This is a genomic window from Streptomyces tibetensis (assembly GCF_007655005.1).
GTDB lineage: Bacteria > Actinomycetota > Actinomycetes > Streptomycetales > Streptomycetaceae > Streptomyces > Streptomyces tibetensis.
The window spans coordinates 57,672-114,822 of record NZ_SZVW01000009.1; the positions used below are offsets into that span (position 1 = coordinate 57,672).

50 protein-coding genes and 1 pseudogene (2 of these 51 only partly in view) are annotated in these 57,151 nt (G+C 71.6%); 36 read left to right on the top strand and 15 right to left on the bottom strand.

What is annotated here, in order from left to right; all coding sequences use genetic code 11:
• The 7 genes from FDO69_RS16680 to holA all read left to right on the top strand — a co-directional run.
• Positions 1 to 772 carry the 3' portion of a DegV family protein gene (locus FDO69_RS16680; protein WP_104780620.1) on the top strand. Its footprint begins 74 nt before the window's first position, so only the last 772 of its 846 coding nucleotides appear in the window; its start codon lies off the left edge, out of view; it ends in the stop codon at positions 770 to 772.
• 119 nt (positions 773 to 891) lie between these two features.
• The gene (locus tag FDO69_RS16685) at positions 892 to 2,049 is read left to right on the top strand and encodes a ComEA family DNA-binding protein (protein ID WP_104780621.1); all 1,158 of its coding nucleotides are present in this window, start codon (positions 892 to 894) and stop codon (positions 2,047 to 2,049) included.
• On the top strand, positions 2,046 to 4,652 hold the full coding sequence (locus FDO69_RS16690; protein ID WP_104780622.1) for a ComEC/Rec2 family competence protein: 2,607 nt from the start codon (positions 2,046 to 2,048) through the stop codon (positions 4,650 to 4,652). Before FDO69_RS16685 ends, FDO69_RS16690 begins: the two co-directional genes overlap by 4 nt.
• Before the next feature lie 4 nt (positions 4,653 to 4,656).
• Positions 4,657 to 5,487, top strand: a complete 831-nt coding sequence (locus FDO69_RS16695; protein WP_104780623.1) for an arylamine N-acetyltransferase family protein — start codon at positions 4,657 to 4,659, stop codon at positions 5,485 to 5,487.
• A 173-nt stretch (positions 5,488 to 5,660) separates the two neighbouring features.
• A complete protein-coding gene (locus tag FDO69_RS16700) occupies positions 5,661 to 6,542 on the top strand; it encodes a YceI family protein (protein WP_104780624.1) in 882 nt (293 codons plus the stop codon).
• Between the two features lie 38 nt (positions 6,543 to 6,580).
• Complete coding sequence (locus tag FDO69_RS16705) at positions 6,581 to 6,826, top strand: hypothetical protein (protein WP_104780822.1); 246 nt, start codon at positions 6,581 to 6,583, stop codon at positions 6,824 to 6,826.
• 250 nt (positions 6,827 to 7,076) lie between these two features.
• On the top strand, positions 7,077 to 8,066 hold the full coding sequence (holA, locus tag FDO69_RS16710) for a DNA polymerase III subunit delta (RefSeq protein WP_199838289.1): 990 nt from the start codon (positions 7,077 to 7,079) through the stop codon (positions 8,064 to 8,066).
• Positions 8,067 to 8,075: 9 nt separating this feature from the next.
• Here the strand turns inward: holA and FDO69_RS16715 are convergent, their stop codons facing one another.
• Complete coding sequence (locus FDO69_RS16715) at positions 8,076 to 8,501, bottom strand: VOC family protein (protein WP_104780626.1); 426 nt, start codon at positions 8,499 to 8,501, stop codon at positions 8,076 to 8,078.
• 100 nt (positions 8,502 to 8,601) lie between these two features.
• Between FDO69_RS16715 and FDO69_RS16720 the strand changes: the two genes are divergently transcribed.
• The gene (locus tag FDO69_RS16720; RefSeq protein WP_104780627.1) at positions 8,602 to 8,997 is read left to right on the top strand and encodes a nuclear transport factor 2 family protein; all 396 of its coding nucleotides are present in this window, start codon (positions 8,602 to 8,604) and stop codon (positions 8,995 to 8,997) included.
• A gap of 220 nt (positions 8,998 to 9,217) precedes the next feature.
• On the opposite strand, the gene rpsT is transcribed toward FDO69_RS16720, so the two are convergent.
• A complete protein-coding gene (rpsT, locus tag FDO69_RS16725; RefSeq protein WP_104780628.1) occupies positions 9,218 to 9,484 on the bottom strand; it encodes a 30S ribosomal protein S20 in 267 nt (88 codons plus the stop codon).
• A 240-nt stretch (positions 9,485 to 9,724) separates the two neighbouring features.
• Between rpsT and lepA the strand changes: the two genes are divergently transcribed.
• Both lepA and FDO69_RS16740 read left to right on the top strand, forming a co-directional pair.
• Positions 9,725 to 11,593, top strand: a complete 1,869-nt coding sequence (gene lepA / locus FDO69_RS16735; RefSeq protein WP_104780630.1) for a translation elongation factor 4 — start codon at positions 9,725 to 9,727, stop codon at positions 11,591 to 11,593.
• 264 nt (positions 11,594 to 11,857) lie between these two features.
• Complete coding sequence (locus tag FDO69_RS16740; protein ID WP_104780631.1) at positions 11,858 to 13,729, top strand: AMP-dependent synthetase/ligase; 1,872 nt, start codon at positions 11,858 to 11,860, stop codon at positions 13,727 to 13,729.
• A gap of 94 nt (positions 13,730 to 13,823) precedes the next feature.
• On the opposite strand, the gene FDO69_RS16745 is transcribed toward FDO69_RS16740, so the two are convergent.
• The 3 genes and pseudogenes from FDO69_RS16745 to FDO69_RS41975 form a co-directional block, all read right to left on the bottom strand.
• Positions 13,824 to 14,294 (bottom strand): response regulator, encoded by a 471-nt coding sequence (locus FDO69_RS16745; RefSeq protein ID WP_104780632.1) that lies wholly within the window; start codon positions 14,292 to 14,294, stop codon positions 13,824 to 13,826.
• Positions 14,291 to 18,178: a HAMP domain-containing protein gene (locus FDO69_RS16750; RefSeq protein WP_240806337.1), complete on the bottom strand. Its 3,888-nt coding sequence runs from the start codon at positions 18,176 to 18,178 to the stop codon at positions 14,291 to 14,293. The genes FDO69_RS16745 and FDO69_RS16750 overlap by 4 nt, the downstream gene beginning before the upstream one ends.
• Before the next feature lie 17 nt (positions 18,179 to 18,195).
• Positions 18,196 to 18,931: pseudogene (locus tag FDO69_RS41975) on the bottom strand (HAMP domain-containing protein); the annotation flags it as partial.
• Between the two features lie 342 nt (positions 18,932 to 19,273).
• On the opposite strand from FDO69_RS41975, the gene FDO69_RS16755 reads away from it, so the two are divergent.
• Together FDO69_RS16755 and hemW are read left to right on the top strand one after the other, a co-directional pair.
• Positions 19,274 to 21,637 (top strand): SpoIIE family protein phosphatase, encoded by a 2,364-nt coding sequence (locus FDO69_RS16755; protein ID WP_104780633.1) that lies wholly within the window; start codon positions 19,274 to 19,276, stop codon positions 21,635 to 21,637.
• Between the two features lie 27 nt (positions 21,638 to 21,664).
• Positions 21,665 to 22,897: a radical SAM family heme chaperone HemW gene (gene hemW / locus FDO69_RS16760; protein ID WP_104780634.1), complete on the top strand. Its 1,233-nt coding sequence runs from the start codon at positions 21,665 to 21,667 to the stop codon at positions 22,895 to 22,897.
• Between the two features lie 369 nt (positions 22,898 to 23,266).
• Here the strand turns inward: hemW and FDO69_RS16765 are convergent, their stop codons facing one another.
• A complete protein-coding gene (locus tag FDO69_RS16765) occupies positions 23,267 to 24,070 on the bottom strand; it encodes a DUF3097 domain-containing protein (protein ID WP_104780635.1) in 804 nt (267 codons plus the stop codon).
• Between the two features lie 31 nt (positions 24,071 to 24,101).
• Positions 24,102 to 24,833, bottom strand: coding sequence for an MBL fold metallo-hydrolase (locus FDO69_RS16770; protein WP_104780636.1), 732 nt, complete (start codon positions 24,831 to 24,833; stop codon positions 24,102 to 24,104).
• 172 nt (positions 24,834 to 25,005) lie between these two features.
• On the opposite strand from FDO69_RS16770, the gene hrcA reads away from it, so the two are divergent.
• The 10 genes from hrcA to FDO69_RS16820 all read left to right on the top strand — a co-directional run bounded on the left by hrcA (position 25,006) and on the right by FDO69_RS16820 (position 36,135).
• Positions 25,006 to 26,022 (top strand): heat-inducible transcriptional repressor HrcA, encoded by a 1,017-nt coding sequence (hrcA, locus tag FDO69_RS16775; RefSeq protein ID WP_031103805.1) that lies wholly within the window; start codon positions 25,006 to 25,008, stop codon positions 26,020 to 26,022.
• Positions 26,022 to 27,158, top strand: coding sequence for a molecular chaperone DnaJ (gene dnaJ, locus FDO69_RS16780; RefSeq protein WP_104780637.1), 1,137 nt, complete (start codon positions 26,022 to 26,024; stop codon positions 27,156 to 27,158). Before hrcA ends, dnaJ begins: the two co-directional genes overlap by 1 nt.
• A gap of 442 nt (positions 27,159 to 27,600) precedes the next feature.
• Positions 27,601 to 28,719 carry a nitronate monooxygenase gene (locus FDO69_RS16785; RefSeq protein WP_104780638.1) on the top strand — a complete coding sequence of 373 codons (1,119 nt, stop codon included), beginning with the start codon at positions 27,601 to 27,603 and terminating at the stop codon, positions 28,717 to 28,719.
• Positions 28,716 to 29,456, top strand: a complete 741-nt coding sequence (locus FDO69_RS16790; protein WP_104780639.1) for a 16S rRNA (uracil(1498)-N(3))-methyltransferase — start codon at positions 28,716 to 28,718, stop codon at positions 29,454 to 29,456. The genes FDO69_RS16785 and FDO69_RS16790 overlap by 4 nt, the downstream gene beginning before the upstream one ends.
• A 13-nt stretch (positions 29,457 to 29,469) precedes the next feature.
• Entirely contained in the window at positions 29,470 to 29,862 is a 393-nt protein-coding gene (locus FDO69_RS16795; protein WP_104780640.1) for a VOC family protein, read from the top strand.
• Positions 29,863 to 29,911: 49 nt separating this feature from the next.
• Positions 29,912 to 30,457 carry a hypothetical protein gene (locus tag FDO69_RS16800; protein ID WP_104780641.1) on the top strand — a complete coding sequence of 182 codons (546 nt, stop codon included), beginning with the start codon at positions 29,912 to 29,914 and terminating at the stop codon, positions 30,455 to 30,457.
• A 45-nt stretch (positions 30,458 to 30,502) separates the two neighbouring features.
• Positions 30,503 to 33,733 carry a S41 family peptidase gene (locus FDO69_RS16805; protein ID WP_104780642.1) on the top strand — a complete coding sequence of 1,077 codons (3,231 nt, stop codon included), beginning with the start codon at positions 30,503 to 30,505 and terminating at the stop codon, positions 33,731 to 33,733.
• Between the two features lie 123 nt (positions 33,734 to 33,856).
• The gene (locus FDO69_RS16810; RefSeq protein WP_104780643.1) at positions 33,857 to 34,210 is read left to right on the top strand and encodes a histidine triad nucleotide-binding protein; all 354 of its coding nucleotides are present in this window, start codon (positions 33,857 to 33,859) and stop codon (positions 34,208 to 34,210) included.
• Positions 34,211 to 34,216: 6 nt separating this feature from the next.
• Positions 34,217 to 35,122 (top strand): ribonuclease Z, encoded by a 906-nt coding sequence (locus FDO69_RS16815; RefSeq protein WP_104780644.1) that lies wholly within the window; start codon positions 34,217 to 34,219, stop codon positions 35,120 to 35,122.
• Positions 35,123 to 35,142: 20 nt separating this feature from the next.
• On the top strand, positions 35,143 to 36,135 hold the full coding sequence (locus FDO69_RS16820; RefSeq protein WP_167526622.1) for an adenosine deaminase: 993 nt from the start codon (positions 35,143 to 35,145) through the stop codon (positions 36,133 to 36,135).
• A gap of 13 nt (positions 36,136 to 36,148) precedes the next feature.
• Here FDO69_RS16820 and FDO69_RS16825 read toward each other — a convergent pair whose 3' ends face one another.
• Positions 36,149 to 37,462, bottom strand: a complete 1,314-nt coding sequence (locus tag FDO69_RS16825) for an MFS transporter (protein ID WP_104780646.1) — start codon at positions 37,460 to 37,462, stop codon at positions 36,149 to 36,151.
• Positions 37,463 to 37,686: 224 nt separating this feature from the next.
• Positions 37,687 to 38,469: an IclR family transcriptional regulator gene (locus FDO69_RS16830; RefSeq protein ID WP_104780647.1), complete on the bottom strand. Its 783-nt coding sequence runs from the start codon at positions 38,467 to 38,469 to the stop codon at positions 37,687 to 37,689.
• Between the two features lie 94 nt (positions 38,470 to 38,563).
• On the opposite strand from FDO69_RS16830, the gene FDO69_RS16835 reads away from it, so the two are divergent.
• The 8 genes from FDO69_RS16835 (at position 38,564) to FDO69_RS16870 (ending at position 45,866) form a co-directional block, all read left to right on the top strand.
• Entirely contained in the window at positions 38,564 to 39,853 is a 1,290-nt protein-coding gene (locus FDO69_RS16835) for a glucarate dehydratase family protein (RefSeq protein ID WP_104780648.1), read from the top strand.
• A 196-nt stretch (positions 39,854 to 40,049) separates the two neighbouring features.
• Positions 40,050 to 41,186 carry a carbohydrate kinase family protein gene (locus tag FDO69_RS16840; protein WP_104780649.1) on the top strand — a complete coding sequence of 379 codons (1,137 nt, stop codon included), beginning with the start codon at positions 40,050 to 40,052 and terminating at the stop codon, positions 41,184 to 41,186.
• Between the two features lie 405 nt (positions 41,187 to 41,591).
• Entirely contained in the window at positions 41,592 to 42,659 is a 1,068-nt protein-coding gene (locus FDO69_RS16845) for a PhoH family protein (protein ID WP_104780650.1), read from the top strand.
• A 14-nt stretch (positions 42,660 to 42,673) separates the two neighbouring features.
• A complete protein-coding gene (gene ybeY / locus FDO69_RS16850; RefSeq protein ID WP_104780651.1) occupies positions 42,674 to 43,171 on the top strand; it encodes an rRNA maturation RNase YbeY in 498 nt (165 codons plus the stop codon).
• Positions 43,172 to 43,180: 9 nt separating this feature from the next.
• Positions 43,181 to 44,488, top strand: coding sequence for a hemolysin family protein (locus FDO69_RS16855; protein ID WP_104780652.1), 1,308 nt, complete (start codon positions 43,181 to 43,183; stop codon positions 44,486 to 44,488).
• Positions 44,485 to 44,844 carry an MmcQ/YjbR family DNA-binding protein gene (locus FDO69_RS16860; protein ID WP_104780653.1) on the top strand — a complete coding sequence of 120 codons (360 nt, stop codon included), beginning with the start codon at positions 44,485 to 44,487 and terminating at the stop codon, positions 44,842 to 44,844. Before FDO69_RS16855 ends, FDO69_RS16860 begins: the two co-directional genes overlap by 4 nt.
• Positions 44,845 to 44,864: 20 nt before the next feature.
• Positions 44,865 to 45,218: a cytidine deaminase gene (locus FDO69_RS16865; RefSeq protein ID WP_104780654.1), complete on the top strand. Its 354-nt coding sequence runs from the start codon at positions 44,865 to 44,867 to the stop codon at positions 45,216 to 45,218.
• A gap of 171 nt (positions 45,219 to 45,389) precedes the next feature.
• The gene (locus FDO69_RS16870) at positions 45,390 to 45,866 is read left to right on the top strand and encodes a hypothetical protein (protein ID WP_104780655.1); all 477 of its coding nucleotides are present in this window, start codon (positions 45,390 to 45,392) and stop codon (positions 45,864 to 45,866) included.
• A 25-nt stretch (positions 45,867 to 45,891) separates the two neighbouring features.
• On the opposite strand, the gene FDO69_RS16875 is transcribed toward FDO69_RS16870, so the two are convergent.
• A complete protein-coding gene (locus FDO69_RS16875; protein ID WP_104780656.1) occupies positions 45,892 to 46,230 on the bottom strand; it encodes a P-II family nitrogen regulator in 339 nt (112 codons plus the stop codon).
• Entirely contained in the window at positions 46,227 to 47,537 is a 1,311-nt protein-coding gene (locus FDO69_RS16880) for an ammonium transporter (protein ID WP_104780657.1), read from the bottom strand. The genes FDO69_RS16875 and FDO69_RS16880 overlap by 4 nt, the downstream gene beginning before the upstream one ends.
• Positions 47,538 to 47,719: 182 nt before the next feature.
• On the opposite strand from FDO69_RS16880, the gene era reads away from it, so the two are divergent.
• Positions 47,720 to 48,673, top strand: a complete 954-nt coding sequence (gene era, locus FDO69_RS16885) for a GTPase Era (protein WP_104780658.1) — start codon at positions 47,720 to 47,722, stop codon at positions 48,671 to 48,673.
• A 227-nt stretch (positions 48,674 to 48,900) separates the two neighbouring features.
• On the opposite strand, the gene FDO69_RS16890 is transcribed toward era, so the two are convergent.
• Positions 48,901 to 49,347: an ATP-binding protein gene (locus FDO69_RS16890; protein ID WP_104780659.1), complete on the bottom strand. Its 447-nt coding sequence runs from the start codon at positions 49,345 to 49,347 to the stop codon at positions 48,901 to 48,903.
• 248 nt (positions 49,348 to 49,595) lie between these two features.
• On the opposite strand from FDO69_RS16890, the gene FDO69_RS16895 reads away from it, so the two are divergent.
• From FDO69_RS16895 to FDO69_RS16905, 3 genes are read left to right on the top strand one after another with little or no spacing between them, the layout of a single operon-like run.
• A complete protein-coding gene (locus tag FDO69_RS16895; RefSeq protein ID WP_104780660.1) occupies positions 49,596 to 50,468 on the top strand; it encodes a helix-turn-helix domain-containing protein in 873 nt (290 codons plus the stop codon).
• Positions 50,465 to 50,716 (top strand): DUF397 domain-containing protein, encoded by a 252-nt coding sequence (locus FDO69_RS16900; RefSeq protein WP_104780661.1) that lies wholly within the window; start codon positions 50,465 to 50,467, stop codon positions 50,714 to 50,716. Before FDO69_RS16895 ends, FDO69_RS16900 begins: the two co-directional genes overlap by 4 nt.
• A 51-nt stretch (positions 50,717 to 50,767) precedes the next feature.
• Entirely contained in the window at positions 50,768 to 51,580 is an 813-nt protein-coding gene (locus FDO69_RS16905; RefSeq protein WP_104780662.1) for an SAM-dependent methyltransferase, read from the top strand.
• Here the strand turns inward: FDO69_RS16905 and FDO69_RS16910 are convergent.
• The 3 genes from FDO69_RS16910 to FDO69_RS16920 are packed head-to-tail and all read right to left on the bottom strand — an operon-like array spanning position 51,570 to position 54,298.
• Positions 51,570 to 52,892, bottom strand: coding sequence for a GH1 family beta-glucosidase (locus FDO69_RS16910; RefSeq protein WP_104780663.1), 1,323 nt, complete (start codon positions 52,890 to 52,892; stop codon positions 51,570 to 51,572). The genes FDO69_RS16905 and FDO69_RS16910 overlap by 11 nt on opposite strands.
• Positions 52,893 to 52,949: 57 nt before the next feature.
• Positions 52,950 to 53,216 (bottom strand): protealysin inhibitor emfourin, encoded by a 267-nt coding sequence (locus FDO69_RS16915; RefSeq protein WP_104780664.1) that lies wholly within the window; start codon positions 53,214 to 53,216, stop codon positions 52,950 to 52,952.
• A gap of 20 nt (positions 53,217 to 53,236) precedes the next feature.
• Positions 53,237 to 54,298 carry a M4 family metallopeptidase gene (locus FDO69_RS16920; protein WP_104780665.1) on the bottom strand — a complete coding sequence of 354 codons (1,062 nt, stop codon included), beginning with the start codon at positions 54,296 to 54,298 and terminating at the stop codon, positions 53,237 to 53,239.
• A gap of 334 nt (positions 54,299 to 54,632) precedes the next feature.
• Between FDO69_RS16920 and leuA the strand changes: the two genes are divergently transcribed.
• Positions 54,633 to 56,354: a 2-isopropylmalate synthase gene (leuA, locus tag FDO69_RS16930; protein WP_104780666.1), complete on the top strand. Its 1,722-nt coding sequence runs from the start codon at positions 54,633 to 54,635 to the stop codon at positions 56,352 to 56,354.
• Positions 56,355 to 56,565: 211 nt separating this feature from the next.
• Positions 56,566 to 57,151, top strand: partial view of a TerB family tellurite resistance protein gene (locus tag FDO69_RS16935; protein WP_104780667.1) — the 5' portion only. It continues 110 nt past the right edge of the window; only the first 586 of its 696 coding nucleotides appear in the window; the start codon lies at positions 56,566 to 56,568; the stop codon falls past the right edge of the window.

A 57,151-nucleotide genomic window follows, 5' to 3' on the forward strand; every position in this document is an offset into this window, starting at 1 on the left:
CACGGCGGTGCCCCTGACGGTCGTCCTCGGTGACCGGGCGCTGGAGGAGGGCACCGAGATCTCGACCCGCGCCCTCGCCCAGGCTTTGCAGAAGCGGCGTCCGGTGACGACCTCTCGTCCCAGCCCCGCGGTCTTCGAGGAGACCTACCGCAAGGTCGCCGAGTCCGGCGCCACCGGCATCGTCTCCCTCCACCTCTCCGCCGAACTGTCCGGCACCTACGACGCGGCCGTCGTGGCCGCACGGCAGGCGCCGGTGCCCGTACGGGTGGTGGACACCGGCATGATCGCCATGGCGCTGGGTTTCTGCGCGCTCTCCGCGGCGGAGGTCGCGGAGTCGGGCGGGACGGTCGACGAGGCCGTCGCGGCAGCGGAGAAGAGAGCCGCGGGCACCTCCGCCTACTTCTACGTCGACACCCTCGACTACCTGCGGCGCGGCGGTCGTATCGGTGCCGCGCAGGCGCTGCTGGGCTCGGCGCTCGCGGTGAAGCCGCTGCTGCAACTGGCCGACGGCCGCATCGAACCCTTGGAGAAGGTGCGGACCGCGTCCAAGGCGATCGCCCGCCTCGAGGAGATCGCGGCCGACCGTGCGGGCAGCGCACCGGTGGATGTCGCCGTCCACCATCTCGCCGCCCCGGACCGGGCGTCGGCCCTCGCCGACCGACTGCGGACACGGGTGTCCGGGCTGGCCGATCTGCATGTCAGCGAGGTCGGGGCGGTGATCGGGGCGCACACGGGGCCCGGGCTGCTGGGAGTCGTGGTTTCGCCCCGGTGAACGTTGCTGTGGGACTCCGGCCGCCCGTGTGAGTGACGGAGTTGTCCACAACCGGGGCCCTGTCCCCGGAAATTGACCAAGATCATCGCGGGTCGGGCGAAGTGGCCGATCCTCGTCGCATGGCACTTCGATCACGTTCACGCACAGCGACCGCGACCAGTGGGCCGGGCCGTGGGCCGGCGTCCGACGGGCGCGTCCGTCATCACCGACGCCCGCCGGTCGCACGCGGGCGGGCCCGGCAGCGTCATGCCTCGGCGGAGGAACTTCGGCGGCGCGCAGGGGCGTTGTTCGGTGACCACACCGGGTCGGTGGGGCACCCAGGGCGGGCCGAGCCGGTCGAACGGGCCCAGGGGCATCGGGAGTCGGGGCAGGGGCCGCCGGGTTCCGCCGATGGTGAAGAGCACCGACGGCGGTTTGGTCGTCACGAGACCGTCATGCAGCCCGTGGGCGTCCTCAGCGACCCGGCGGGCGGGGGTGGCGGCGCCGTGGCGGGAGTCTGGCGGGAGCGGGCCGGCCTGGCGCTGCGGGAGCGCATGCCGCTGTGGGTGCAGTCCAGGTGCGGTCTGGAGCGGCGGAGTGTGCTGGCCCTGACGGTGGTGCTCGTCGTCGCGGCGGCATTCGCCGTGCAGCACTTCTGGACGGGACGGACGCAGTCCGTGCGGCCACCGGAGGTGGTGCGGGCGGCGGTTCCCTACGGGGAGCGGCAGGAGAGCGGGCCGGCCGGACAGAAGGGCGGCCCGGGCGCTGCCGGTGCTTCCTCCGGTGTGCCCTCCGAGGCCTCGTCCGGGTCCGCGAAGGCAGGGGCGGGAGAGATCGTCGTGGACGTCGGCGGCAAGGTCCGGGAGCCGGGGATCCACCGGCTGCCGCCCGGCTCGCGGGTGGCGGACGCGCTGCACGCGGCGGGCGGGGTGAAGCCGGGCACGAACACCGACGGGCTCAATCGCGCCCGGTTCCTCGTGGACGGCGAGCAGGTGATCGTCGGGGGACCGGCTCCCGCGGGCGGACCAGGGATGGGCGGTGTGCCTCCCGGTGGCCCGGCCGGTGCCGCGGCCGGGGGTGCGGCGGGTGGGGCGGCCGCACCGGCGGCCCCGGTCTCCCTCAACACGGCCACCGCGGACCAGCTCGACACCCTGCCGGGCGTCGGCCCAGTGCTGGCGCAGCACATCATCGACTACCGCACGCAGCACGGCGGTTTCCGTTCCGTGGACGAGCTGCGTGAGGTGAACGGCATCGGAGACCGCCGTTTCGCCGACCTGCGCGACCTCGTACGGCCATGAGGAGCCTCCCCGGCCCGCCGGCGGGGCAGGACGAGGCCGCGCCCGGGCTGCGCCCCGCCCGGTCGTCCGTGCACGCGTCCTCCGGCACCCGTCTGGGCGCGGCCCGTCCACGCCAGGAGGGCCCGACGGACCTGCGGCTCGTGCCGCCGGCCCTCGCGGCCTGGGGCACGGCGGCGCTCGTGCTGGACGCCTCGCCCCAGTGGGTCCTCGGCATCGTGATCGGCTGCCTGGTGACCGTCGGACTGCTGCCCCTGGCCCGGAGGCATCGGGCCGCGTCATGGCCGCGCGCCACGCTCGCCGCCCTGCTGCTGTGTGTCGCCGGGGCCGCCGCCTCGGCCGGGCTGCACGGGGCGGATCTGCGCCGGGGACCCGTGCCCGGCCTGGCGCGGGAGTTCGCGTCGGTGACCGCCGAGGTCGAGCTCACGTCCGACCCCCGGCTCACCCGGCCGAAGGTCAGCGGCGACCACGTGGCTCCGACGGCCGTGCTGATCGACGCCGACGTGCTGCGCGTCCACGAGGTGGGTGGGACGACGGTGACCACACGGACACCGGTGCTGATGATCGTGGACGTGGGCACGGCCCCACCCGGTCGGGTGGCCGGCGGGCGGGGGCGGTCGCCATGGCTCGGGCTGCTGCCGTCGACGCGGCTGCGGGTCGGTGCGCGGCTGGCGCCCGCGATGACGGGCGGCGACCGGGTCGCGGCGGTACTGCGCGTGCGGGATCCGGGCGAACCGGATGTGGTGGGAGGGCCCTCTGGGCCGCAGCGGCTCGCCGGGCGGTTGCGTGCCGGGCTGCGGGAGGCGACCGACGGGCTGCCCGCGGACGCCCGGGCGCTGCTGCCGGGCCTGGTGGTCGGGGACACCTCGCGGATCACACCCGAGCTGGAGGAGGCGTTCAAGGAGACCGACCTCACGCACACCCTGGCCGTCTCCGGGGCCAACTTCACGATTCTCCTCGCGCTGCTGCTCGGGCCGCCGGGCCTGGCGCAGCACGTCGAGCGGCGGGGGCTCGCACCCCGGCTCGGTGTCTCACTGCGTGGGACGGCCGTGCTCGGCGGTGTGCTCTCGCTCGGGTTCGTCGTCGTGTGCAGACCGGATCCGAGTGTGGTGCGGGCCGCGGCCTGCGGAGCCGTGGCGCTGCTCGCCCTGGCGACCGGCCGTCGGAGGTCGATGATCCCGGCGCTGGCGACGGCGGTTGTGCTGCTGGTGCTGTACGACCCGTGGCTGGCGCGCAGTTACGGGTTCCTGCTCTCCGTCGTCGCGACCGGGGCCCTGCTCACGCTCGCGCCGCGCTGGAGCGCCGGGCTGCGGCGGCGGGGGGTGCCGCCGAGGTGGGCTGAGGCCCTGGGCGCCGCCGCAGCCGCCCAGGCCCTGTGCGCGCCCGTCGTCGCCGTGCTGTCGGCGCGGGTGAGTCTGGTGGCGGTGCCGTGCAATCTGCTCGCGGAGTTCGCGATCGCGCCGGCGACCGTGCTGGGGTTCGCGGCACTGGCGACGGCGCCGGTGGCGATGCCGGTGGCCAAGGCGCTGGCGTGGTGCGCGCACTGGCCCGCCGAGTGGATCGCGGGGATCGCCCGGTTCGGGGCCGCACTGCCGGGCGGGGGAGTGGACTGGCCGGGCAGCTGGACGGGCGCGGCGCTGCTGCTGTCCGTGATCCTGGCCCTGGTGCTCGTCGGACGACGGCTGCTCGGGCATCCCTGGTGGTGCGGGGTCTGCGGAGTGCTGCTGCTTCTGGTGGTGGTGCAGCCGCCACCGCTGACCCGGGTGGTGACGGGCTGGCCGCCGCCGGGCTGGCGGCTGGTGATGTGTGACGTGGGGCAGGGTGACGCCCTGGTGCTCGCGGCGGGCGAGGGCGCCGGAGTGGTGGTGGACGCGGGGCCCGATCCGCGGCTCGTCGACCACTGTCTGCGCTCACTGGGCATCAGCAGGATCCCCCTGGTCGTGCTCACCCACTTCCACGCCGATCACGTGGCGGGCCTGCCCGGGGTGCTGCGTGGTCGGGCCGTGGGCGCGATCGAGACGACGGGGCTGGAGGAGCCCGCGGAGCAGGCCGCGTTCGTACGGAGACTGGCGGCGGCGCGGAGGATTCCCGTGACACGGGCGGCGGTCGGGGAGCAGCGGCGCACGGGGAAGTTGTCCTGGCAGGTGGTCTGGCCGCCCCCCGGCCCGCCGCCGGACTCGCCGCCGGGGGTGCCTCCGAGAGTGCTTCCCGGGGTGCTTTCGGCCCACCCCGTGCCGGAGGGGCCGAACGACGCCAGCGTCGCCCTGCTGGTCCGCTCGGCCGGACTGCGCCTGCTCCTCCTCGGAGACCTGGAGCCCCCGGCGCAGAGGGCACTGGCGCGCTCGCCGGCGGCCGAGGCGCTGGAGGGCGTGGACGTGCTGAAGGTCGCCCACCACGGCTCGGCCTACCAGGACCCGGGCCTCATACGCCGGGCGGCCCCGAGACTGGCCCTCATCTCCTGCGGCGAGGAAAACTCGTACGGGCACCCGGCGCCGGGCACGGTGGCGGCGCTGCGTGCCGGGGGCGCGGCGGTGCTGCGGACGGACCGGGACGGCGCGCTCGCTGTCACGGGAGAGGCCGGCGAGCTGAGGGTGGCGCGAGACTGAGGGCATGAACTCAAGCCAGGTTGATGCCTATCTCCGTCGGCTGGGAGCCGAGCACCCGGCATGGCCCACCGTCGACGCGCTGCGCGAACTGCACCTGCGGCACCTGCGGGCCGTGCCGTTCGAGAACCTCTCGATCCATCTGGGCGAGGAGATCGTGCTGGAGGAGAAGCGGCTGCTGGACAAGGTGGTGGGCGCGCGGCGGGGCGGGTTCTGCTACGAACTCAACGGCTCCTTCGGGGCGTTGCTCGCGGCACTGGGGTACGACGTGGCGCTGCTGGCGGCGCGGGTGTACGGGGACGAGGGGCGGCTCGGGATCCCGTACGACCATCTGGCGCTGAGGGTGCGGACGGTGGACGGGGGCGACTGGCTGGCCGATGTCGGGTTCGGGGCGCACAGCCACCTTCCGCTGGCGTTCGGGGACCGGGGGGAGCAGGAGGACCCGGCGGGCACGTTCCGGATCGTCGAGGCGGGGCCGGACGCGGCCGGGGTGCGCGGTGGGCACGGCACGGTGGAGGCGGCGGACCTGGACGTGTTGCGGGACGGCAGACCGCAGTACCGCCTGGAGGTGCGTCCTCGGGCGCTCGGCGACTTCGTGGCCGGGGCGTGGTGGCACAGCACGTCGTCGGTGTCGCATTTCACGCGGTCGCTGGTGTGTTCGCGGGTGACGGAGGAGGGAGGGCGGATCACGCTCAGCGGGCGGCGGCTCACGGTGACGGCGGCCGACGGCACGCGGGTGGAGAGGGAGCTGGGCACGGACGAGGAGGTACTCGGGGTGTACCGGGAGCGGTTCGGGATCGAGCTCGACAGGGTGCCGGTGTCGCGAAATCCCGCGTAGGAGTCAATTCCGGCCACACGGGGCCACTCAGGCGCAGTACCAGCACATCTGCTGGATTCCCGTGATGTGGTCCCGTGTTGCCTCGAAAGCCTCATGGGTGGTCGAATGCATCTTCGGCACGTGTGATCAACAGTGATCAACAGGCGATTTCGAGTCACTCAGAGGAGCCGTGGATGATCGGCCGCTGGCGGGCAAGCCGCACCGACCGGGTGCACCGGACGAGTCCCCTGGCGGCGGTGCCGACACCGCCGAGCGCGGGGGTGCTGGCCTGCCGGGTGCTGGACCCGGTCAACGAGCCGGTCCGGCACGCGGAGTTCGCGGTCACGGACTCCGTGGGGCGGCCGGTCGTCAGCGGCGGAGCGGATCCGTACGGGTCGTTCGTGACGACGGTGCCCGCCGGGGAGTACCGGCTCGCGGTGTCGGCGGAGGGGTACACGCCCTACCGCGCGACGACGCAGGTCGCCGAGAACGCGCTCGCCTCGCTCGGGGACGTGACGCTGCAGGTGGCCCGGCCGCCGGAGCTTCCCGACGCCGGTGACTGGGAGGTCGAGTCGGCGCACTCCTCGATCGGCTTCACCGCGCGGCACATCGGACTGGCCCGCATCCACGGGCAGTTCAAGTCGTTCGCGGGGGTGATACGGGTCGCCGATCCGGTGGAGCGGTCGGCGATGCACGTGGTGATCGACGCGGCGTCCATCGACACCAACATGAGGATGCGTGACGACCATCTGCGCTCGGCGGACTTCCTGGACGTCGAGAGGTTCCCGACGCTGGAGTTCTACAGCGACCGGTTCGTGCACAAGGGCGGGAACCGGTGGGCCGTGACGGGAGCGCTGTCGCTGCACGGCGTGACGCGGACGGTCACGCTGGACACGGAGTACCTGGGGCTGGGCAACGGCATGGAGGGCGAGGTGCGGGCGGCCTGCCGGGCCACGACCGAGCTGCACCGGGACGACTTCACGGTGAGCTGGCAGACCATGCTGGCGCGTGGCATCGCGGTGGTGGGGCCGAGCATCAGGGTCGACCTCGATGTGCAGATCGTCCGCAAGGGCTGAGCGACCCGGCCACGAGGTGGTGTCGGACAATGTCCGGCGTGAGTGATGTGCGACATGTGCTGGTGCTGCCCGACCGTGATGCCGCCGAAGAGGTGGTGGACGCGCTGCGGGAGCGGTTCGGGGTCGTAGAGGAGCCGCAGCTGGTGCGGGACGCGCTGGCCGGCGAGGACGACGCCGAGGACGCGCAGTGGCTGGTCGTCCTGCGCGACGAGGACGAGCGGCTGGATCCCGGGGAGCTGGACCGGCTGGCCGGCGAGTGGGAGGGCTGGCGGGAGGAACCGTAGGCACCCGGCCCTGGGCGGGCGTGCGTCGGGCCTGGCTCGTCTGGGGCTCGCCACGCCAGCCCGCCGACTCCGCTTGCGCCAGCCCGCCGACTCCGCTTGCGGCCGCCCGCCTGTCTCCGCCTGCGGCCGCCCGCCTGACTCCGCCTGCGGCCACCCGCCCACCTCGCCTGCGGCCGCCCGCCTGACCCCGCGTGTGTACGCCCCGGCCCGTCGGGGGCCGCTGTCAGTGGCGCGTGGGATGCTTGGCGCGATGGCCAGGAAGACTGCTCATGACGACCCCCTCACCCCGGTGACACTCGCCGTGGGCCAGGAGGACCTGCTCCTCGACCGTGCCGTGCAGGAGGTGGTGGCCGCGGCGAAGGCCGCCGACGCCGACACGGACGTACGGGACCTGACCCCGGACCAGTTGCAGCCCGGCACGCTCGCCGAGCTGACGAGCCCGTCGCTCTTCGCGGAGCGCAAGGTCGTGGTCGTACGCAACGCGCAGGATCTGTCGGCCGACACGATCAAGGACGTGAAGGCGTACCTCGGGGCACCGGCCGAGGAGATCACCCTCGTGCTGCTGCATGCCGGCGGGGCGAAGGGCAAGGGGCTGCTCGACGCGGCGCGCAAGGCGGGGGCCCGTGAGGTGGCCTGCCCGAAGATGACGAAGCCGGCGGACCGGCTGGCGTTCGTGCGGGGCGAGTTCAGGACGACGGGGAGGTCCGCCACACCGGAGGCGTGCCAGGCGCTCGTCGACGCGATCGGCAGCGATCTGCGGGAGCTGGCCTCGGCGGTGTCGCAACTGGTCGCGGACGTCGAGGGGACGATCGACGAGGCGATCGTCGGGCGGTACTACACCGGGCGGGCCGAGGCGTCGAGCTTCACGGTCGCCGACCGGGCGGTCGAGGGGCGCACCGCGGAGGCCCTGGAGGCATTGCGCTGGTCGCTGGCGACGGGCGTCGCGCCGGTGCTCATCACAAGTGCGCTCGCGCAGGGCGTCCGGGCGATCGGGAAGCTGTCGTCCGCGCGCGGGGGGCGACCGGCGGATCTCGCGCGGGAGCTGGGCATGCCGCCGTGGAAGATCGACCGGGTGCGGCAGCAGATGCGGGGCTGGACCCCGGACGGGGTGTCGGTCGCGCTGCGGGCCGTGGCCGAGGCGGACGCGGGGGTGAAGGGCGGGGGCGACGACCCCGAGTACGCCCTGGAGAAGGCCGTGGTCACCATCGCCCGAGCGGCTCGCTCCCGGGGCCGGGGCTAGGGCCTGTCGTCAGAAGACCGGCTCCCCCATCCCCAGCAGATTGCCCTCGCTGTCGTGGAACCAGGCACCGCGTTCGCCCCGGGCGCCCTTGCTCGGGTAGTTCCCCTCGATCTCGGCGATACCGCCCCGCGTGCGGAAGCCGGGGGCGTCGACCTCCTCGAAGACCACCCCGCGGCGCTTCAGCTCGGCGACGGCCGCATCGAGGTCCTCGACCTCCAACGCCATCTGCGTGAAGGTGCCGGGGGACGCTCCCGTCGAGCGGAACAGGACGAACTCCGCACCGCCGCACCGGTAGAGCAGCCCGCCGGGGCGTTCGTCCACGGGATCCAGACCCAGTTTCTCCGAGTAGAAGCGCCGCGCCCGCTCCAGGTCCTGGGCGGGGAGCCTGGTCGCCGCGCGGACCAGGGCCGGCGCGTTCCTGTCGTCTGCGTTCATGTCTCCACTGTGCCGTGATCGAGTCGCCCTCCTCCTGCCGAAGAGGAGAATCGGGTGTATCAGCCGTAGGTCGCCGAGCGATGGAGAGGTGGCGAGGGTCATGGCTGAACACCCGCACGCAGCGCTGGTCCGCAAGGGATTCGAGGCCTTCTCGCGCGGTGACATGGACACCCTGCGCGGATTGATCGCGGGGGACGCCACCCACCACGTGCCCGGCGATCACCCGTTGTCGGGCGACTTCAAAGGGCTGGACTCGATCATCGAGATGTACGAACGGCTCGGCGCGGAGACGAACGGGACGATGCGCGCCGACCTGATCGGCATCGCCGTCGACGGCCGCGGTCACGCGGTCGGCATGACCCGTTTCACGGCCGAGCGCAAGGGCAAGAGCCTCGACGACACCGGCTGCATCGTCTTCCGCATCGTCGGCGACAAGGTCACCGACCTCGACGAATGCGTCGAGGACATCGACAAGAACAACGAGTTCTGGTCGTAGGACCACGGACAGGGCGGGTACGCCGGTACACCGCCGGTACCGCAGGAGACAGGCCGAAGGCCCCGCTGGCCGCTCGGGAAGAGCGGAGGGCGGGGCCTTCGGTTCGAGCTGCTGGATCCGCGCCCGCGTGGCGAACGCAGGCCGCGCGCGGATCCGGGGGTGCCGGACGGGAGCGGATGAGAGAGGGCCCGCTCGATTCCCTCCGGCGTCACATCAGATGTCAGCCCTTGAGCGCGTCGACCTTCGAAGCCAGCGCCGACTTCTTGTTGGCGGCCTGGTTCTTGTGGATGACGCCCTTCGAGACGGCCTTGTCGAGCTGACGCGCGGCGACGCGCTGGTACTCGGTGGCCTTCTCGGCGTCACCCGCGGCAGCAGCCTCACGGGCCTTGCGGATCGCGGTCTTGAGGGAGGACTTGACGGCCTTGTTGCGCAGCCGCGCCTTCTCGTTGGTCTTGATCCGCTTGATCTGGGACTTGATGTTCGCCACGAATGAGCCTTCTCAGGTTCTGGCACGAGGCCGCACGGACACCGCACGATTCCCGTACCGGGTGATTTCTTGGGTCGTACCTCCTGCGAGAGGGCACGAGGCACAGCCACCCAGGCTACCAGTGGCCCCTTCCACGGCCCAAACCCGTCCATGGTCCCCACCCGTGGGACCATGGAGGCTACGTATCGATCCGACCCGAGACCGCAGACACTGCGGACGCCTCAAGAATCAGGACCCTGCGTGCCCGCGATCCCCAGCCACGTGCCCGAGCCGAGCCGTACCGACCCGGCTCTGATCCGCAACTTCTGCATCATCGCGCACATCGACCACGGCAAGTCCACGCTCGCCGACCGGATGCTCCAGCTCACCGGAGTGGTCGAGCAGCGGCAGATGCGCGCCCAGTACCTCGACCGCATGGACATCGAGCGCGAGCGTGGCATCACGATCAAGTCACAGGCGGTGCGTCTGCCGTGGGCTCCCACCCACGACAAGAACGACACGCACATCCTCAACATGATCGACACCCCCGGGCACGTCGACTTCACCTACGAGGTCTCCCGGTCGCTCGCCGCGTGTGAGGGGACCATCCTCCTGGTCGACGCCGCCCAGGGCATCGAGGCGCAGACCCTCGCCAACCTCTACCTGGCGATGGAGAACGACCTCAAGATCATCCCGGTGCTGAACAAGATCGACCTGCCGGCCGCGCAGCCCGAGAAGTTCTCCGAGGAGCTCGCCAACCTGATCGGGTGCGACCCCGACGACGTCCTCAAGGTGTCCGCCAAGACCGGCCTGGGCGTCGAGGCGCTGCTCGACAAGGTCGTCGCCGAGATCCCCCCGCCGGTCGGTGTCGCGGACGCCCCCGCCCGCGCGATGATCTTCGACTCGGTCTACGACTCCTACCGCGGTGTCGTGACGTACGTCCGTGTCATCGACGGTCAGCTCAGCAAGCGCGAGCGGATCCGGATGATGTCCACCGGCGCCACGCACGAGCTGCTGGAGATCGGCACCAACTCGCCGGAGATGCTGTCGGCCGACGGCCTCGGCGTGGGCGAGGTGGGCTACCTCATCACCGGTGTGAAGGACGTCCGCCAGTCCAAGGTCGGTGACACCGTCACCAGCCAGCACAAGGGCGCCGAGGAGGCGCTCGGCGGCTACAAGGACCCCAAGCCGATGGTGTTCTCCGGCCTCTACCCGCTGGACGGCTCGGACTACCCGGAGCTGCGCGAGGCCCTGGACAAGCTCCAGCTCAACGACGCCGCGCTGGTCTACGAGCCGGAGACCTCCGCCGCCCTCGGCTTCGGCTTCCGCGTCGGCTTCCTCGGCCTGCTGCACCTCGACGTGATCCGCGAGCGGCTGGAGCGCGAGTTCGGCCTCGACCTCATCGCCACCGCGCCGAACGTGGTGTACCGCGTCCTCATGGAGGACGGCACCGAGCACACCGTCACCAACCCGAGCGAGTTCCCCGAGGGCAAGATCTCGGAGGTCTACGAGCCGGTCGTGCGGGCCACCATCCTCGCGCCCAGCGAGTTCATCGGCTCGATCATGGAGCTGTGCCAGACCCGGCGCGGCACCCTGCTCGGCATGGACTACCTCTCCGAGGACCGGGTAGAGATCCGCTACACCCTGCCGCTCGCGGAGATCGTCTTCGACTTCTTCGACCAGCTGAAGTCCAAGACCCGCGGCTACGCCTCGCTCGACTACGAGCCCACCGGCGAGCAGACCTCCAGCCTGGTCAAGGTCGACATCCTGCTGCACGGCGACAAGGTCGACGCCTTCTCGGCGATCACCCACAAGGACGCCGCGTACGCCTACGGTGTGCGGCTCGTCGCCAAGCTGCGCGAGCTCATCCCGCGGCAGGCCTTCGAGGTGCCCATCCAGGCCGCCATCGGCTCCCGGGTCATCGCTCGCGAGACCATCCGCGCCATCCGCAAGGACGTCCTCGCCAAGTGCTACGGCGGTGACATCTCCCGTAAGCGGAAGCTGCTGGAGAAGCAGAAGGAGGGCAAGAAGCGGATGAAGATGGTGGGTTCCGTAGAGGTTCCGCAGGAGGCCTTCATCGCCGTCCTGTCGAGTGATGACAGCGCGGGGTCGGGCAAGGGCAAGAAGTAATCACGGATTACCGTGGGTTACACCGCAATCCGGGTTGAACAGGGGTCCGTTGTGCGAAAGCGCGGCGGGCCCCTGTGCGTACACGGGGTAGCTCTCGGTACGAAGTGACAGGCCGCAGCCCCTTACGCAGGGGACGGTCGCCCTTTACTCTGATCCCTGCTCGTTAGTTACTCACGAGTTAAACAACGGGCGTGACCTGCACCTCGTGAGTGCCACCCAGCCGCACCTGAGCCAGCCGCATCGTCGCGGGCCCCGGAGGATGTCGTGAGCGACACACAGACCCTGATCGAGAACCGTCCGCCGTCCGTGGCGGGCCTCTTCCTGGAGCGCGTGGCGGCCACGCCGGACGCCGAGGCCTATCGGTATCCGGTCCCGTCGGCGGGCCAGGGGCCGGACGACTGGAAGTCACTGACCTGGACGCAGTCCGCCGAACGGGTCTACGCCATCGCGGCGGGCCTCATCGAGCTGGGCGTGCAGCCCGAGCAGCGCGTCGCCCTCGCGGCCGGCACCAGGATCGAGTGGATCCTCGCCGACCTCGGCATCATGTGCGCCGGCGCGGCCACGACCACGGTGTACCCGCAGACCAACGCCGAGGAGTCCGCGTACATCCTGTCGGACTCCGAGAGCCGGGTGCTGATCGCGGAGAACGCCGAGCAGCTGGCCAAGGCCCAGGAGAAGCGCGCCGAGCTGCCCGAGCTGACGCACGTCGTGGTGATCGACGGGGCCGGTGTCGAGACCGCGGACTGGATCCTCACCCTGGACGAGCTGGAGAAGCGCGGCGCGGCCCGGCTGGAGAAGGACCCCGACCTGATCAAGGAGCGGGTCGGCGCGATCGCCAAGGACCAGCTGGCCACCCTCATCTACACCTCCGGCACCACGGGCCGCCCCAAGGGCGTGCGCCTGCCGCACGACAACTGGTCGTACATGGCGAAGGCGATCGCCGCGACCGGGCTGATCAGCGGCGAAGACGTGCAGTACCTGTGGCTGCCCCTCGCGCACGTCTTCGGCAAGGTGCTGACCTCCGGGCAGATCGAGGTCGGGCACGTCACGGCCGTGGACGGCCGGGTCGACAAGATCATCGAGAACCTGCCGGTGGTGCAGCCGACGTACATGGCGGCCGTGCCGCGCATCTTCGAGAAGGTCTACAACGGCGTGGCGGCCAAGGCCCGCGCGGGCGGCGGCGCCAAGTACAAGATCTTCCAGTGGGCGGCCGAGGTGGCCCGCGAGTACGCCAAGGTCTCCCAGGACAACTTCCGGCGGACCGGCACCGCGTCCGTGCCGTTCGGTCTTGGCGCGAAGCACAAGGTCGCCGACGCGCTGGTGTTCGCCAAGATCAAGGAGGCGTTCGGCGGGAACCTGCGGGCGTGCGTCTCCGGTTCGGCGGCGCTGGCACCCGAGATCGGGTACTTCTTCTCCGGCGCCGGCATCCACATCCTGGAGGGCTACGGCCTGACCGAGTCCTCGGCGGCGTCCTTCGTGAACCCGGGCGAGGCCTACCGCACCGGCACGGTCGGCAAGCCGCTGCCCGGCACGGAGGTGCGGATCGCCGACGACGGGGAGATCCTGCTGCGCGGCCCGGGCATCATGGAGGGCTACCACAAGCTGCCCGAGAAGACGGCCGAGGTGCTGGAGCCGGACGGCTGGTTCCACACCGGGGACATCGGGGAGCTGTCGCCCGACGGGTACCTGCGGATCACCGACCGCAAGAAGGACCTCATCAAGACCTCGGGCGGCAAGTACATCGCCCCGGCGGAGGTCGAGGGGCAGTTCAAGGCGGTGTGCCCGTACGTGTCCAACATCCTGGTGCACGGGGCCGACCGGAACTTCTGCACGGCGCTCATCGCGCTCGACGAGCCCGCGATCACGGAGTGGGCCAAGGAGAACGGGCTCGGGGGGAAGTCGTACGCGGAGATCGTTTCCTCACCGGTCACGGTGGAGATGGTCGACGGGTACGTGAAGCAGCTCAACGAGGGGCTTCAGCGGTGGCAGACCATCAAGAAGTTCCGGCTGCTGCCGCGGGATCTGGACGTCGAGCATGGTGAGATCACGCCGAGTCTGAAGCTGAAGCGGCCCGTGGTGGAGCGGGAGTACAAGCATCTGATCGACGAGATGTACGACGGGGTTCGCGAGGCGTAGGGGGCGGTGCGGGAGCGCGGGCGACTGCGGGTTTTGTTCGTGGTTTGCTCGCGCCCACGCGGCGGAGCCGCACATCGATACAGCCCCGCGCCCCTCAGGTACCTTCATCCACTCTGCGTCTCAGCTCCTGGATCTCCGTCCTCAGGCGTTCCACCTCTCTTCCCTTGCGGTAGAGGTCCAGGAAGACGCTGACCTTCGCCCTGAGGACCCACGGGTCGAACGGTTTGGTCACGTAGTCGGCGGCGCCGGTCGCGTAGCCGAGGAAGGCGTAGCCCGCGTCGTCGTCCGCGCCGGTGAGGAAGATGATCGGGACGTCCCGGGTCTGGTCGAGGCGTTTGATGTGGGCGGCCGTCTCGAAGCCGTCCATGCCGGGCATGCGGATGTCGAGCAGGACCAGGGCGATCGGCTGCCGCAGCAGGGCCTTCATCGCCTCCTCGCCCGAACGGGCGCGCAGCAGCGGCTCGTTGAGGGAGGCGAGGACGGCCTCCAGGGCGGTCAGGTTGTCCTCCATGTCGTCGACCAGGAGGATTCCGGCGCGCTCGGGGTGGGTGGGCGTGCTGCTCATGCCTGTTCTTCCGTGCCCTCGGGGTCCAGCAGGGCGCACACGACCTTCAGCAGGCCGTCGATGTCCACCGGCTTGGGGACGTAGTCGTTGGCCCCGCGGGCGATGGACTTCTCCCGGTCGCCGGGCATCGCCTTGGCGGTCAGGGCCACGATCGGCAGGCCCGACCAGCGGGGTGTGCGGCGGATCGCGGAGATGGTCTCGTGGCCGTCCATCTCCGGCATCATGATGTCCATCAGGACCAGTTCGACGTCCGCGCTGCGCTCCAGCGTCTCGATGCCCTCGCGGCCGTTCTCCGCGTAGAGCACGGTCATGCCGACCCGGCCCAGGACATGGGTGAGGGCGAAGACGTTGCGGATGTCGTCGTCGACGATCAGCACCCGCCGCCCGGCGAGGATCCGGCCCGGCCGGCCGGACGTCCACGCCTCCAGCTTCGTCGGCGACGGCCAGGCGTCGTCCGTGTCGTGCGCGACCGGGAAGGGCCCGGTGCTCGGCTGGAGGGGCAGCGGCAGGTCCGCGCGGTCCTCGGGCACGGGTGCGGGCGCGGTGTGGCCGGGGCTGACGACCGGCACGTACAGGGTGAACCTGGAGCCTTTCCCTGGTTCGCTCTCGGCCACGATCCGGCCCCCGAGCAGGCCCGCGATCTCCCGGCTGATGGACAGGCCGAGGCCGGTCCCGCCGTACTTGCGGTTGGTGGTGCCGTCGGCCTGCTGGAACGCCTCGAAGATCACCGGGAGTTTCGCCGGCGCGATCCCGATGCCGGTGTCGGACACGGCGAACGCGATGACGTCGTCGGTGTCCCGGATATGACGGTGCTCGGTGTCCTGCACCCGGTCCACCCGCAGCTCGACCTTGCCGGACGCGGTGAACTTGATCGCGTTGGAGAGGAGGTTGCGGAGGATCTGCTGGAGTCGCTGCTCGTCCGAGTACATCTCGCGCGGTACGTCCTCGCCGACCGCGACCTCGAAGGCGAGTCCCCGGTCGAGGGTGACGGGCCGGAAGGTGGCGTGGACATAGTCGAGCAGCTTGATGAGCGGGAGCCGCTTGGGGCGTACGTCCATCCGGCCGGCCTCGATCTTCGACAGGTCCAGGATGTCGTTGATCAGCTGCAGGAGGTCCGAGCCCGAGCGGTGGATGGTCGTCGCGAACTGCACCTCCTGGTCGGAGAGATGGCCGTCCGGGTTGTCGGAGAGCAGCCGGGCCAGGATCAGCAGCGAGTTCAGCGGTGTGCGCAGCTCGTGCGACATGTTGGCCAGGAACTCCGACTTGTACTGCGAGGACGTGGCCAGCAGGGCGGCCTTCTCCTCCAGTTCGGCGTTGGAGCGCTGCAGCTCGCCCTGCTGCTTCTGGAGTTCGTCCGAGCGCTCCTGGAGCTGCATGGCCAGGCGCTGGGACTCGCCCAGCAGGGACTCCGTGCGGGAGTTGGCGATGATCGTGTTGATGGCGACGCCGATGGTGTTGACGAACTGGTCGAAGAACGCCAGGTGCACATCGGAGAAGCGGGAGAACGAGGCGAGTTCGATGACGCCGAGGAGCTTGTCCTCGAAAAGGATCGGGATGATGACGATCGTGGTCGGGGCCGCCTCGCCCAGACCACTGTTGATCTTGATGTAGTCGGGCGGCGCGCCCTCCACCAGGATGCGCTTCTTCTCCCGGGCCGCCTGGGCGACCAGGCCGTGCACCGGCAGGCCGCCGGTCTCGACGGTCGCGTCCTGGGCGGCGCCGTACCCGGCGATGAAGGCGAGCCCCTTGGTCGGGGCCGCTGCTCCGTCCTCGTCCGGGTCGGCCAGGTAGAACGCGCCGTACTGGGCGCTCACCAGCGGGGTCAGCTCGCGGAGTATCAGGTCGGCGACCTCCATCAGGTCCCGGTGACCCTGCATCAGGGCGGCGAGCCGGGCCAGGTTGGACTCCAGCCAGTCCTTCGCGCGGGTCGTCTCGCGCAGGTTGGCCACCATCAGGTTGATGTTGTCCTTCAGCTCGGCGACCTCGCCCTGCGTCTCCACGGTGATCGAGCGGGACATGTCGCCCTGGGCCACCGCGGAGGCGACCTCGGCGATCGCGCGGACCTGGGTGGTGAGGTTGGACGCGAGTTCGTTGACGTTCGTCGTCAGGCGCTTCCAGGTGCCGTAGACGCCCTCGACCCGGGCCTGGCCGCCCAGTTGGCCTTCGGAGCCGACCTCGCGGGCGACACGCGTGACCTCGGAGGCAAACGAGGAGAGCGTGTCGACCATGGTGTTGATGGTCGTCTTCAGCTCCAGGATCTCGCCGCGCGCGTCCACGTCGATCTTCCGGGACAGGTCGCCCTGCGCCACGGCCGTCGCGACCTGGGCGATGTTGCGCACCTGGGAGGTGAGGTTGTCGGCCATGTAGTTCACGTTGTCCGGCAGGCCCCGCCAGACGCCCAAGACGCCCCGCACCTGGGCCCGGCCGCCGAGCCGCCCGTCGGTGCCGACCTCGCGGGCGACGCGGGTCACCTCGTCGGCGAACGCGCGCAGCTGCTCGACCATGGTGTTGACGGTGGCCTTCAGTTCCAGGATCTCGCCGCGCGCGTCCACGTCGATCGTCCGGGACAGGTCGCCCTGCGCCACGGCCGTCGCGACCTGGGCGATGTTGCGCACCTGGGAGGTGAGGTTGTCGGCCATGTAGTTGACGTTGTCCGTCAGGTCCCGCCAGACGCCCAAGACGCCCAGCACCTGGGCCCGGCCGCCGAGCCGCCCGTCGGTGCCGACCTCGCGGGCGACGCGGCTCACCTGGTCGGCGAAGGCGCGCAACTGCTCCACCATCGTGTTGACGGTGGCCTTCAGTTCCAGGATCTCGCCGCGCGCGTCGACCGTGATCTTCTCCGCCAGGTCGCCGTTGGCGACGGCCGTCGTCACCTGGGCGATGTTGCGGACCTGGGAGGTCAGGTTCAGCGCCATGAAGTTGACGTTGTCGGTGAGGTCCTGCCAGACGCCGGAGACGCCCCGCACCTGGGCCCGGCCGCCGAGCCGCCCGTCGGTGCCGACCTCGCGGGCGACGCGGGTCACCTCGTCGGCGAAGGCGCGCAACTGCTCCACCATCGTGTTGACGGTGTCCTTCAGTTCCAGGATCTCGCCGCGCGCGTCGACCGTGATCTTCTTCGACAGGTCGCCGTTGGCGACGGCCGTCGTCACCTGGGCGATGTTGCGGACCTGGGAGGTCAGGTTCAGCGCCATGAAGTTGACGTTGTCGGTGAGGTCCTTCCAGACGCCGGACACGCCCCGCACCTGGGCCTGCCCGCCGAGGTTGCCTTCCGTGCCGACCTCGCGGGCGACGCGGGTGACCTCGTCGGCGAAGGCGGACAGCTGGTCGACCATCGTGTTGATCGTGGACTTCAGCTCCAGGATCTCGCCCTTGGCCTCCACCGTGATCTTCTTGCCGAGGTCGCCCTGCGCGACGGCGGTGGAGACGAGGGCGATGTTGCGGACCTGCGAGGTGAGGTTGTCCGCCATGAAGTTGACGTTGTCGGTGAGGTCCTTCCAGACGCCGGACACGCCCCGCACCTGGGCCCGGCCGCCGAGGTTGCCTTCCGTGCCGACCTCGCGGGCGACGCGGGTGACCTCGTCGGCGAAGGCGGACAGCTGGTCGACCATCGTGTTGATCGTGGACTTCAGCTCCAGGATCTCGCCCTGCGCGTCCACCGTGATCTTCTGGGACAGGTCGCCGTTGGCCACGGCCGTCGTCACCTGGGCGATGTTGCGGACCTGGGAGGTCAGGTTCGACGCCATGAAGTTGACGTTGTCGGTGAGGTCCTTCCACACCCCGGACACGCCCCGCACCTGCGCCCGGCCGCCCAGCCGGCCCTCGGTGCCGACCTCGCGGGCGACGCGGGTGACCTCGTCGGCGAAGGCCGACAGCTGGTCGACCATGGTGTTGACCGTCAGCTCCCGCCGAGGTTGCCCTCCGTGCCGACCTCGCGGGCGACGCGGGTGACCTCGTCGGCGAAGGCCGACAGCTGGTCGACCATGGTGTTGACCGTCAGCTTCAGTTCCAGCAGCTCACCGGTCGCCTCCACCGGTCACCGTTCGGGTCAGGTCGCCGCGGGCCACCGCGGTCGTCACCGCCGCGATGTCCCGGACCTGAGCCGTCAGCCGGGACGCCATCGTGTTGACGGCCTCCGTCACGTCCCGCCAACTGCCCGACAGGCCCTGCACCTTGGCCCGTCCGCCGAGCCGGCCCTCGGTGCCCACCTCGCGGGCCACCCGCGTCACCTCGCCGGTGAACAGGGACAGCTGGTCCACCATCTTGTTCACGGCCCGGCCCAGGCGCCGCAGATCGCCGCGCAACTGCCGCGTCCCGTCGTGCAGATCGACCCGCTGGGTGAGGTCGCCGCCGGCCACCGCGTCCAGCACACGCGTGGCGTTCGCCGCCGGGGCGACCAGGGCGTCGAGCAACTGGTTCACGTCGTTGACCCGGGACGTCCACAAGCCCTGGCCCGGGCTGGCCGAGAGCCGCTCGTCGAGCCGGCCGTGCCGCACCAGTTCCCGTCGGACGCGCTGCACCTCGACGGTGAAGTGGACGCTGCGGTCCATGATCTGGTTGTGGACGGCGGTCAGTTCGGCCACCATGCCGTGGCCTGATTCCGGCACCTTGGTGAAGTCGCCGTCGCGGGCGGCGGTCATGGCGGCGAGCAGGGGGCGCAGATCGGATGCACGAATCTGACCGTCTTCGTGCCGGTCTTCGACCACAGGAGTAGCACTGTTCTCACTCATGGCGGCCCACTTCGGTAACTCGACGCTTATGGGCGTGGCCAGTCTGTCACTCTGTCGGCATCGACTGTGGCGTATTCGTACGAACTGCCCGGGGAGCTGTCCATGGGGGCCATTCCGACGCAACGGGAGACCGCATCCCGTGCCTCAGAAGCGCCTGCACCTGCTTGGGAGACGCCCGTGCCCGTCCAGGAGGGGCCAGTTCCCGTCCAGGAGGGGCCCGTTTCCGAGGAGCCCGCACCGTCCGCGGAGGGGATGACACCCCCCGCCGGGGCGCTCGCCTCCGACACACGCGCGCCCGCCTGCGCGGCGCCCGGGCCCGCCGCCGAGGCGCCCGCACCGGAGCGCGCGCGGGCGCACACGACCCTGCCCGGCAGTTCCCTCGCCCCGGGCGCCGCCCGCGCCCTGGTGCGCGAGGCTCTCGCCGAGTGGACCGGGCTCGCACTGCCCGGCGCCGAGCACCTCGGCGACCGCCTCGCCGACGACGCCACGCTCGTCGTCAGCGAACTCGTCACCAACGCCGTGGTGCACGCCGGCACCGACGTTCAGATGGAGTTCCGGCTGGAAGGCGGCGCGGGCGGCGCCCCGGACACGGCCGTCGTCGTCGAGGTCTCCGACCACCACCCCTCCCGCGCCCCGCGCGGCGGCGAGCCGGAGACGCCGGACGACACCCCCGAGTGCGGGCGTGGCCTGCGGCTCGTCGCCGCGCTCTCCGAGGCGTGGGGGGTCACGTACCGCACGGGCCGCAAGACCGTGTGGGCCCGGCTGCCCGCCGGCGGCTGTGCGGCGGGCGAGCAGATCGAGGCGTACGCCGGGGAGCACGCGCTGGCGCGCGGACTGCGGGTGGCGGAGATCCTGGCACCCGAACCACGCCCGGGTGAGGAGGCGGACGAGCCCCTGCGGCCGAGGGGCGACGGCGGAGACCTGTGGGACTCGCGTGAGCACCCAGAGCCATGGGGCTCACGAGTCGGCGAAGACGCATGGGGCTCGCGGGGCGAGGGCGGCACGGGGCCGTGGGACCCGTCACGGGGCGAGGGCGGCACGGGGCCGTGGGACCTGTCACGGGGCGAAGGCGGTACGGAACCGTGGGACCCGTCACGGGGCGAAGGCGGCACGGAACCGTGGGACCGGCGCCAGGACGGGCAGAACCCGGATCGTGGCGGAGAGGCGCGGCCCCGGCCCGGCTCACGGGAAACTCGTGACCTGCGCGACTGGAACGACCTGCGGGACTGGCGGGACCGGCACGAGAACCGCGACGGACGGAACGGGCCCGACGGCGCCTGGCTCGGCCGCGGCGCCCTGTCCTTCCTCGCCGAGGCCTCCGACCTGCTCGCCGGACAGCTCGACGAGGACCTCGTCGCGGCCCTCGCCGGACAGCTGATCGTGCCCCGCCTGGCCGACTGGTGCGCGGTGTGGCTGGAGGACGAGGCCACCGCCGGCGGCTGGAGCGGCGGAGCAGGCCTGGGCGGACCACGCCTCGCCCGGGTCTGGCACGGCAGCGAGAACCGTATCGAGGAGCTGCGCCGCGCCCTGGAGAAGGACCCGCCGCAGCCGTTCGACCCGTTGGGCGGGTCCCTGTTCGAGCGCGGCCGGGACCAGGGCGGATCCGGGCCCGTCGACTGCCCCTGGCCGGGCGAGGCGCTCGGAGACGGTGAGCCCGGTTCGGCCCTCGCCTACCGCCTGGTCGCCGGGGGACGCCCGCTGGGCACCCTCGTCATCGGGCGGTCCGGACCGGCCGGCTTCCCCGACGAGATCACCGGCCTCGTCGAGGACCTCAGCCGCCGGGTGGCCCTCGCCATCGGCGCCGCCCGCCAGTACGCCCGGCAGGCCACCATCAGCGCCGTGCTCCAGCGCGGGCTGCTGCCCGGTGCCGTGGCCGAGATCCCCGGCGTGCGCAGCGCCCTCGTCTACGAGCCGTGCGACAAGGGCGGTCCCAGCGGCGACTTCTACGACCTGTTCCCGGCCGGCGACGGCCGCTGGTGCTTCGCCGTCGGCGACGTCCAGGGCAAGGGCCCCGAGGCGGCCGTCGTGATCGGCCTGGCCCGGCCCTGGCTGCGGCTGCTGGCCCGCGAGGGCTACCGGGTCGCCGACGTACTCGACCGCCTCAACCAGCTCCTGCTCGACGACGCCACGGAGGCCGCCGACGCGGCCGCCCGGGCGCTCGTCGCCGCGGGCGCGCGACCGACCCCGCCCGGCGACGGTCCCCAGACTCGCTTCCTGTCCCTGCTCTACGGCGAGCTCGTCCCCTTCGAGGGTGGTGTCCGCTGCACCGTCGCCTCCGCCGGGCACCCACTGCCCCTGGTGCTCGGGGCGGGCGGCGAGGTCCACACGGCCGCGCAGCCCCAGACCCTCCTCGGCGTCGTCGAGGACGCCACCTACACCAGCGACACCTTCGAGCTGCGGTCCGGCGACACCCTGCTGTGCGTCACCGACGGAGTGACCGAGCGCCGCTCGGGCTCCCGCCAGTTCGACGACGGTGACGGGCTCGCGGCGGCGCTGGCCGGGTGCGCCGGGCTGGACGCGGAGCTGATAGCCGAGCGGATCAAGCGGCTGGTGCACGAGTTCGGGGCGCGGCCCCCGGCGGACGATCTGGCGCTGCTGGTGCTCCAGGCGGACTGACCGCCCGGGTGCTGGACAATGGAGGGCATGCCTTCCGCACTCCCCGACGGCGAGCCCGTCCCCGATGACGGCGCGCTGCCCGCGTCCGCCCTCGCCGGGGCCGCCGATCGCCCGCTCGGGTTCTACCTGCACGTCCCGTACTGCGCGACCCGCTGCGGCTACTGCGATTTCAACACGTACACCGCCACCGAGCTGCGCGGCACCGGCGGCGTGCTCGCGTCCCGCGACAACTACGCCGAGACGCTGGCCGACGAGATCCGGCTGGCGCGCAAGGTGCTAAAGGACGATCCGCGGCCGGTGCGGACGGTGTTCGTGGGCGGCGGCACGCCCACGCTGCTGGACGCCGGTGACCTCGTACGGATGCTGAAGGCCGTGCGGGACGAGTTCGGGCTGGCGGAGGACGCCGAGGTCACGACCGAGGCGAACCCGGAGTCGGTCGATCCCGCGTACCTGGCCGCCCTGCGCGAGGGGGGCTTCAACCGGATCTCCTTCGGGATGCAGAGCGCCCGGCAGCACGTGCTGAAGGTGCTGGACCGCACCCACACGCCCGGGCGGCCCGAGGCGTGTGTGGCGGAGGCCAGGGCGGCCGGGTTCGACCATGTGAACCTCGACCTGATCTACGGCACGCCGGGGGAGTCCGACGACGACTGGCGGGCGTCGCTGGACGCGGTGCTGGGCGCCGGGCCGGATCACGTCAGCGCCTACGCCCTGATCGTCGAGGAGGGCACGCAGCTCGCCCGTCGTATCCGTCGGGGCGAGGTGCCGATGACCGACGACGACGTGCATGCCGACCGTTACCTGATCGCGGACGAGGTGCTCTCGGGCGCCGGCTTCGAGTGGTACGAGGTGTCGAACTGGGCGACCTCGCGGGCCGGGCGGTGCCTGCACAACGAGCTGTACTGGCGGGGGGCCGACTGGTGGGGGGCCGGGCCCGGTGCGCACAGCCATGTGGGCGGGGTGCGGTGGTGGAACGTCAAGCATCCGGGGGCGTACGCGGCCGCGCTGGCGGCGGGGCGGTCGCCGGGGGCCGGGCGTGAGGTGCTGTCCGATGAGGACCGGAGGGTCGAGCGGATTCTGCTGGAGCTTCGGCTGCGGGAGGGGGTGCCGTTGTCGCTGTTGCGGGAGGAGGGGCTGGCTGCCTCGCGCAAGGCCTTGTCGGACGGACTGCTCCAGGAAGCTTCGTACGAGGAGGGGCGGGCGGTGCTGACGTTGCGAGGGCGGTTGCTGGCGGACGGGGTCGTTCGGGACCTCGTGGACTGAGGTGCTCGGCGTTCGTGCTGGGGACGGGTGGGTCCGCGGCCCGGCGTAGCGGGGTGCCTTCCCCAAGCTCTCGGCTTCGCTCGAGCAGGGGGGACCCCCACGCCCACCCGTGCCGCCCTCAGCGGCACGCATGCCCGCAGCTGGGCGGCTGCGCATGCCCGTGGCTGGGTGGCTGGGCATGCCCGCAGCTGGGCTGCGCGGGCCCGTAGCTGGGTGGCTGCGTGTGCCTGTGGCTGGGTGGCTGGGCACGCCTGTAGCCGGGTGGCTGCGCGGGCCCGCAGAGGGGCGGCTGCGCATGCCCGTGGCTGGGTGGTTGCGCGCGGCCGCTGCTGAGCAGTTGTGCTGCTGGGTTGCTGCGCGGGCCCGTAGTCAGGGTGCTGTCACGAAGTCGATCAGTTCTTCCACCCGGCCCAGCAGCTCCGGCTCCAGGTCCTTGTACGAGTGGACGCCCGACAGGATCCGCTGCCAGGCCGCGCCCGTGTTGTCCGGCCAGCCCAGGGCCCTGCACACCCCTGTCTTCCAGTCCTGGCCGCGCGGGATCCGGGGCCAGGACCCGATGCCCAGGGACGACGGTTTCACCGCCTCCCAGATGTCGATGTACGGGTGGCCCACGACCAGGGCGTGCTCGCTCGTCACCGACCGGGCGATGCGCCACTCCTTGCTGCCCGGGACCAGGTGGTCGACCAGGACGCCGAGGCGCGCGTCGGGCCCGGGGGCGAACTCCGTGACGATCGACGGCAGGTCGTCGACGCCCTCCAGGTACTCCACGACCACGCCCTCGATGCGCAGGTCGTCGCCCCACACCTTCTCGACCAGCTCGGCGTCGTGGCGGCCCTCGACGTAGATGCGGCCGGCGCGGGCCACGCGGGCGCGTGCGCCGGGGACGGCGACGGACCCCGAGGCCGTACGGGTGGGACGTGCCGGGCCGCCGGGAGCGGGGCGGACGAGGGTCACCACCCTGCCCTCCAGGAGGAAGCCGCGCGGTTCCATCGGGAACACCCGGTGCTTGCCGAAGCGGTCCTCCAGCGTCACCGTGCCCGCCTCGCAGCGGATCACCGCACCGCAGAAACCGGTCCCCGACTCCTCCACCACCAGGCCCGGCTCCGCCGCGACCTCGGGCACCGGCTTCGGCTTCTTCCACGGCGGGGTCAGATCGGCGGAGTACTGGCGCATTCGAATGACGATAGGAGAAGGCGGACGGCGATCACCGCGACACGCCGAAACGCGCCGCCAGCGCGTCCCGTTGCGCCCGCACGAACGCCGCGTCCACCACCGCTCCGTGACCGGGCACGTACACCGCGTCCTCGCCGCCCAGGTCGAGCAGCCGGTCCAGGGCGGCCGGCCAGTGCGACGGCACCGCGTCCGGGCCCGCCTGGGGCTCGCCGGACTCCTCGACCAGGTCGCCGCAGAACACCACCTCCGGATCACCGGGCACCAGCACCGCCAGGTCGTGCGCGGTGTGCCCCGGGCCGACGTTCGCGAGCAGCACCTGCCGGCCGCCGCCCAGGTCGAGCGTCCACTCGCCGGAGACCAGGTGGCCGGGCGGGGTCAGCCGCTCCGCCGCCTCCTGGGCCGCGGGCGCCGCCAGACCCTGGCGCACCCCGTCCTCGCGCAGTTCCTCGCGGTCCCGCGCCCGTGTCAGCAGCGCGTCCACGCCCACCGCGCCGAAGACCTCGGTGTCCGGGAGCGCCGCGGCGCCGAAGACATGGTCGAAGTGCGGGTGGGTCAGCGCGAGATGTGTCACACGGTGACCGGTGAGTGCCCGCGCCTGCGCGCCCAGTTTCGCGCCCTCGGCGAGGCTCGAACCCGCGTCGATCAAGAGGACCGCGCCCTCCCCGGCGACCAGCCCCGCCGTGCAGTCCCACACCGGCAGCCGGCACCGCCCCACCCCGGCGGCCACGCGCTCCCATCCGAGGTCTTCCCAAGTCACCGTCATACGGCGACGCTAGCGGGTGCGCCCCGCCCCGGGCGCGGCGCCGCACGACCAGCCTTGCCGGGGGTGTACCCCACCGCCGTACACTGGGCCGGGGAATGCTGGCACTCGCACGCGCAGAGTGCCAGGCTCGACAGGCAGGACCACGGGCGGACGACTTCTGGAGGTGTGCGCGATGCTCAGTGAACGCAGGCTGCAGGTGCTGCGCGCCATCGTCCAGGACTACGTCGGCACCGAGGAGCCGGTGGGCTCCAAGGCCCTCACCGAGCGGCACAGCCTCGGCGTCTCCCCGGCCACCGTCCGCAACGACATGGCGGCCCTGGAGGACGAGGGGTACATCGCCCAGCCGCACACCAGCGCCGGGCGCATCCCCACCGACAAGGGCTACCGGCTGTTCGTCGACAAGCTGGCCGGCGTCAAGCCGATGACCGCGCCCGAGCGGCGCGCGATCCAGAACTTCCTCGAGGGTGCCGTCGACCTCGACGACGTCGTGGCGCGTACGGTACGGCTGCTCGCGCAGCTCACGCGGCAGGTCGCCGTCGTGCAGTACCCGTCGCTGACCCGTTCGACCGTGCGGCACGTGGAGTTGCTCTCCCTGGCGCCCGCACGCGTGATGCTCGTGCTGATCACGGACACCGGGCGGGTCGAGCAGCGGGTGGTCGACTGCCCGGCGCCCTTCGGCGACGCCTCACTCGCGGATCTGCGCGCGCGGCTCAACAGCCGTGTGGCGAACCGCCGTTTCGCGGATGTGCCGAGTCTGGTGGAGGATCTCCCCGAGGCGTTCGAGCACGAGGACCGGGGTACGGTCTCCACGGTGCTCTCCACACTTCTGGAGACGCTCGTCGAGGAGAACGAGGAGCGGTTGATGATCGGCGGCACCGCCAATCTGACCCGCTTCGGGCATGACTTCCCTCTCACGATCCGGCCGGTGCTGGAGGCGCTGGAGGAGCAGGTCGTGCTCCTCAAGCTGCTCGGCGAGGCGCAGGATCCGGGCGTGACCGTACGGATCGGTCACGAGAACGCCCACGAAGGACTCAACTCCACGTCCGTCGTGTCGGTCGGCTACGGTTCGGGCGGCGAGGCAGTCGCCAAGCTCGGCGTGGTCGGACCGACCCGCATGGACTACCCGGGAACGATGGGAGCGGTACGCGCAGTGGCACGGTACGTCGGACAGATCCTGGCGGAGTCGTAGTGGCCACGGACTACTACGCCGTACTCGGCGTGCGCCGCGACGCGTCGCAGGAAGAGATCAAGAAGGCCTTCCGGCGGCTCGCACGCGAGCTGCACCCGGACGTCAACCCCGATCCGAAGACCCAGGAGCGGTTCAAGGAGATCAACGCCGCTTACGAGGTGCTGTCGGACCCGCAGAAGAAGCAGGTCTACGACCTCGGCGGCGACCCGCTCTCGCAGGCCGGAGGCGGCGGCGCGGGCGGCTTCGGAGCCGGTGGCTTCGGGAACTTCTCGGACATCATGGACGCGTTCTTCGGTACGGCGTCGCAGCGCGGACCGCGCTCGCGCACCCGCCGCGGCCAGGACGCGATGATCCGTATCGAGGTCGAACTCGACGAGGCGGCCTTCGGTACGACCAAGGACATCCAGGTCGACACGGCCGTCGTCTGCAACACCTGCAGCGGTGAGGGCGCGGCCCCGGGCACCTCCGCCCAGACGTGTGACATGTGCCGCGGCCGCGGTGAGGTCTCGCAGGTGACCCGGTCCTTCCTGGGCCAGGTCATGACGTCCCGCCCGTGCCCGCAGTGCCAGGGCTTCGGCACGGTCGTCCCGACCCCGTGCCCGGAGTGCGCCGGTGACGGCCGCGTCCGGTCCCGCCGTACGCTCACGGTCAAGATCCCGGCCGGTGTCGACAACGGCACGCGGATCCAGCTCGCCGGTGAGGGCGAGGTCGGACCCGGCGGTGGTCCGGCCGGTGACCTCTACGTCGAGATCCACGAGCTGCCGCACGCGCAGTTCCAGCGCCGCGGCGACGACCTGCACTGCACGGTGACGCTCCCGATGACGGCGGCGGCCCTCGGCACGAAGGTGCCGCTGGAGACGCTCGACGGCCTCGAAGAGGTCGACATCCGCCCGGGCACCCAGTCCGGCCAGTCGATCCCCCTGCACGGCCGGGGCATCACACACCTGCGCGGCGGCGGACGCGGCGACCTCATCGTCCACGTCGAGGTCACCACCCCGACCAAGCTCGACCCCGAGCAGGAACGCCTGCTGCGCGAGCTCTCCAAGCTCCGCGGCGAGGAGCGCCCCACGGGCCAGTTCCAGCCGGGTCAGCAGGGGTTGTTCTCGCGGTTGAAGGACGCCTTCAACGGGCGCTGACGCGTGCGGTCCGGCTGCTGCCGGGGGTCCGGGGGGCGTCCCCCGGGCAGGCACAGTCAGCCGGGTCAGCAGGGGTTGTTCTCGCGGTTGAAGGACGCCTTCAACGGGCGCTGACGCGTGCGGTCCGGCTGCTGCCGGGGGTCCGGGGGGCGTCCCCCGGGCAGGCACAGTCAGCCGGGTCAGCAGGGGTTGTTCTCGCGGTTGAAGGACGCCTTCAACGGGCGCTGACGCGTGCGGTCCGGCTGCTGCCGGGGGTCCGGGGGGCGTCCCCCGGGCAGGCACAGTCAGCCGGGTCAGCAGGGGTTGTTCTCGCGGTTGAAGGACGCCTTCAACGGGCGCTGACCGGGGGAGCCCCCGGCCACGAGAAGTGCCTGTTCCTCTGGTCTATGCCAGTGGGCAGGCCGGTTTCGGAGTTGTTCGGAGGACGTGACAACATGCGGTCATGTCCTCCGCACTGACCGATCTCTTCCCCCTCCCGATCGTGCAGGCCCCCATGGCGGGCGGCGTCTCCGTACCCCAGCTCGCCGCCGCCGTGTGCGAGGCGGGAGGGCTCGGGTTCCTCGCCGCCGGGTACAAGACCGCCGACGGGATGTACCAGGAGATCAAGCAGCTCCGGAGCCTCACGAGCAGGCCCTTCGGCGTCAACGTCTTCATGCCGCAGCCGGAGTACCCCGCCGCAAGCAGCGGCTCCACCGGAGCGGTCGGCGCCGCACTCCCTCATGCCGCCGCCGTCGACGTCTACGCCCACCAGCTGGCCGGCGAGGCCACCTGGTACGAGGCCGAGCTCGGCGACCCGGACAGCGGACGCGACGACGGCTTCGAGGCCAAGCTCGTGGTGCTGCGCGACAACCCCGTACCGGTGGTTTCCTTCCACTTCGGCGTCCCGAGCCGCGAGGTCGTCGACGCCCTGCACCGCGTCGGCACCTTCGTCCTGGCCGCCGCGACCACCCCCGACGAGGCCCGGGCCGTCGAACGGGCAGGCGCGGACGGGGTCATCGCCCAGGGCGTCGAGGCCGGCGGCCACCAGGGCACCCACCGGGACATCCCCGAGACGGACGGGTCAGGCATCGGGCTGCTGTCGCTGATCGCCCAGGTCCGCGAAGCGGTGAGCATCCCGATCATCGCCGCCGGCGGCATCATGCGCGGCGGCCAGATCGCCGGTGTCCTCGCCGCGGGCGCGAGCGCGGCCCAGCTGGGCACCGCCTTCCTCGCCACGCCCGAATCGGGGGCGCACGCCCTGCACAAGCAGGCGCTGACCAACCCCCTGTTCGTGCGCACGGAGTTGACCCGGGCCTTCTCCGGCCGCCCGGCTCGCGGGCTCGTCAACCGGTTCCTGCGCGAGCACGGCCCGTACGCGCCCGCCGCCTACCCCGAGATCCACCACCTCACCTCGCCGCTGCGCAAGGCCGCCGCCAAGGCCGGGGACGCACAGGGCATGGCGCTGTGGGCCGGGCAGGGGCACCGGATGGCGCGGGAGCTGCCCGCCGGGCAGCTGGTGGAGGTGCTGGCCGGGGAACTGGCCGCCGCCCGCGCCTCGTTGACGGGCGGGGGCGTGCTGTGACCGCGCCGGTGTTCGTGGTCGAGCATTTCGACGCGGGCGGTGGCGGCCGGTACGTCCTCGACGGGCCGGAAGGACGGCACGCCGTCTCCGTGAAGCGGCTGCGCGCCGGTGAGAACGTCGTCCTCACCGACGGGGCAGGCCGCTGGGCGGACTGCGTCGTGCTCGACACGGAGGGCAAGGACCGGCTGATCCTCCAGCTGGACTCGGTGTCCGAGGAGCCCGCAGAGCAGCCCCGGGTCACCGTCGTCCAGGCGCTGCCCAAGGGCGACCGGGGGGAACTCGCCGTCGAGACGATGACCGAGGTCGGCGTCGACGCGATCGTGCCGTGGGCGGCCGCGCGCTGCATCACGCAGTGGAAGGGCGAGCGCGGGGTCAAGGCCCTGGGCAAATGGCGGGCGACGGCCCGGGAGGCCGGCAAGCAGTCCCGCCGGGTGCGCTTCCCGGAGGTCGCGGAGGCGGCCACGACCAGGCAGGTCGCCGCCCTGCTGGCGGGGGCGGAGTTCGCCGCCGTGCTGCACGAGAGCGGGGACACACCCCTGGCCACGGCCGACCTTCCGGCCACCGGCGAGATCGTGCTGGTCGTGGGGCCCGAAGGGGGCGTGGCGCCGGAGGAGCTGGCGCTGTTCGAGGAGGCGGGGGCGCAGGCGTACCGCCTCGGACGCAGTGTGCTGCGCACATCGACCGCCGGGACGGCCGCCGCGGCCGTACTCCTGGCACGCACCGGACGCTGGTCCTGACCCTGGAGGCACCGTGGAACTCGCACAGGTTCGTCTGCTGGTGACCGACTTCCCCGCCTGTTACCGCTTCTACGGCGAGGTCCTCGGCCTCACACCGCAGTCGGGGGCGGTGGACGGGCCGTACGAGAAGTTCAGCCCCGCCGTCGGTTCCGCCGGGATCGCTCTGCAGGACCGGTCGATGATGGCCCAGGTGCTCGACGAAGTGGGCGACGTGGCGGCCGGTCACCGCTCCCTGGTCGTGCTGCGGGTGGACGGGCTGGACGCGTACTGCGAGGAGATCACGCTGCGCGGCGCCACGGTGCTGCACGGCCCGGCGCCCATGACGGACCGCATGCGGGTGGCCCATCTCAAGGACCCCGAGGGCAACTTGGTGGAGCTTCAGGAGTGGCTGCTGCTGCGCGGCTGACGCCTTTGCGCCCTACCGCGCGGCCCCCGGCAGTGGCAGGCTCCCCTCCATGGGGGCTTCGAGAGCGAAACGGCTGGGGCCGCGCGGGCGGCGGGTGGCGGTCGCGGCGACGTTCGCCGTCGTGGCCGTGGGCGGCGCCGCCGCCTGCGAGCCCGGCAGCGTCAGCGCCGCGTCCGTCGCGTACACCACCGACCAGACCGTGACCAAAGAGCTCGACCGGCAGAAGGCGGACGTGCGGTGGCTCACGTGCACCGCCTCCTTCGGGAAGAACGGCGGGACGCCGTCACCCTCGGCGCGTGAGCGGGCCGTCGCCACCGTCGACTGCCAGGGCGAGACCGACGACGGCAAGGACATCACCGTCGACGGCAAGGTCACCCACGCGGTGGACGGCGCCTGCGTGCGCGGGAAGATCACCGCCAAGGTGGACGGCAAGGTGTGGTTCGAGGTCGACGGCCTCGGCGACTGCGACTCCACCAGCCCGCCGCCCGTCGGTGTGCCCACGAACGGACAGCCCGGGCCGACGGTCACCGTGACCGTCACCCAGACCATCTGGTGCGAGCGGTACCCGGACTGCCGCCCTGTCGAGGGCAAGTGATCCGAACCCTGTCCGTGCGGCGTCGTCCCTGCATAGGGTGATCGGGTGACATCGCCTGCTTACCTCCGGTTCCCCCATGTGCACGGCGACCTGGTCGCCTTCACCGCCGAGGACGACGTGTGGCTCGCTCCACTCGACGGCGGCCGGGCCTGGCGGGTCAGCGCCGACAACATGCCGGTGACCCAGCCCCGCATCTCGCCCGACGGCACCACCGTCGCCTGGACCTCCTCCCGTGACGGCGCCCCCGAGGTGTTCATCGCCCCGGTCGACGGCGGTCCGGCCAAGCGACTGACGTACTGGGGGAGTCTCAAGACACAGGTGCGCGGCTGGACCCCGGAGGGCGAGGTCCTGGCGATCAGCACCCAGGGTCAGGCGAGCCTGCGCCGCACCTGGGCACGTGCCGTCCCGCTCGACGGCGGCCCGGCCACCACCCTGCCGTACGGGCCCGTCGGCGACGTCGCGCACGGCCCGCGCACGGTGCTGCTGTCCGCGCCGATGGGGCGTGAGGCGGCCTGGTGGAAGCGCTACCGCGGCGGCACGGCGGGCAAGTTGTGGATCGACCGCGAGGACGACGGGGAGTTCGTGCGGCTGCACGAGGACCTGGACGGCAACATCGAGTACCCGCTGTGGGTGGGGATGGGGGTCCCCCCTGTTCGAGCGGAGCCGGGAACGTGGGGGAGGATCGGCTTCCTCTCCGACCACGAGGGCACCGGAGCGCTCTACTCCTCCCTCGCCGACGGCTCCGACCTGCGCCGGCACACCCCTCTCGACGGCTTCTACGCCCGGCACGCCGCGACCGACGGCACCCGGGTCGTCTATTCCAGCGCCGGTGAACTGTGGGTGCTGGACGACCTGGAGGGCGCCGAGCCCCGGCGGCTGGACGTGCGGCTGGGCGGGCAGCGCGTCGATCTCCAGCCGTTCCCGGTGAACGCCTCCCGGTGGTTCGGCTCGGCGTCCCCGGACCACACCGCACGCGGCAGCGCGGTCGCCGTACGCGGCTCCGTGCACTGGGTCACCCACCGCTCCGGCCCGGCCCGCGCGCTGGCCGCGACACCGGGCGTACGGGCCCGGCTGCCGCGCACGTTCCGCGCGGACGGCGAGCAGTGGGTGGTGTGGGTGACGGACGCCGAGGGCGACGACGCCCTGGAGTTCGCGCCCGCCACCGGACTCGCCCCGGGCGCGACACCCCGGCGGATCGCCGCCGGGCAGCTCGGCCGGGTGCTGGACCTCGCCATGGCCCCCGACGGCAGCCGCGCGGCCGTGTCCTGCCACGACGGGCGCCTGCTGCTCGTGGAGCGGGAGACGGGCGAGGTGCGGGAGGTCGACCGCAGCGACGACGGCGACGTGTCGGGCCTGGTCTTCTCACCCGACTCGTCCTGGCTGGCCTGGTCCCACCCCGGCCCCCGGCCGCTGTGCCAGCTGAAACTCGCCAACACCACCGACCTGTCGGTCACCGAGGCCACCCCGCTGCGCTTCCAGGACTACGCGCCCGCGTTCACCCTCGACGGCAAGCACCTCGCGTTCCTGTCGACCCGCTCCTTCGACCCGGTCTACGACGAGCACGTCTTCGACCTGGCCTTCGTGGTGGGCGCCCGGCCGTATCTGATCACCCTCGCGGCCACCACGCCCTCCCCCTTCGGGCCGCAGCGGCACGGCAGGTCCTTCGAGACGCCCGACCGGGAGGAGACCCCCGACAGCGAGGGCACCCCCACCACCCGCATCGACCTCGAAGGTCTCGCCGACCGCATCGTGCCCTTCCCGGTCGAGGCCGCCCGCTACACCAACCTGCGTGCCGCCAAGGACGGCGTCCTGTGGCTGCGCCACCCGGTCGCCGGGGTCCTCGGCGCGTCCCGGGCCACCCCGGACGACCCCGACCCCAAGTCCGAGCTGGAGCGCTACGACCTCGCCCAGCAGCGCATCGAGCATCTCGCCGTCGACGCCGACCACTTCGCCGTCAGCGGCGACGGCAAGCGGGTGCTGCTGTGGACCGACGGGCGGCTGAAGGTCGTCCCCAGCGACCGGCGCGCCTCCGGCGACGACGACAGCGACTCCAACATCACCGTCGACCTGGGCCGCGTACGCCAGTTCGTCGACCCGGCGGCCGAGTGGCGTCAGATGTTCGACGAGAACGGCCGCATCATGCGTGACCACTTCTGGCGGCCGGACATGAGCGGCGTCGACTGGGACGGCGTCCTCGAGCGCTACCGCCCGGTCGTGGAGCGGGTCGCCACCCATGACGACCTGGTCGACCTGCTGTGGGAGGTCCAGGGCGAGCTCGGCACCTCGCACGCCTACGTCATTCCGCGCGGCGGACACGGCGGCGGCCCCCGGCAGGGCCTGCTCGGTGCCGACATCTCCCGCCATGCGGACGGCAGTTGGCGGGTCGACCGCATCCTGCCCTCCGAGACCTCCGACCCGGACGCCCGCAGCCCGCTGGCCGCGCCGGGCGTCGCGGTACGCCCCGGAGACGCCGTCGTGGCGGTCGCGGGACAGCCGGTCGACCCCGTTCTCGGCCCCGGCCCGCTGCTCATCGGCACGGCCGGCAAGCCGGTCGAGCTGACCATCTCCCCGTCCGGCGGCGGCGACCCGCGGCACGCCGTCGTCGTCCCGGTCGCCGACGAGGAACCCCTGCGCTACCACGCCTGGGTCGCCGACCGCCGTGCCTACGTCCACGAGAAGGCCGGCGGCCGCCTCGGCTATCTGCACGTCCCCGACATGCAGGCCCCCGGCTGGGCCCAGATCCACCGCGACCTGCGCGTCGAGGTCGCCCGCGAGGGCCTGGTCGTCGACGTGCGCGAGAACCGCGGCGGCCACACCTCCCAGCTGGTCGTCGAGAAACTGGCCCGCCGCATCGTCGGCTGGGCCGTCCCGCGCGGCATGCGCCCCTACAGCTACCCGGAGGACGCCCCGCGCGGCCCCGTCGTGGCCGTCGCCAACGAGTTCTCCGGCTCCGACGGCGACATCGTCAACGCGGCGATCAAGGCCCTCGGCCTCGGCCCGGTCGTCGGCACCCGCACCTGGGGCGGCGTCATCGGCATCGACAGCCGCTACCGCCTGGTCGACGGCACCCTCGTGACCCAGCCCAAGTACGCGTTCTGGCTGGAGGGCTACGAGTGGGGCGTGGAGAACCACGGCGTGGACCCGGATGTGGAGATCGTCCAACGCCCCCAGGACTACGCGGCGGACAGGGACACCCAACTGGACGAGGCGATCCGCCTGGCGTTGGAGGCGCTGGAGGCAGTACCGGCAAAGACGCCGCCAGGCCTGCCGACTTAAGGGGCGCGGGGCTGTGTCGATGTGCGGCTCCGCCGCGTGGGCGCGACCAGCCACGAATCACCCGCACCCGACGACGATACGATGCCGTCGGCACCGCAACGCCAGAACTTCGGAGGTAACCGAATGGCCGGGGAACCGCAGGAAGACTGCCTGTTCTGCAAGATCGTCGCAGGCACCATCCCGGCGACGATCGTCCGCCAGACGGAGACGACCGTCGCGTTCCGCGACATCAACCCCCAGGCCCCCACCCACGTCCTGATCATCCCCAAGGCGCACCACGAGAACGCCGCCGCCCTCGCCGCCGCCGACCCGGCCCTCACCGCGGACGTGCTCCGCGAGGCCCAGGCCGTCGCCGACGAGGAAAAGCTCGACAGCTACCGCCTCGTCTTCAACACGGGCAGCGGTGCCGGCCAGACGGTCTGGCACGTGCACGGCCATGTGCTCGGCGGCCGCGGCCTCGAATGGCCCCCCGGGTAGTCCGCCTTGTCCGTACGTGAACTCGTGGTCCTCGGCACCGCCAGCCAGGTCCCGACCCGGCACCGCAACCACAACGGCTACCTGCTGCGCTGGGACGGCGAGGGCATCCTGTTCGACCCCGGCGAGGGTACGCAGCGTCAGATGCTGCGCGCCGGGGTCGCCGCGCACGACCTGAACCGGATCTGCGTCACGCACTTCCACGGCGACCACTCCCTCGGCCTCGCCGGTGTGATCCAGCGCATCAACCTCGACAAGGTCCCGCACGAGATCACCGCCCACTACCCCCGCTCCGGGCAGCGCTTCTTCGACCGGCTCCGGTACGCCACCGCCTACCGCGAGACCGTCGGCATCACCGAGGCCCCGGTCGCCGCGGACGGGCCCCTCGCCCGCACGGACGGCTACACGCTCCAGGCCCGGAAGCTGTCGCACCCGGTGGAGTCGTACGGCTACCGGATCGTCGAGCCCGACGGCCGCCGCATGCTGCCCGAGCGGCTCGCCGCACACGGCATCAAGGGCCCGGACGTGGGCCGGATCCAGCGTGAGGGCTCGCTCGGCGGGGTCTCACTGGAGGACGTCAGCGAGGTGCGGCGCGGGCAGCGGTTCGCGTTCGTCATGGACACCCGGCTCTGCGACGGTGTGCACGCACTCGCCGAGGGCTGCGACATGCTCGTCATCGAGTCGACGTTCCTCGACGAGGACGAGGAACTCGCCGTGGAGCACGGCCACCTGACGGCAGGCCAGGCCGCGCGGGTGGCCCGGGACGGCGGGGTGCGGCACCTCGTGCTGACCCACTTCAGCCAGCGGTACACCGAACCCGACGAGTTCGAGCGCCAGGCCCGGGCCGCCGGGTACGAGGGTGAGCTGACCGTGGCGCACGATCTACTCAGGGTGCCGGTTCCGAAGCGTCGGTGAAACGGCCGTACGATGAGTTGATGTCCCTCCCCAAAGCCGAACTGCACCTTCACATCGAAGGCACCCTGGAACCGGAACTCGCCTTCGAGCTCGCCGCGCGCAACGGCGTCACGCTGCCCTACGCCGACACGGACGAGCTGCGCGAGGCCTACCGGTTCGAGGACCTGCAGTCCTTCCTGAACCTGTACTACGAGCTCATGGCCGTCCTGCGCACCGAGCGGGACTTCGAGGACCTGGCGAACGCCTATCTCGCCCGGGCCGCCGCCCAGGGCGTGCGGCACGCGGAGATCTTCTTCGACCCGCAGGCCCACACCAGCCGCGGTCTCGAGATCGGCACCGTCGTCGAGGGGCTGTGGCGGGCGCTGGGGAACAGCGCGGACAACCACGGCGTCTCGACCCGGCTGATCCTGTGCTTCCTGCGCGACGAGTCCGCCGAGTCGGCCCTGGCCACGCTGGACGCGGCCAAGCCGTACCTGGACCGGATCACCGGCGTCGGCCTCGACTCCGCCGAGGTCGGGCACCCGCCGGTGAAGTTCCGCGAGGTCTACGAGGCCGCCGCCGCGCTCGGTCTGCGGCGGGTCGCGCACGCCGGCGAGGAGGGCCCGCCGGAGTACATCACCGAGGCGCTGGACATCCTCGGCGTGGAGCGCGTCGACCACGGGCTGCGCTGCGTGGAGGACCCGGCGCTGGTGGAGCGGCTCGTGCGCGACCGGGTGCCGCTGACCCTGTGCCCGCTGTCCAACGTCCGGCTGCGCACGGTCGACACCCTCGCCGACCACCCGCTGCCCGCCATGCTCGACGCAGGCCTCATGTGCACGGTCAACTCCGACGACCCGGCCTACTTCGGCGGCTACGCCGGTGACAACTTCGACGCCGTGCGCGCCACCCTCGGTCTCACCGAGGAGCGGCTGCGCGAGCTGGCCCGCAACTCCTTCCTCGCCTCCTTCCTGGAGGACGACGAGGAGCTGCGGGCGCGGTATCTCGCCGAGGTGGAGTCGTACACCTTCGGATAAGTCCGGGCAGGTCTCAGAAGACCTCCGACCCCGCCTTGTCGTAGGCACGCTGGGCGGGGACGGCCGGGGTCTCCACCTCGATCTCCACCACCGGCTGTTCCGGGGCGCCGATCTCCGGGACCGCGCCGGTGGGCGCGCCCGGGGCGGCGGCGACCAGGGCGGCCGGGTGCCCGCCGCGGCGGCGGATCGCACCGGGCAGCAGCGGACGTCCGCCGGTGTGCAGGGCGACGGCGGTCATCGGCAGGGCGATCACCAGCAGGCCCGCGCCGAGGACCGCGCCCATGACCGGGAATCCGGCCTGCGCCGACAGCACGCTGCCGGTCAGCGGCCCGGCGGCGGTGCCCAGTGAGGACGCCGAGCCGACCAGCACCGCCCAGCGGCCGCGCGGGTCGAGCGAGGCGGCGAGGCCGATGAGGTACGACAGCACCACCGGGTAGAGCGTGTTCCAGGCGATCTCGCCGGCCGCGAAGCTGCCCAGGTCGGTCGCGGAGGCGCTGAGCGCGATGCAGGCGGCGATGAGGACGGTGCCGCCGCCGATGGGTACGGCGCGTCCGAGGCGGGCCCCGAGGGCGCCCGCCGCGAGGACCCCGGTCAGCCCGGCGCCCAGTCCGAGGGCGAAGACCACGCCGACGGTCGCCTCGCCGAGGTGCACCTGCTCAAGGCCGATCCGGCCGCTCACGCCCCACAGGGAGTTCTGGGCGAGCGACCAGCACACCATCGCGGCGGCCAGCAGCAGTCCCGAACGGGCGTGGGGCAGCCGGGCGTTGTCGTGCCGGGCGGGCGCGACGGGCGTGCCGGCGGGCAGCCGGCCGGTGAGCGGCCAGACCGCCAGGGCCGTGAGGGCGATCGCGGCCAGCGGCAGACCGTGGCCCGGGCCGAGGTGCGGCACCGTCAGATACACGGCGCCCGCGAGGGCGGAGACGCTGAGCAGCCCGGCCGTGGAGGCCCGGTGCGGATCTTTCTGACCGGCGATGAGGGTCGCGGCGACGGTGGTGGCCGTGCCGGAGCCGAAGCCGCCGACGATCGCGCCGGCGACGACGGCGGGTATCGCCGTGGTCAGGGCGGCACCGCCGTAGCCGAGCAAGGCCAGGGCCAGGCCGAGCCGGGCGAGGGTGCGGGCTCCGAGCCGTTCGACCCGGGAGGCCAGGACGAATCCGGCGGCGGCCGAACTCAGCAGCAGGGCACTGCCGACGGCGCCGGCCTGTGTGGCGGAGAGCGGAAGGTCCGAGTCGAGTCTGCCGACGGTGGTGGGCAGCAGATACGGAGCGAGGTACCCGGCCGTGAAAAGGGCGACGAGGGGCCAGGGAGTGGTGCGGGGGGCGAACACGGGCGTTCCCAGGGCATGCGAAAGGAGCGGGGGAAAGGGGGGTTGGGCGACGACCGTCGACGGACAGGAACGCGCGAGCAATTTGTATCAAGCACGTAGTCGCACACGGGAACCCGGGGCGTGTGATCTGGAGCACGTTGTGTTTGGGGTGGTGAAGCCCGGGTAAACGAGCGCCTTTCGTCAAGCGTCGACGCTGCTTTGGTCGATGCTCGTGGGCGCTTCGGCTAGCGCCAGTGCACCGCTCCGGGCCCCGCAGGGACGGTCGCCTCGGCCTTCGTCCGGACCTCCCGCATCACGGCGACGATGCGCTTCTCGTGCGCGGGTGTGAGCCGGGCGACCGGCACCGAGCAGCTGATCGCGTCCTGCGCCGGGGTGTCGTAGCGCAGGGCGAATCCGAAGCCGACGATGCCGGGCACGCCCTCCTCGCGGTCCACGGACCAGCCGCGTGCCCGGATCTCCGCGAGGTCGGCCGCCAGGGACTCCCTGCTCGTGTGCGAGTTCGGGGTGAGCGCCTCGTACGGTCCCTCGGGCAGCTCACCGTCCGGGCGTTCCGCCAGCAGCGCCTTGCCGAGGGCCCCGGCGTGCGCGGGCAGGCGCCGTCCCACCCGGCTGATCGTGCGCAGGTACTCGTGCGACTCCCGCGTCGCCAGGTATGCCACGTCCCGGCCGTCCAGCCGGCCCATGTGGATGGTCTCGCCGAGCGCCTCGGACGCCTCGTCGAGGTACGGCCGCACGGCCCGGACCCGGGGGTCGGAGTCGAGGTAGCTCGTGCCGGTGAGCAGGGCGTGGATGCCGATGCCGTACAGGGAGCCGGTGATGTCGGTGCGGACCCAGCCGCGCGAGATCAAGGTCTGCAGCAGCGCGTACATCGAGCTGCGCGGCACGCCGAGTTCGTCGGCCAGCTCCTGGAGCCGGGCCGGGCGGTCGCCGCGCGCGGCGAGGAGTTCCAGCAGCTCCACCGTGCGCGCCGCGGACTTCACCTCGCGGACGCCCCCTGTGTCTGACATGCGCCGATGGTAATCGGGCGCCCGGACGGTTGACGTTCCCCCATCCAGCCCGCATTCTCATACGTAGATTACATCTACATGGGGAGACGGCTTCGTGAACCTCACCATCACCGACGTACGGCTCACGCCGATCCTGGTCGCCGACCCGCCGCTGCTGAACACCCAGGGCGTGCACCAGCCGTACACGCCCCGGCTGATCGTCGAGGTCGTCACGGCGGACGGGATCACCGGCGTGGGGGAGACCTACGGCGACGCCAAGTACCTGGAGCTGGCCCGGCCCTTCGCCGAGCGGCTGAAGGGATGCCAGGTCAGCGATCTGAACGGCCTGTTCACGGTCGCGGACCAGGTCGCGGTGGACGCCTCCCGCGTGGAGAACGCCGTCGACGTCGGCGGACTGCGCGGTGTCCAGACCGCCGACAAGCTGCGGCTGTCCGTCCTCTCCGGCTTCGAGGTCGCCTGCCTGGACGCCCTCGGCAAGGCGCTCGGACTTCCCGTGCACGCGCTGCTCGGCGGCAAGGTGCGCGACGCCGTCGAGTACAGCGCCTACCTGTTCTACAAGTGGGCCGGCCACCCCGAGGACGTACCGGCCGAGAAGGACGACTGGGGCGCCGCCCTCGACCCGGCGGGAGTGGTGGAGCAGGCCCGCCGCTTCACGGAGCGCTACGGCTTCACCTCCTTCAAGCTCAAGGGCGGCGTCTTCCCGCCCGACGAGGAGATCGCGGCGATCAAGGCCCTTGCCGAGGCCTTTCCCGGACACCCGCTGCGGCTCGACCCGAACGGCGCGTGGTCCGTGGAGACGTCCGTGAAGGTTGCCCGGGAGCTCGGAGACGTCCTCGAGTACCTGGAGGACCCGGCGCTCGGCACACCCGCCATGGCCGAGGTCGCCCGGCGCACCGGGGTGCCGCTCGCCACCAACATGTGCGTGACGACGTTCGCCGAGATCGAGGAGGCCTTCACCCGGGGGGCCGTCCAGGTGGTCCTCTCCGACCACCACTACTGGGGCGGACTGCGCAACACCCAGCAGCTCGCCGCCGTCTGCCGCACCTTCGGGGTGGGCGTGTCGATGCACTCCAACACCCACCTCGGCATCTCGCTCGCCGCCATGACCCACGTCGCGGCCACCGTCCCGAACCTCCATCACGCCTGCGACTCCCACTACCCCTGGCAGTCCGAGGACGTCCTCGCCGAGCGGCTCGCCTTCGAGGGCGGCCAGGTCGCCGTGTCCGACGCGCCCGGCCTCGGCGTGGAGCTCGACCACGAGCGGCTGGCCGCGCTGCACCAGCGGTGGCTGGACGACGACGGCACCCTGCGGGACCGCGACGACGCGGCGGCCATGCGGGTCGCCGACCCGGAATGGGTGACACCCGCGATGCCCCGCTGGTAGCGCGCCCTGGCGCCCTGGCGCCGGGCGCGGGGGAGCCCGGCGCGGGCCCACGGGACGGGTGGGTCCCGTGCCGTGGCGGGGGCGCGGGGGAGCCCGGCGCGGGCTCGCGGGACGGGTGGGTCCGGCGTGATCGGCGTCACGTCGTCGGTGATGTGGTGCAGACTGGCCTGATCCGCACCACGTCAGGGAGCGCATCGTGACCGCGTCCACCGCCCCGGCCGGAAAAGGCCCGGCCGGAAAGGCATCGCACCGCCAGAGCCAGGTCGACCCCCTCGCCCCCCTGCGCACACCGGACGACCCGCCCTGGGACGTCTACCTCACCGGCACCGTCTTCCTGGACATCATCTTCACCGGCCTCGACTCCGCCCCCGTGCGCGGGACGGAGTCCTGGGCACGCGGGATGGGATCGAGCCCCGGCGGCGTCGCCAACATGGCGACGGCCCTGGCCCGCCTCGGCCTGCGCACGTCCCTCGCGGCGGCCTTCGGCGACGACCACTACGGCGACTACTGCTGGGACGCCCTGGAACACGGCGAGGGCATCGACCTCTCTCCGTCGCGCACGGTGCCCGGCTGGCACTCCCCGGTCACCGTCTCCATGGCCTACGAGGGGGAGCGCACGATGGTCTCGCACGGCCATGAGCCGCCCCCCGAGGGGCCCACGCCCGCATGCCCGTCCCGCGCGCGTGCCGCCGTCGCCTCCCTCGCACCGGGCGTGAGCGCGCCCTGGATCGCCCAGGCCGCGAGCAAGGGCACGCGGGTGTTCGGCGACGTCGGCTGGGACGACACCGGCGCGTGGGACCTGGCGGGCCTGCCCGACCTGCGGCACTGCGAGGCGTTCCTGCCGAACGCGGAGGAGGCCATGCGGTACACGGGCGCGGACTGCCCCAGGGCCGCCGCGCACGCCCTGACCGAGTACGTTCCGCTCGCCGTGGTCACCCTCGGCGCCGACGGGGCCTACGCGGTGGACCGGCGTACCGGGGAGACGGCGGAGGTGCCGGCCATCGCCGTCGAAGCGCTCGATCCGACCGGCGCCGGAGACGTGTTCGTCGCCGGGTTCGTGACCGGCACCCTGGCGGACTGGCCGCTCGCCGACCGGCTGGCCTTCGCCGGGCTGACGGCGGCGTTGTCGGTGCAGGAGTTCGGCGGGTCGCTGTCGGCGCCGGGGTGGTCGGAGATCGCGGCGTGGTGGCGGGAGGTGCAGTCGGTGGAGGAGCAGTCGCCTGCGGCGCTGGAGAGGTACGGGTTCCTGGCGGGGCTCGTGTCGGAGGAGTTGGTGAGGCCCTGGCCGTTGCGGAGGGCTGTCCCCACGATCGGCTTCCGGCGCTCGGCGTGACCTCCGGGCCTGCCAGGGGGCTCGCCCCCTGGACCCCCGGCCTGTGCCCACCCACCGCCCGAATCTGTCGGCCATGAAGTGCCGTCGCCTCCGAAGCGCTCGGCCAGGAGGTGCCGTCGCCTCCGAAGCGCTCGGCCTGCCGTCGCCTCCGAAGCGCTCGCCCAGGAAGTGCCGTCGTCCCCGGAGCGGCCGGTCCAGAGCTGCCGTCGCAACCGAAGGGGCCGGTCGAGGGATGCCGTCGTCCCCGGAGCGGCCGGTCGAGGGATGCCGTCGCCGGCGCTTTCCAACCCCACCCCCAAAACCCCTACGGCGTTGTCAGTCCCCCGTCGTACCCTGGGAATCGCGAGGCCGCCCTCAGTCGTGCGGCCGTTACGAGGAGGAACCGCAGGCCTTCAGCGCCGGCCCATGACTCAATCATCGACAGCTCACACCCCCGCGCAGGAGCGGGCGAGAGCACAGCTCACCGTCCCCGCCCAGCACCCCATGGTGACCGTTCTGGGGTCCGGCGACTCCCTCCTGCGCGTGATCGAGAAGGCCTTCCCGGCGGCCGACATCCACGTCCGGGGCAACGAGATCAGCGCGGTCGGCGACTCGAAGGACGTCGCCCTCATTTCGCGCGTGTTCGACGAGATGATGCTGGTGCTCCGCACCGGGCAGCCGATGACGGAGGACGCAGTGGAACGCTCGATCGCCATGCTGAAGGCGAGCGACAACGGCGAGAGCGACGGCCAGGAGACCCCGGCCGAGGTGCTCACGCAGAACATCCTGTCCTCGCGCGGCCGCACGATCCGCCCCAAGACGCTCAACCAGAAGCGCTACGTCGACGCCATCGACAAGCACACCATCGTCTTCGGCATCGGCCCGGCGGGCACCGGCAAGACCTACCTGGCCATGGCCAAGGCGGTGCAGGCCCTGCAGTCCAAGCAGGTCAACCGCATCATCCTGACCCGCCCCGCGGTCGAGGCCGGCGAGCGGCTCGGCTTCCTGCCGGGCACGCTCTACGAGAAGATCGACCCGTACCTGCGCCCGCTCTACGACGCGCTGCACGACATGCTCGACCCGGACTCGATCCCGCGTCTGATGGCGGCGGGCACCATCGAGGTCGCGCCGCTCGCCTACATGCGCGGCCGCACGCTCAACGACGCCTTCATCATCCTGGACGAGGCCCAGAACACGAGCCCCGAGCAGATGAAGATGTTCCTCACCCGCCTGGGCTTCGAGTCGAAGATCGTGATCACGGGTGACGTGACGCAGGTCGACCTGCCGGACGGGACGAAGAGCGGTCTGCGGCAGGTGCAGGACATCCTGGACGGCGTGGACGACGTCCACTTCTCCCGGCTGTCGTCGCAGGACGTGGTCCGGCACAAGCTGGTGGGCCGTATCGTCGACGCGTACGAGAAGTACGACACCACGCACGGCACCCAGAACGGCACGCACAAGGGCCGCGGCAAGTCCGGGCACAAGGGGAAGTAGACACACACAGCACCATGTCGATCGACGTCAACAACGAGTCCGGCACCGAGGTCGACGAGCAGGCGATCCTCGACATCGCCCGCTACGCGCTAGCTCGGATGCGCATCCACCCGCTCTCCGAGCTCTCGGTGATCGTCGTGGACGCCGACGCCATGGAGCAGCTCCACATCCAGTGGATGGACCTCCCCGGTCCCACGGATGTCATGTCCTTCCCCATGGACGAGCTGCGCCCGCCCTCCAAGGACGACGAGGAGCCCCCGCAGGGGCTCCTCGGCGACATCGTGCTGTGCCCCGAGGTCGCACTGAAGCAGGGCAAGGAAGCGGAGACGCAGCATTCCATGGACGAGGAGCTCCAACTGCTCACCGTCCACGGCGTGCTGCACCTGCTGGGCTACGACCACGAGGAGCCGGACGAGAAGGCCGAGATGTTCGGCCTCCAGGCGGCCATCGTGGACGGCTGGCGCGCGGAGCGGGGCCTGACCGGCCCGTCCCCGGCGCCGACGGTCTCGTAACGCCAGCCGATGAGTCCTCAACTCGCCCTGGGCGCCATCGCCCTGGTCGTCGTGGCCTGGCTCGCCGCCTGTGCGGAGGCGGGCCTCGCGCGCGTCTCCAGCTTCCGCGCCGAGGAGGCCGTGCGCTCCGGCCGCCGCGGCAGCGCCAAGCTCTCCCAGGTCGCCGCCGACCCGACCCGCTACCTCAACGTGGCGCTGCTGGTCCGCGTCGCCTGCGAGATGGCAGCCGCAGCGCTGATCACCTACGGCTGCCTCAAGGAGTTCGACGGCACCACCGAGGCCCTGCTGGTCGCCATCGCGGTCATGGTCCTCGTGTCGTACGTCGCCGTCGGGGTGTCCCCGCGCACCATCGGCCGCCAGCACCCGCTGAACACGGCGACGGTCTCGGCGTACGTCCTGGTGCCGCTGGCCCGGATCATGGGCCCGATCCCGTCGCTGCTGATCCTCATCGGCAACGCGCTCACCCCCGGCAAGGGCTTCCGCCGCGGTCCCTTCGCCTCCGAGGCGGAGCTGCGCGCCCTGGTCGACCTCGCCGAGAAGGAGTCCCTCATCGAGGACGAGGAGCGCCGCATGGTGCACTCCGTCTTCGAACTGGGCGACACCCTCGTCCGCGAGGTCATGGTCCCGCGCACCGACCTGGTGGTCATCGAGCGCTTCAAGACCATCCGTCAGGCCCTCACCCTCGCCCTGCGCTCCGGCTTCTCGCGCATCCCGGTCACCGGGGAGAGCGAGGACGACATCGTCGGCATCGTGTATCTCAAGGACCTGGCCCGCAAGACGCACATCAGCCGTGAGGCCGAGTCCGAGCAGGTGTCCACGGCGATGCGCCCGGCGTTCTTCGTGCCCGACACCAAGAACGCCGGCGACCTGCTGCGCGAGATGCAGAAGGAACGCAACCACGTCGCGGTCGTCATCGACGAGTACGGCGGCACGGCCGGCATCGTCACCATCGAGGACATCCTCGAGGAGATCGTCGGCGAGATCACCGACGAGTACGACCGCGAACTGCCGCCGATCGAGGAGCTCGGGGACGACCGCTTCCGCGTCACCGCCCGCCTCGACATCAGCGATCTGGGCGAGCTGTACGGCCTGGAGGAGTTCGACGACGAGGACGTCGAGACGGTCGGCGGGCTGCTGGCCAAGGCGCTGGGCCGGGTGCCCATCGCCGGTGCCTCGTCCGTCGTCGACCTGCCCGACGGCCGGGAGCTGCGTCTGACCGCGGAGGCCGCGGCCGGCCGCCGGAACAAGATCGTGACGGTGCTGGCGGAGCCGCTCGGCCCGGGGGAGCCACCCTCGGAGGAGGAGAAGCCGGAATGACCCCACAGGAGCTGCGCGCGTTCTGCCTCTCGTTCAACGCGGCGGTGGAAGACTTTCCGTTCAGCCCCGAGATCTCGGTCTTCAAGGTGCAGGGCAAGCTGTTCGCCCTGTCGCACCTCGACGCGCGCCCCCTCAAGGCCAATCTCAAGTGCGACCCGGACGAGGCGGTCCGCCTGCGCGCCGAGTACGAGGGCTTCATCGTCCCCGGCTGGCACATGAACAAGCGCCACTGGAACACGGTGACGGTGGACGGCGGACTTCCCGACCAGCTCGTCCGGGAGCTCATCGAGGACTCGTACGACCTGGTCGTCGCGGGCCTGCCCCGAGCGGACCGCCTGCGCCTCGACCGGCCCTGAGGCTTCCGTATGCTCGGATCATGACCGACAGCAGCGCGCTCGACCCCGAGGACCGCAAGATCGTCACCCTGGCCCGTTCCGCGCGGGCCCGCAACGGCGTGCCCGAGGGGGCGGCCGTACGGGACGAGACCGGACGCACCTATGTCGCGGGCACCGTGGCCCTCGACTCCCTGAAGCTCAGTGCCCTGCAGACGGCCGTGGCGATGGCGGTGGCCTCGGGCGCGACGTCCCTGGAGGCCGCGGCGGTCGTGACGGAGGCGGACACCGCGTCCGACGCGGACCGGGCGGCCGTACGGGACCTCGGCGGTGCGGAGACGCCCGTGCTGGTGGCGGGGTTCGACGGAACGGTCCGGACCACCGTCACCGCTGGCTGAATCTCGCTGTAACCGCCGGTAATTAGGCCAGTTTTCAACCTTGCCGCCCCCTGCCCCACGCGCATCAATGGAACCGTAAGTTCCGACGGACCGTCAGGTTCGGCTCTCGCGCAGCGTGCCCGCACTCACCTGCCGAGCGGTCCCCCCACACGGAAAGGGAGCCGGAATCCCATGAGATGCAAGCGAATCGGAGCAGGTGCGGCACTGGCGGCCGGGGCCCTCGCGGTCACCGGGCTCGCCTTCGCCCCCGCAGCCCTCGCCGTCACCCCCCAGACGGCGACGATCAGCGCGGACTGCGGTGCCTTCGGCAGCGGCGAGGCCACACTCACGGCCACGCAGGACGGCACCGCCGCCACCCTCACGGTCAAGTCCTCCGCGATCACGGCGCCCATCGCGCTGGGAGAGGACTCGATCTCGTCCACCCTCACCCTGGTGAAGAGCGGCGGCGGCACCGTCGACTTCACCGGCACAAAGAACCCGGCGATAGCCGCCGGGGCCCCGGTCGAGGTCGGTCCCCTCAGCGGCACCGTGGCCTCCGGCGACAGCCTGGAGGCCTTCGGCGGCTCGCTGAAGATGACCGTCTTCGGCATCACCATCACCTGCACGGCGGCCGGGCCGCAGTCACCGGGCCCGTTCGTGTTCGACTGAGAACGAAAGCGGCGCGGCCCCGGTGTCAGAGCGCGTCGGGGCCGCGCTCGCCCGTCCGCACCCGCACGACGGTGTCGACGGGCAGCGCCCACACCTTGCCGTCGCCGATCTTGCCGGTGTGCGCGGCCTTCACGACCGCGTCGATGGCGGCCTCGGCGTCCGCGTCCTCGACGACGACCTCGATCCGCACCTTGGGCACCAGGTCGACCTGGTACTCGGCTCCGCGGTACACCTCGGTGTGGCCGCGCTGCCGGCCGTAGCCGCTGGCCTCGCTCACGGTCAGGCCGTGCACGCCGAGTTCCTGAAGGGCGTTCTTGACCTCGTCGAGGCGGTACGGCTTGACGATGGCGGTGATGAGCTTCATGCCTGGGGGGTGACCTTCTGGGCGGGGGAGACGACGGAGGAGGAGACCGGGGCGCCGTGGCCCAGGACCCCGTGATCGTAGGCCGTCTCGGCGTGCACCGTAAGGTCCAGGCCCGTCTGCTCCTGCTCCTCGCTCGCCCGGAAGCCCATCGTGGCGTCGATCAGCCGCCCGATCCCGTACGTCACGGCGAAGGCATACACCCCCACCACGAGCACGGCGAGCAGCTGCTTGCCCAGCTGGCCGAGCCCGCCGCCGTAGAGGAGGCCCTCGGCGCCGCCGGTCATCGACTCCACGGCGAAGACGCCGATGAGGAGCGTGCCGATGACACCGCCGACCAGGTGGACACCGACGACGTCCAGCGAGTCGTCGTAGTTCAGCTTGAACTTCCAGCTCACGGCGTACGAGCAGACGACACCGGCCGCGAGGCCCACGACCAGCGCGCCGAGCAGCGAGACGGACCCGCAGGACGGGGTGATGGCGACCAGGCCCGCGACCGCGCCGGACGCGGCGCCCAGCGTCGTGGGGTGGCCGTCGCGCTTCTGCTCCACGAAGAGCCAGCCGAGCAGGCCGGTGCAGCCCGCGGCGAGGGTGTTGAGGAACGCGGCGGCCGCGAGCCCGTTGGCGCCGAGCGCGGAGCCCGCGTTGAAGCCGAACCAGCCGAACCACAGCAGACCGGCGCCCAGCATCACCATGGGCAGGTTGTGCGGGCGCATGGCGTCCTTCTTGAAGCCCATGCGCGGGCCCAGGACCAGGCACAGCGCCAGCCCCGAGGCGCCGGAGACGATCTCCACGGGCAGCCCGCCGGCGAAGTCCAGGGCACCCAGCTTCTCCAGGATCCAGCCGCCCGGGCCCCACACCCAGTGCGCCACCGGAACGTATACGAGCAGCGCCCACACCGGCACGAAGACCAGCCACGCCCCGAACTTCGCCCGGTCGGCGACGGCACCGCTGACCAGCGCGGCCGTGATGATCGCGAAGGTGAGCTGGAAGGTGGCGAAGAGGAGGGTGGGGACGGTGCCCTGGACACTGTCCGGGCCGAGGCCGCTCATGCCGGCGTGCTCCAGCCCGCCGATGAGACCGCCGGCGGCGTCCTCGCCGAAGGTGAGGGAGTAGCCGGCCGCCAGCCACACCACCGTCACCAGGGCGATCGACACGAAGCTCATCATCAGCATGTTGAGCACGCTCTTCGTGCGGACCATGCCGCCGTAGAAGAGGGCCAGACCCGGGGTCATCAGCAGGACCAGGGCGGTGGCTGCGAGCAGCCAGGCGGTGTCGCCGGTGTCGGCGCTTGCGGCGGCCAGAGGCACGGTGTCTCCAACGAGGTGGGGGCTCCGGGGGCTCGTCAGAGGGTCACCGTCGTGCGTTTCGGGTTGTGCACGGGGGTGTTTCCACGGTGTTTCGTTGCGTGAGGGTTTCGAGAAGCTCACCGCGCGGGGGGCGCGCGGACCGCTGTGCGAAGGGGCTTCGTGGATCAGGGAGAATGGGCGGCATGAGCGTTCGCATGCAGTCATCCGAAGAGTCGGGCGAGACCGTCCACCGCGCCGGCTTCGCCTGCTTCGTGGGCCGTCCCAACGCGGGCAAGTCCACCCTCACGAACGCTCTGGTCGGCCACAAGGTGGCGATCACGGCGAACCAGCCGCAGACGACGCGGCACACGGTGCGGGGCATCGTGCACCGCCCGGACGCCCAGCTGATCCTGGTCGACACCCCCGGGCTGCACAAGCCGCGCACGCTGCTGGGGGAGCGGCTCAACGACGTGGTGCGCACGACGTGGGCCGAGGTCGACGTGATCGGCTTCTGTCTGCCGGCGAACGAGAAGCTCGGTCCGGGTGACCGTTTCATCGCGAAGGAACTGGCGTCCATCAAGAAGACGCCGAAGATCGCGATCGTCACCAAGACCGACCTGGTGGACGGCAAGACGCTCGCCGAGCAGCTCATCGCGATCGATCAGCTCGGCAAGGAGCTGGGCTTCGAGTGGGCGGAGATCGTGCCGGTGTCGGCGGTCGGTGACAAGCAGGTGGGTCTGCTGGCCGACCTGATCGTCCCGCTGCTGCCGGAGGGTCCGGCCCTCTACCCCGACGGGGAGCTCACCGACGAGCCCGAGCAGGTCATGATCGCGGAGCTGATCCGGGAGGCGGCGCTGGAGGGCGTCCGCGACGAGCTGCCGCACTCCATCGCGGTCGTCGTCGAGGAGATGCTCCCCCGCGAGGACCGCCCCGCCGACAAGCCCCTCCTCGACATCCACGCCTTCGTGTACATCGAGCGCCCCAGCCAGAAGGGCATCATCATCGGCCCCAAGGGCAAGCGCCTGAAGGAGGTCGGCATCAAGTCCCGCAAGCAGATCGAGGCGCTGCTCGGGACTCCGGTCTTCCTCGACCTCCACGTGAAGGTCGCGAAGGACTGGCAGCGGGATCCCAGGCAGCTGCGCAAGCTCGGGTTCTGAGGCGTCGTCGGGGTCTGTGGCTTGTCGGCTCGCGTGTCGCTGGTGCTTCGGGGCGTTGCTGGGTGCGCCGGCCGCGCGGCGGTAGCCGCATGTCGACACAGCCTCGACCTCCATGTGAAGGTCGCCAAGGACTGGCAGCGGGATCCCAGGCCTTTGTGCGAACCGGGGTTCTGACGTCCCGCGAGGCCATGGCGAGAGCCTTGGCCCCGTGACGTCCCCGCACCGCGTTACGAAGCCGCCCCCAGGCTCGCCCACACCGCGTTTCCGCCCGTGAGGGTCGAGCGGGTGATGCCCCAGCTGTCGGCTATCTCGCGGACGAGCAGCAGGCCGCGGCCGCCCTCGTCGTCGGGGCCGGGGCAGCGGTCGGGGATGCCGCGGCCGGTGAGGTCGCCGTCGTGGACCTCCAGCCGGAAGCGCGCGTTCGTCATCAGCTGGACGCCGCACAGGATCCGTTCGCTGAGCGTGTGCAGCACGGCGTTGGTCACCAGCTCGGACACGAGCAGCACGGCGTTCGCGCACACCTCGTCGGGCACCTGCCACGCGGCCAGCCGCGCGCGCATGGCATGGCGGGCGGCTCTGACGCTGGTCCGCTGCGGGGGCAGCTCCAGCCAGTCGGTGCGGTCCGGGCGCACCGCGTCCAGGAACCGGGGAGTGGATGTCGTGTGGGGGGACACGGCGATCGCCTTCCGTGGGGGGTGGGCGCAGTCAAGGAAGGGGCGAGCGGACAACGGAGCGGCCGGGTAGGGGATTTGCCGCTTCCGGAACCCTGGTCACACAAGTAACTATGCTCGGAGAGCAGTTCACGCTGCAACCATCTGCCTGATAATTTCAGAAGGACGGTATCGCCCGGGCGGAACGGCCCGGTGAGACGTTCAAGTCCTCACGAAGTCGGCGGCCGTGACGATCCTTCAGGAGGCACGGCGTGAACGACGCACGACCAGGCGCCGGCGCCGGCGCCCCCACCGTTCTCCGCATGATCCTGGGCCGCCGCCTCCGGGAGGCACGGCAGGGCGCGGGCCTGTCCCTCGACGACGCCGCCAAGGCCCTGCGCGTCACGCCGCTGACCATCCGCCGTCTGGAGAAGGCCGAGGTCGGCCTGAAGATCCTCTACGTCGAGAAGCTCCTGGAGACCTACGGGGCCGGCGGCCAGGAGATCGAGGAGTTCGTCGGCCTGGCCGAGCGGGCCAACGAGCCCGGTTGGTGGCACCCCTACCGCGATGTGATGCCGTCCTGGTTCACGGCCTACGTGAGCCTGGAGACCGGCGCCAGAACGCTGCGCACCTATGAGCCGCAGTACGTCACCGGACTGCTCCAGACGCCCGGGTACGCGCGTGCCGTGCTGCGCGGCGGCTTCCCGAACGACGGCGAGGACGAACTCGACCGGCGGGTGGAGCTGCGGCTGCGCCGCCAGAGCCTGCTCACCAGGCAGGACGCGCCCACGCTGTGGGTGGTGATGGAGGAGGCCGTGCTGCACCGGGTGGTGGGCGGCCCCGAGGTGATGCGGGAGCAGATCGACCGGCTCCTTCAGGCGTCCGAGCTGGAGCACGTCAGCGTCGACGTCGTGCCGTTCGCCGCGGGGGCCCACGTCGGGGCGTGCGCGCCGTTCACCTATTTCCGGTTCGAGGAGCGGGAGCTGCCCGACATCGTCTACAGCGAGATCCTCTCCGCCTCCGTCTATCTCGATCAGCGCGCGGACGTGGTGGCCCATCTGGAGGCGCACAACCGGCTGTCGCTGAAGACCTCGTCGGCGGACAGCAGGGCGCTGCTGAACCGCATGCGGAAGGAGTACTCATGACCGTCACCGAGGGCGTCGTCTACAACGGCATGCCCGCCTCGGACCTCGGCGAGCAGGGCTGGGAACGCCCGTGGAGCGGCCCCAACGGGGGCCAGTGCGTGGAGACGAAGCAGCTCGCCGACGGCCGCGTGGCGGTGCGCCAGTCGGCCGACCCCGCCGGTCCCGCGCTGATCTACACGCCCGAGGAGATCACCGCGTTCGTCGCGGGGGTCAAGCAGGGCCTCGCCGACCATCTGACAGCCCGCTGAAGCCCCCTCCGGGCCGGGCTCGCACCACCACCCCCCACTGAGAGGCACCACATGAGCACCTCGCACACCGCGCGGGACATCGACACCAGCAGGCCGCACTCCGCCCGCATGTACGACTACTACCTCGGCGGCAAGGACCACTTCGAGGTCGACAAGCTGGCGGCGGAGCGCGTCGCCGAGGTCTACCCCGCCATCTTCGTGTGCGCCCGTGAGAACCGGGCCTTCATGCACCGCGCCACCCGCGTCCTCGCCCGCGAGCACGGCATCCGCCAGTGGCTGGACATAGGCACCGGCATCCCCACCGAGCCCAACCTGCACCAGGTCGCCCAGTCCGTGGTGCCCGACGCCCGGGTGGTCTACGCCGACAACGACCCGCTCGTCCTCAAGTATGCAGAGCGTCTGATGCGCAGCACCTCCGAGGGCCGCACCACGTACATCGAGGCGGACGTCAACGACCCGCAGTCGCTGCTGAACGCGCCCGAGCTGGCCGAGATCCTGGACCTCGACCGCCCGGTCGCGCTGTCCCTCAACGCCCTGATGCACTTCGTCACCGACGCCCAGGACCCCTACGGCATCGTGCGCCGCCTCCTGGACGTGCTGCCGTCCGGCAGCGCCCTGGCGCTGAGCCACTGCACGCCCGACTTCGACCCGGCGACCTGGCAGAAGGTCACCGACATCTACACCACGGCCGGCACACCGGTGCAGTTCCGCTCCGAGGAGGAGGTCGCCCGTTTCTTCGACGGCCTGGATCTGCTCGAGCCGGGCGTCAGCGTGGGCCACCGCTGGCGGCCCGACGCCACCGGAGGCGACGCCCCGACGGACGCCGAGGTCAGCCTGTGGACCGGGGTGGGCATCAAGCCGTAGGCCGCTGCGATCGCAGCAGCTCCCGGTACCAGTCGTACGAGGCCTTCGGGGTCCGCTCCAGGGTGTCGAAGTCGACGTGGACCAGGCCGAAGCGGCGTGCGTAGCCCTCCGCCCACTCGAAGTTGTCGAGCAGGGACCACACGAAGTAGCCGCGCACGTCGACGCCCGCCTCCACCGCCCGGTGCAGGGCCCGGACGTGGCCGTCCAGGTAGGCGATGCGGTCCTGGTCGTCGACGCCCGGGTACGAGCAGCCGTTCTCGGTGATGATCACGGGCGGGAGCCGGTCGCCGTAGCGGTCGCGGAAGGTGGTGAGGACTTCGGTGAGGCCCCCGGGGACGACCGGCCAGCCGAAGTCCGTGACCGGGTGTCCTTCGATCTCCCGGACGGAGAAGGGCAGTTCGGCGGGCATGGTGATGCCGCCGAACTCGATCTCCGCGCCCTGCGGGGCACCGACCCTGGTCGGGGCGTAGTAGTTGATTCCGTACCAGTCGAGCGGCTCGGCGATCACCTTCAGGTCCGCCTCGACGTCGCCCGGCATCAGCTCGCCGATGCCGTCCGGGTAGCGGCCCAGCAGCAGCGGGTCCGCGAACAGGCGGTTCAGCAGCAGGTCGTAGAAGTCCGCCGCCTCCACGTCCGGCGCCTCGGTCGACGCCGCCCAGACCGGGCCGTGCGAGTTGGCGACGCCGATGTCGCCGGCGCCCGAGGCGCGCAGGGCCCGGACGGCCAGGCCGTGGGCGAGCAGCTGGTGGTGGGCGGCCGGCAGCGCGTCGAACAGCAGCTGCTTCCCCGGTGCGTGCACGCCCAGGGCATGGCCCAGCAGGGTGTGCTCGGCAGGCTCGTTCAGGGTGATCCACTTGGTCACGCGGTCGCCGAGACGGTCCGCGACCCGGGCCACGTACTCGGCGAAGCGCTCGGCCGTGTCCCGCTCCAGCCAGTCCAGGTCCGCCGGCAGGTCCCAGTGGAACAGCGTCGGCACCGGGCGCACGCCCGCCGCGCACAGGTCGTCGACCAGCCGGTCGTAGAAGTCCAGGCCCTTCTGCGAGCGCACCCGCGGCCAGGAGATCGAGAAGCGGTAGGCGTTGACGCCCAGGCCGGCCAGGAGGGCCACGTCCTCGTGGTGGCGGTGGACGTGGTCGCAGGCCACCGCCGCCGTCGAGCCGTCCTTCACCCGTCCCGGCTCGGCCGTGAAGGCGTCCCACACGGACGGCTCGCGCTCGTTCACGCCGCCCTCGATCTGGTGCGCGGAGGTGGACACGCCCCAGAGGAAGCCGGCCGGGAAGCGGGGGATCGGGTTGCCTGCGTCAGTCGCCATGCGCGGATCATCCGTACCGGCGGTAACTCAAGTCAACAGGACGCCGCCCAGGACCTGTTACGCCCCCTCCTTCAGGACTCGCGAAATCAGCTTGCGCTGCTCGTCCGTCAGCCGGGGGTCCGAGCAGTAGACCGTCTTGCCGTCCACCGTGATCTGGTAGCTGAAACCGTCCGGCACCCCGACCGGCGGAGTACCCCGGCCGGCGGCCACGGCCTGCTCGGCCAGGGCGTGCCACTCGGCGGCATCCGGGCGGTCCGAGGTGTCCACCTCGGCGTACCGCTCGATGCCCGCGAACCCGCCTGTGCGCCTCACCTGAATCCGCATGGCACCTGTCTAGTACGGAACTACAGGGTCCGCACCCCGACCTGCTCCCAGCCCTTCGACACGGCGTCCAGCTCCTCCCCGTCGCCGAAGCGCTCCCGGGCGGCCTTCACGGTGAGCGTCGCGAAGTCGGCGAACATCGCGTCCTGCCTCAGTTCGCCGCCGGTCAGGACGTCGTACCAGACCTGCCCCGCCCGCTCCCAGGCGTGGCCGCCCAACGCCGTGGCCGCGAGGTAGAAGGCGTGGTTGGGGATGCCGGAGTTGATGTGGACACCGCCGTTGTCCCGGCCGGTGCGTACGAAGTCGTCCATCGTCGCCGGCTGCGGGTCCTTGCCGAGGACGTCGTCGTCGTACGCCGTGCCCGGCTCCTTCATGGAGCGCAGCGCCACGCCCGTCACCCGCGGGGCGAGCAGTCCCGCGCCGATCAGCCAGTCGGCCTCGGCGGCGGTCTGGCCGAGCGTGTACTGCTTGATCAGGGCGCCGAAGACGTCCGAGAGGGACTCGTTGAGCGCGCCGGGCTGGCCGAAGTAGGTGAGGTTGGCCGTGTACTGGGTGACGCCGTGCGCGAGTTCGTGGCCGATGACGTCGATCGGGATGGTGAAGTCGAGGAAGATCTCGCCGTCCCCGTCGCCGAAGACCATCTGCTCGCCGTTCCAGAAGGCGTTGTTGTAGTCGCGGTCGTAGTGCACCGTCGCGTTCAGCGGGAGTCCGCTGCCGTCGATCGAGTCGCGCCGGTAGGCCTGGAGGAACAGCTCGAAGGTGGCGCCGAGGCCCGCGTAGGCGCGGTTGACGGTGGCGTCCTTGCCGGGCTTGTCGCCCTCGCCGCGGACCTTGTGGCCGGGCAGATCGGTACCGTGCCGGGCGTCGTGGATCGTGCGCTGCGGCTTGCCGTCGGCGACCGCGGCGACGGCACTCGCGCCGATGACCGTGGTGAGGCGGCGCTGGGTGCGCTCGAAGGCGTCGCGCTGCAGGGTGCGGCGGGCGGGACCGGCGAGCGCGGGGTCCTCGGCCTGGGCGAGCCGGTCGAGGACATGGGGCGGAACGATGGTGCAGAAGACGGGCTCGAAGCCCCCGTGAGTCGTCATGCCCGGCACCTTTGCACTGCGTGACGAGACTGTCACTAGTCGCCACCATGATTGGTGAAATACCGGGACAACGCCCTTCACGCTCCGTGCTGAGTGCTATGGCGAAGTGGCATAGCGCACTTTTTGTCCTGTTTGGGCGTCCGGTCCCGCATACTGATACGACCCCACGCGCCGGGGAGCGGCTCGGCTAACATGCTGCGCATCATGCGTTTCGGGCTGCTTCTCCTTAGCTGCCGCGGCGAGGGCCTGTAGTCGAGGCCGACTCCCTCCCCGCGGAGCTTGGTGCTGCGTCGTCGGCCGTCCTTCCGGACACCCTCTGAGGAGCCCCCGCATCATGGCGAACCGCCAGCAGCCCAGTTCCATGCCGATCCACAAGTACGGCCGCTACGAGCAGGTCGACATCCCGGACCGCACCTGGCCGGAGCAGCGCATCACCACCGCCCCCCGCTGGCTCTCCACCGACCTGCGTGACGGCAACCAGGCCCTGATCGACCCCATGTCGCCCGCCCGTAAGCGCGCCATGTTCGACCTGCTGGTCAAGATGGGCTACAAGGAGATCGAGGTCGGCTTCCCCGCCTCCGGCCAGACCGACTTCGACTTCGTGCGCTCCATCATCGAGGAGCCCGGGGCCATCCCCGACGACGTCACCATCTCCGTACTGACCCAGGCCCGCGAGGACCTGATCGAGCGCACGGTGGAGTCCCTGAAGGGCGCCAGGCGCGCCACGGTCCACCTGTACAACGCCACGGCCCCGGTCTTCCGCCGGGTCGTCTTCCGCGGCTCCAAGGACGACATCAAGCAGATCGCCGTGGACGGCACCCGGCTGGTCATCGAGTACGCCGAGAAGCTGCTGGGCCCGGAGACCGAGTTCGGCTACCAGTACAGCCCCGAGATCTTCACCGACACCGAGCTGGACTTCGCGCTGGAGGTCTGTGAGGCGGTCATGGACGTCTGGCAGCCCGGCCCGGGCCGCGAGATCATCCTGAACCTGCCGGCCACCGTGGAGCGCTCCACGCCGTCCACGCACGCCGACCGCTTCGAGTGGATGGGCCGCAACCTGTCCCGCCGCGAGCACGTCTGCCTGTCGATCCACCCCCACAACGACCGCGGCACCGCCGTCGCCGCCGCCGAGCTGGCCCTGATGGCCGGCGCCGACCGCGTCGAGGGCTGCCTGTTCGGGCAGGGCGAGCGCACCGGCAACGTCGACCTGGTCACCCTGGGCATGAACCTGTTCTCCCAGGGCGTCGACCCGCAGATCGACTTCTCCGACATCGACGAGATCCGTCGCACGTGGGAGTACTGCAACCAGATGGAGGTCCACCCGCGCCACCCGTACGTGGGCGACCTGGTCTACACGTCCTTCTCCGGCTCCCACCAGGACGCCATCAAGAAGGGCTTCGACGCCATGGAGGCCGACGCGGCCGCCAAGGGCGTCACCGTCGACGACATCGAGTGGGCCGTCCCCTACCTGCCGATCGACCCCAAGGACGTCGGCCGCTCCTACGAGGCGGTCATCCGGGTCAACTCGCAGTCCGGCAAGGGCGGTATCGCCTACGTCCTGAAGAACGACCACAGCCTGGACCTGCCGCGCCGCATGCAGGTCGAGTTCTCCAAGGTCATCCAGGCCAAGACGGACGCCGAGGGCGGCGAGGTCACGCCGAAGGACATCTGGGCGGTCTTCCAGGACGAGTACCTGCCGAACCCCGAGAACCCCTGGGGCCGCATCCAGGTCCGCAACGGCCAGTCGACGACCGACACCGACGGCGTGGACACGCTGAAGGTGGAGGCCACGGTCGACGGCCAGGACACCGTCCTGACCGGTTCGGGCAACGGTCCGATCTCGGCCTTCTTCGACGCCCTGCAGTCCGTCGGCATCGACGTACGCCTGCTGGACTACCAGGAGCACACGATGAGCGAGGGAGCCTCCGCGCAGGCCGCCTCCTACATCGAGTGCGCGATCGACGGCAAGGTCCTGTGGGGCATCGGAATCGACGCGAACACCACCCGGGCCTCGCTGAAGGCCGTCGTCTCGGCCGTCAACCGCGCGGCTCGCTGACCAGCCGTACGGGTCTGCGGCACCAGGCCGCTCACAGATGCCGCAGGGGCTCCGTCCGCCGATCTCCGGCGGGCGGAGCCCCGTCGTATACCGGCCATTTGCTGTGGAGGTCACGGAAAGGTCTCCTCCGGGGTGCTGACTCCTCGTCTCCGATGTGGCTAACATCACGCAAGCGCGGCGACGTTGCCGTGCGGCGTGACGGAGGTGCGACGTGCTGCCAGGACGGGGACGAAACGGCCATGCCGCCAGGCTTTCGCGCATCCTGGGCACCCGAACCGCGTGGACGGCCGCCGGTGACGGAGAGTTCTTCTGCCCCGGCTGCGGTGGCGACCGCAACTACCAGCGGCTGACCGGGCAACGCCGCTTCACCCTGCTCGGCCTGCCCGTGCTGCCGCGCGGCGAGACCGGGCCGGTCGTGGAGTGCGCGGCCTGCCGCCGCCACTTCGGCACCGACGTCCTCGACCATCCGACCACCACCCGCTTCTCCGCGATGCTCCGCGACGCCGTGCACACCGTCGCCCTCGCGGTGCTGGCCGCGGGCGGCGCCGGGGCCCGTACGGCGCTGGAGGCCGCCGTCCTCGCCGTCCGCGCGGCCGGTTTCGACGACTGCACGGAGGAGCAGCTCGCTGCGCTCGTCGAGGCGCTGGAGGCCGACACCGGCCGGATCGCCGGCGAACCCTGCGGCGCGGGGCTGGCCATAGAGCTCCACGAGGCGCTGGACCCGCTCACTCCGCACCTCGCCGCCGTCGGCCGCGAATCGATCCTGCTCCAGGGCGCCCGCATCGCCCTGGCGGACG

Excerpts from the sequence above, each read along its gene's own strand:
- FDO69_RS16685 (WP_104780621.1), top strand. The coding sequence starts at position 892 with ATGGCACTTCGATCACGTTCACGCACAGCGACCGCGACCAGTGGGCCG.
- FDO69_RS16690 (WP_104780622.1), top strand. The coding sequence starts at position 2,046 with ATGAGGAGCCTCCCCGGCCCGCCGGCGGGGCAGGACGAGGCCGCGCCC.
- FDO69_RS16695 (WP_104780623.1), top strand. The coding sequence starts at position 4,657 with ATGAACTCAAGCCAGGTTGATGCCTATCTCCGTCGGCTGGGAGCCGAG.
- FDO69_RS16700 (WP_104780624.1), top strand. The coding sequence starts at position 5,661 with ATGATCGGCCGCTGGCGGGCAAGCCGCACCGACCGGGTGCACCGGACG.
- holA (WP_199838289.1), top strand. The coding sequence starts at position 7,077 with ATGGCCAGGAAGACTGCTCATGACGACCCCCTCACCCCGGTGACACTC.
- FDO69_RS16715 (WP_104780626.1), bottom strand. The coding sequence starts at position 8,501 with ATGAACGCAGACGACAGGAACGCGCCGGCCCTGGTCCGCGCGGCGACC.
- FDO69_RS16720 (WP_104780627.1), top strand. The coding sequence starts at position 8,602 with ATGGCTGAACACCCGCACGCAGCGCTGGTCCGCAAGGGATTCGAGGCC.
- FDO69_RS16745 (WP_104780632.1), bottom strand. The coding sequence starts at position 14,294 with ATGAGCAGCACGCCCACCCACCCCGAGCGCGCCGGAATCCTCCTGGTC.
- FDO69_RS16750 (WP_240806337.1), bottom strand. The coding sequence starts at position 18,178 with ATGGTCGACCAGCTGTCGGCCTTCGCCGACGAGGTCACCCGCGTCGCC.
- FDO69_RS16755 (WP_104780633.1), top strand. The coding sequence starts at position 19,274 with ATGACACCCCCCGCCGGGGCGCTCGCCTCCGACACACGCGCGCCCGCC.
- hemW (WP_104780634.1), top strand. The coding sequence starts at position 21,665 with ATGCCTTCCGCACTCCCCGACGGCGAGCCCGTCCCCGATGACGGCGCG.
- FDO69_RS16765 (WP_104780635.1), bottom strand. The coding sequence starts at position 24,070 with ATGCGCCAGTACTCCGCCGATCTGACCCCGCCGTGGAAGAAGCCGAAG.
- FDO69_RS16770 (WP_104780636.1), bottom strand. The coding sequence starts at position 24,833 with ATGACGGTGACTTGGGAAGACCTCGGATGGGAGCGCGTGGCCGCCGGG.
- hrcA (WP_031103805.1), top strand. The coding sequence starts at position 25,006 with ATGCTCAGTGAACGCAGGCTGCAGGTGCTGCGCGCCATCGTCCAGGAC.
- FDO69_RS16785 (WP_104780638.1), top strand. The coding sequence starts at position 27,601 with ATGTCCTCCGCACTGACCGATCTCTTCCCCCTCCCGATCGTGCAGGCC.
- FDO69_RS16800 (WP_104780641.1), top strand. The coding sequence starts at position 29,912 with ATGGGGGCTTCGAGAGCGAAACGGCTGGGGCCGCGCGGGCGGCGGGTG.
- FDO69_RS16810 (WP_104780643.1), top strand. The coding sequence starts at position 33,857 with ATGGCCGGGGAACCGCAGGAAGACTGCCTGTTCTGCAAGATCGTCGCA.
- FDO69_RS16820 (WP_167526622.1), top strand. The coding sequence starts at position 35,143 with ATGTCCCTCCCCAAAGCCGAACTGCACCTTCACATCGAAGGCACCCTG.
- FDO69_RS16830 (WP_104780647.1), bottom strand. The coding sequence starts at position 38,469 with ATGTCAGACACAGGGGGCGTCCGCGAGGTGAAGTCCGCGGCGCGCACG.
- FDO69_RS16845 (WP_104780650.1), top strand. The coding sequence starts at position 41,592 with ATGACTCAATCATCGACAGCTCACACCCCCGCGCAGGAGCGGGCGAGA.
- ybeY (WP_104780651.1), top strand. The coding sequence starts at position 42,674 with ATGTCGATCGACGTCAACAACGAGTCCGGCACCGAGGTCGACGAGCAG.
- FDO69_RS16855 (WP_104780652.1), top strand. The coding sequence starts at position 43,181 with ATGAGTCCTCAACTCGCCCTGGGCGCCATCGCCCTGGTCGTCGTGGCC.
- FDO69_RS16860 (WP_104780653.1), top strand. The coding sequence starts at position 44,485 with ATGACCCCACAGGAGCTGCGCGCGTTCTGCCTCTCGTTCAACGCGGCG.
- FDO69_RS16865 (WP_104780654.1), top strand. The coding sequence starts at position 44,865 with ATGACCGACAGCAGCGCGCTCGACCCCGAGGACCGCAAGATCGTCACC.
- FDO69_RS16870 (WP_104780655.1), top strand. The coding sequence starts at position 45,390 with ATGAGATGCAAGCGAATCGGAGCAGGTGCGGCACTGGCGGCCGGGGCC.
- FDO69_RS16875 (WP_104780656.1), bottom strand. The coding sequence starts at position 46,230 with ATGAAGCTCATCACCGCCATCGTCAAGCCGTACCGCCTCGACGAGGTC.
- era (WP_104780658.1), top strand. The coding sequence starts at position 47,720 with ATGAGCGTTCGCATGCAGTCATCCGAAGAGTCGGGCGAGACCGTCCAC.
- FDO69_RS16900 (WP_104780661.1), top strand. The coding sequence starts at position 50,465 with ATGACCGTCACCGAGGGCGTCGTCTACAACGGCATGCCCGCCTCGGAC.
- FDO69_RS16905 (WP_104780662.1), top strand. The coding sequence starts at position 50,768 with ATGAGCACCTCGCACACCGCGCGGGACATCGACACCAGCAGGCCGCAC.
- FDO69_RS16910 (WP_104780663.1), bottom strand. The coding sequence starts at position 52,892 with ATGGCGACTGACGCAGGCAACCCGATCCCCCGCTTCCCGGCCGGCTTC.
- FDO69_RS16915 (WP_104780664.1), bottom strand. The coding sequence starts at position 53,216 with ATGCGGATTCAGGTGAGGCGCACAGGCGGGTTCGCGGGCATCGAGCGG.
- FDO69_RS16920 (WP_104780665.1), bottom strand. The coding sequence starts at position 54,298 with ATGACGACTCACGGGGGCTTCGAGCCCGTCTTCTGCACCATCGTTCCG.
- leuA (WP_104780666.1), top strand. The coding sequence starts at position 54,633 with ATGGCGAACCGCCAGCAGCCCAGTTCCATGCCGATCCACAAGTACGGC.